This is a genomic window from Pectobacterium araliae (genome assembly GCF_037076465.1).
Classification (GTDB): Bacteria; Pseudomonadota; Gammaproteobacteria; order Enterobacterales; family Enterobacteriaceae; genus Pectobacterium; species Pectobacterium araliae.
Map to the genome: position 1 here is coordinate 2362434 of NZ_AP028908.1, position 57483 is coordinate 2419916.

Annotated in this window: 59 protein-coding genes and 2 pseudogenes (2 of these 61 running past the window's edge); 18 read left to right on the top strand and 43 right to left on the bottom strand. The window is 52.5% G+C overall.

The features are described 5' to 3' along the window. A protein-coding gene (locus tag AACH44_RS10700; protein WP_338659230.1) for an AAA family ATPase crosses the window boundary here: on the top strand, positions 1 to 719 show its 3' portion. It extends 427 nt beyond the left edge of the window; only the last 719 of its 1146 coding nucleotides appear in the window; its start codon lies off the left edge, out of view; the stop codon is at positions 717 to 719. Here AACH44_RS10700 and AACH44_RS10705 read toward each other — a convergent pair. The 5 genes from AACH44_RS10705 to ascF all read right to left on the bottom strand — a co-directional run bounded on the left by AACH44_RS10705 (position 716) and on the right by ascF (position 5547). Further along, positions 716 to 1132, bottom strand: coding sequence for a hypothetical protein (locus tag AACH44_RS10705; RefSeq protein WP_261849563.1), 417 nt, complete (start codon positions 1130 to 1132; stop codon positions 716 to 718). The two genes, AACH44_RS10700 and AACH44_RS10705, sit on opposite strands and share 4 nt — an antisense overlap. 17 nt (positions 1133 to 1149) lie before the next feature. Beyond that, positions 1150 to 1536, bottom strand: a complete 387-nt coding sequence (locus AACH44_RS10710) for a VOC family protein (RefSeq protein WP_261849609.1) — start codon at positions 1534 to 1536, stop codon at positions 1150 to 1152. Between the two features lie 41 nt (positions 1537 to 1577). After that, complete coding sequence (gene hisN, locus AACH44_RS10715; protein WP_261849564.1) at positions 1578 to 2381, bottom strand: histidinol-phosphatase; 804 nt, start codon at positions 2379 to 2381, stop codon at positions 1578 to 1580. Between the two features lie 234 nt (positions 2382 to 2615). Then, on the bottom strand, positions 2616 to 4046 hold the full coding sequence (locus AACH44_RS10720) for a 6-phospho-beta-glucosidase (RefSeq protein WP_261849565.1): 1431 nt from the start codon (positions 4044 to 4046) through the stop codon (positions 2616 to 2618). A gap of 40 nt (positions 4047 to 4086) precedes the next feature. Next, entirely contained in the window at positions 4087 to 5547 is a 1461-nt protein-coding gene (gene ascF, locus AACH44_RS10725) for a PTS cellobiose/arbutin/salicin transporter subunit IIBC (RefSeq protein WP_261849566.1), read from the bottom strand. Positions 5548 to 5899: 352 nt separating this feature from the next. On the opposite strand from ascF, the gene AACH44_RS10730 reads away from it, so the two are divergent. Both AACH44_RS10730 and AACH44_RS10735 read left to right on the top strand, forming a co-directional pair. Further along, positions 5900 to 6925 (top strand): LacI family DNA-binding transcriptional regulator, encoded by a 1026-nt coding sequence (locus AACH44_RS10730; protein WP_261849567.1) that lies wholly within the window; start codon positions 5900 to 5902, stop codon positions 6923 to 6925. Between the two features lie 240 nt (positions 6926 to 7165). Further along, positions 7166 to 7462, top strand: a complete 297-nt coding sequence (locus AACH44_RS10735; RefSeq protein WP_261849568.1) for a chorismate mutase — start codon at positions 7166 to 7168, stop codon at positions 7460 to 7462. 257 nt (positions 7463 to 7719) lie between these two features. On the opposite strand, the gene AACH44_RS10740 is transcribed toward AACH44_RS10735, so the two are convergent. The 12 genes from AACH44_RS10740 to AACH44_RS10800 form a co-directional block, all read right to left on the bottom strand. Beyond that, positions 7720 to 8082, bottom strand: coding sequence for a DUF202 domain-containing protein (locus AACH44_RS10740; protein ID WP_261849570.1), 363 nt, complete (start codon positions 8080 to 8082; stop codon positions 7720 to 7722). Beyond that, complete coding sequence (locus tag AACH44_RS10745) at positions 8072 to 8419, bottom strand: YidH family protein (protein ID WP_261849571.1); 348 nt, start codon at positions 8417 to 8419, stop codon at positions 8072 to 8074. Before AACH44_RS10745 ends, AACH44_RS10740 begins: the two co-directional genes overlap by 11 nt. A gap of 249 nt (positions 8420 to 8668) precedes the next feature. Further along, positions 8669 to 8869: an endonuclease/exonuclease/phosphatase family protein gene (locus tag AACH44_RS10750; RefSeq protein WP_261849572.1), complete on the bottom strand. Its 201-nt coding sequence runs from the start codon at positions 8867 to 8869 to the stop codon at positions 8669 to 8671. A 2-nt stretch (positions 8870 to 8871) separates the two neighbouring features. Further along, a complete protein-coding gene (locus tag AACH44_RS10755; RefSeq protein ID WP_261849573.1) occupies positions 8872 to 9006 on the bottom strand; it encodes a hypothetical protein in 135 nt (44 codons plus the stop codon). A gap of 22 nt (positions 9007 to 9028) precedes the next feature. Further along, the gene (locus AACH44_RS10760) at positions 9029 to 9724 is read right to left on the bottom strand and encodes a sugar-binding protein (RefSeq protein WP_261849574.1); all 696 of its coding nucleotides are present in this window, start codon (positions 9722 to 9724) and stop codon (positions 9029 to 9031) included. A 2-nt stretch (positions 9725 to 9726) separates the two neighbouring features. Continuing rightward, the gene (locus AACH44_RS10765; protein ID WP_261849575.1) at positions 9727 to 10578 is read right to left on the bottom strand and encodes a MurR/RpiR family transcriptional regulator; all 852 of its coding nucleotides are present in this window, start codon (positions 10576 to 10578) and stop codon (positions 9727 to 9729) included. A 12-nt stretch (positions 10579 to 10590) separates the two neighbouring features. Continuing rightward, a complete protein-coding gene (locus AACH44_RS10770) occupies positions 10591 to 11943 on the bottom strand; it encodes a PTS transporter subunit EIIC (protein ID WP_261849576.1) in 1353 nt (450 codons plus the stop codon). Continuing rightward, the gene (murQ, locus tag AACH44_RS10775) at positions 11933 to 12847 is read right to left on the bottom strand and encodes an N-acetylmuramic acid 6-phosphate etherase (protein ID WP_261849577.1); all 915 of its coding nucleotides are present in this window, start codon (positions 12845 to 12847) and stop codon (positions 11933 to 11935) included. The genes AACH44_RS10770 and murQ overlap by 11 nt, the downstream gene beginning before the upstream one ends. A 407-nt stretch (positions 12848 to 13254) precedes the next feature. Next, complete coding sequence (locus AACH44_RS10785) at positions 13255 to 14037, bottom strand: hypothetical protein (protein WP_261849578.1); 783 nt, start codon at positions 14035 to 14037, stop codon at positions 13255 to 13257. 247 nt (positions 14038 to 14284) lie between these two features. Then, complete coding sequence (locus AACH44_RS10790) at positions 14285 to 14512, bottom strand: hypothetical protein (RefSeq protein WP_261849579.1); 228 nt, start codon at positions 14510 to 14512, stop codon at positions 14285 to 14287. Between the two features lie 183 nt (positions 14513 to 14695). Next, positions 14696 to 15202, bottom strand: a complete 507-nt coding sequence (locus AACH44_RS10795; protein WP_261849580.1) for a ClbS/DfsB family four-helix bundle protein — start codon at positions 15200 to 15202, stop codon at positions 14696 to 14698. A 64-nt stretch (positions 15203 to 15266) separates the two neighbouring features. Further along, a complete protein-coding gene (locus AACH44_RS10800) occupies positions 15267 to 16253 on the bottom strand; it encodes an LLM class flavin-dependent oxidoreductase (protein WP_261849581.1) in 987 nt (328 codons plus the stop codon). A 268-nt stretch (positions 16254 to 16521) separates the two neighbouring features. On the opposite strand from AACH44_RS10800, the gene AACH44_RS10805 reads away from it, so the two are divergent. Continuing rightward, the gene (locus AACH44_RS10805) at positions 16522 to 17718 is read left to right on the top strand and encodes a M20 peptidase aminoacylase family protein (protein ID WP_261849582.1); all 1197 of its coding nucleotides are present in this window, start codon (positions 16522 to 16524) and stop codon (positions 17716 to 17718) included. 212 nt (positions 17719 to 17930) lie between these two features. Here AACH44_RS10805 and AACH44_RS10810 read toward each other — a convergent pair whose 3' ends face one another. Beyond that, on the bottom strand, positions 17931 to 18476 hold the full coding sequence (locus tag AACH44_RS10810) for a flavin reductase (RefSeq protein ID WP_261849583.1): 546 nt from the start codon (positions 18474 to 18476) through the stop codon (positions 17931 to 17933). A 278-nt stretch (positions 18477 to 18754) separates the two neighbouring features. Between AACH44_RS10810 and AACH44_RS10815 the strand changes: the two genes are divergently transcribed. The 6 genes from AACH44_RS10815 (at position 18755) to AACH44_RS10840 (ending at position 24602) form a co-directional block, all read left to right on the top strand. Beyond that, on the top strand, positions 18755 to 20083 hold the full coding sequence (locus AACH44_RS10815; protein WP_261849584.1) for an LLM class flavin-dependent oxidoreductase: 1329 nt from the start codon (positions 18755 to 18757) through the stop codon (positions 20081 to 20083). Positions 20084 to 20105: 22 nt separating this feature from the next. After that, positions 20106 to 21041 carry an ABC transporter substrate-binding protein gene (locus tag AACH44_RS10820; protein WP_261849585.1) on the top strand — a complete coding sequence of 312 codons (936 nt, stop codon included), beginning with the start codon at positions 20106 to 20108 and terminating at the stop codon, positions 21039 to 21041. A gap of 68 nt (positions 21042 to 21109) precedes the next feature. Further along, positions 21110 to 22090: an ABC transporter substrate-binding protein gene (locus tag AACH44_RS10825; protein WP_261849586.1), complete on the top strand. Its 981-nt coding sequence runs from the start codon at positions 21110 to 21112 to the stop codon at positions 22088 to 22090. A gap of 85 nt (positions 22091 to 22175) precedes the next feature. Beyond that, a complete protein-coding gene (locus AACH44_RS10830; protein ID WP_261849587.1) occupies positions 22176 to 22730 on the top strand; it encodes a GNAT family N-acetyltransferase in 555 nt (184 codons plus the stop codon). A gap of 78 nt (positions 22731 to 22808) precedes the next feature. Next, positions 22809 to 23762, top strand: a complete 954-nt coding sequence (locus AACH44_RS10835) for an amino acid ABC transporter permease (protein ID WP_261849588.1) — start codon at positions 22809 to 22811, stop codon at positions 23760 to 23762. A gap of 15 nt (positions 23763 to 23777) precedes the next feature. Further along, positions 23778 to 24602, top strand: coding sequence for an amino acid ABC transporter ATP-binding protein (locus AACH44_RS10840; RefSeq protein ID WP_261849589.1), 825 nt, complete (start codon positions 23778 to 23780; stop codon positions 24600 to 24602). A gap of 78 nt (positions 24603 to 24680) precedes the next feature. Here the strand turns inward: AACH44_RS10840 and AACH44_RS10845 are convergent, their stop codons facing one another. From AACH44_RS10845 to AACH44_RS10895, 11 genes and pseudogenes are all read right to left on the bottom strand, one after another. Next, positions 24681 to 25130, bottom strand: coding sequence for a hypothetical protein (locus AACH44_RS10845; protein WP_261849590.1), 450 nt, complete (start codon positions 25128 to 25130; stop codon positions 24681 to 24683). Next, positions 25127 to 25830, bottom strand: a pseudogene (locus AACH44_RS10850) (hypothetical protein). The gene AACH44_RS10845 and the pseudogene AACH44_RS10850 overlap by 4 nt, the downstream one beginning before the upstream one ends. Positions 25831 to 25959: 129 nt before the next feature. Further along, positions 25960 to 26658, bottom strand: a complete 699-nt coding sequence (gene urtE / locus AACH44_RS10855) for an urea ABC transporter ATP-binding subunit UrtE (RefSeq protein ID WP_261849591.1) — start codon at positions 26656 to 26658, stop codon at positions 25960 to 25962. Position 26659: 1 nt separating this feature from the next. After that, positions 26660 to 27496 (bottom strand): urea ABC transporter ATP-binding protein UrtD, encoded by an 837-nt coding sequence (urtD, locus tag AACH44_RS10860; protein ID WP_261849592.1) that lies wholly within the window; start codon positions 27494 to 27496, stop codon positions 26660 to 26662. Next, positions 27489 to 28565, bottom strand: coding sequence for an urea ABC transporter permease subunit UrtC (urtC, locus tag AACH44_RS10865; RefSeq protein ID WP_261849610.1), 1077 nt, complete (start codon positions 28563 to 28565; stop codon positions 27489 to 27491). The genes urtD and urtC overlap by 8 nt, the downstream gene beginning before the upstream one ends. An 11-nt stretch (positions 28566 to 28576) precedes the next feature. Continuing rightward, positions 28577 to 30166 carry an urea ABC transporter permease subunit UrtB gene (gene urtB, locus AACH44_RS10870; protein WP_261849593.1) on the bottom strand — a complete coding sequence of 530 codons (1590 nt, stop codon included), beginning with the start codon at positions 30164 to 30166 and terminating at the stop codon, positions 28577 to 28579. A 58-nt stretch (positions 30167 to 30224) separates the two neighbouring features. Next, the gene (gene urtA, locus AACH44_RS10875; RefSeq protein WP_261849594.1) at positions 30225 to 31493 is read right to left on the bottom strand and encodes an urea ABC transporter substrate-binding protein; all 1269 of its coding nucleotides are present in this window, start codon (positions 31491 to 31493) and stop codon (positions 30225 to 30227) included. Further along, a complete protein-coding gene (locus AACH44_RS10880; RefSeq protein WP_261849595.1) occupies positions 31490 to 32278 on the bottom strand; it encodes a GntR family transcriptional regulator in 789 nt (262 codons plus the stop codon). The genes urtA and AACH44_RS10880 overlap by 4 nt, the downstream gene beginning before the upstream one ends. 36 nt (positions 32279 to 32314) lie before the next feature. Then, positions 32315 to 35929, bottom strand: a complete 3615-nt coding sequence (gene uca / locus AACH44_RS10885) for an urea carboxylase (RefSeq protein ID WP_261849596.1) — start codon at positions 35927 to 35929, stop codon at positions 32315 to 32317. Further along, the gene (gene atzF, locus AACH44_RS10890; protein ID WP_261849597.1) at positions 35922 to 37724 is read right to left on the bottom strand and encodes an allophanate hydrolase; all 1803 of its coding nucleotides are present in this window, start codon (positions 37722 to 37724) and stop codon (positions 35922 to 35924) included. Before atzF ends, uca begins: the two co-directional genes overlap by 8 nt. Positions 37725 to 37928: 204 nt before the next feature. Continuing rightward, a complete protein-coding gene (locus tag AACH44_RS10895; protein WP_261849598.1) occupies positions 37929 to 38936 on the bottom strand; it encodes a Gfo/Idh/MocA family protein in 1008 nt (335 codons plus the stop codon). 146 nt (positions 38937 to 39082) lie between these two features. Here AACH44_RS10895 and AACH44_RS10900 point away from each other — a divergent pair, with 146 nt between their 5' ends. The 4 genes from AACH44_RS10900 (at position 39083) to AACH44_RS10915 (ending at position 43454) form a co-directional block, all read left to right on the top strand. Then, the gene (locus AACH44_RS10900; RefSeq protein WP_165345942.1) at positions 39083 to 39259 is read left to right on the top strand and encodes a hypothetical protein; all 177 of its coding nucleotides are present in this window, start codon (positions 39083 to 39085) and stop codon (positions 39257 to 39259) included. Positions 39260 to 39928: 669 nt separating this feature from the next. Next, the gene (locus AACH44_RS10905) at positions 39929 to 40747 is read left to right on the top strand and encodes an oligogalacturonate-specific porin KdgM family protein (protein WP_261849599.1); all 819 of its coding nucleotides are present in this window, start codon (positions 39929 to 39931) and stop codon (positions 40745 to 40747) included. 129 nt (positions 40748 to 40876) lie between these two features. Beyond that, positions 40877 to 41629, top strand: a complete 753-nt coding sequence (locus AACH44_RS10910; protein WP_261849600.1) for an oligogalacturonate-specific porin KdgM family protein — start codon at positions 40877 to 40879, stop codon at positions 41627 to 41629. Between the two features lie 118 nt (positions 41630 to 41747). Next, positions 41748 to 43454: a pectate lyase gene (locus tag AACH44_RS10915; protein ID WP_261849601.1), complete on the top strand. Its 1707-nt coding sequence runs from the start codon at positions 41748 to 41750 to the stop codon at positions 43452 to 43454. A gap of 203 nt (positions 43455 to 43657) precedes the next feature. Here AACH44_RS10915 and AACH44_RS10920 read toward each other — a convergent pair whose 3' ends face one another. From AACH44_RS10920 to AACH44_RS10935, 4 genes are all read right to left on the bottom strand, one after another. Next, on the bottom strand, positions 43658 to 44779 hold the full coding sequence (locus tag AACH44_RS10920) for an ABC transporter substrate-binding protein (RefSeq protein WP_261849602.1): 1122 nt from the start codon (positions 44777 to 44779) through the stop codon (positions 43658 to 43660). 442 nt (positions 44780 to 45221) lie between these two features. After that, the gene (locus AACH44_RS10925; RefSeq protein ID WP_261849603.1) at positions 45222 to 45620 is read right to left on the bottom strand and encodes a hypothetical protein; all 399 of its coding nucleotides are present in this window, start codon (positions 45618 to 45620) and stop codon (positions 45222 to 45224) included. Between the two features lie 18 nt (positions 45621 to 45638). Continuing rightward, positions 45639 to 45881 carry a hypothetical protein gene (locus tag AACH44_RS10930; RefSeq protein ID WP_261849604.1) on the bottom strand — a complete coding sequence of 81 codons (243 nt, stop codon included), beginning with the start codon at positions 45879 to 45881 and terminating at the stop codon, positions 45639 to 45641. A gap of 18 nt (positions 45882 to 45899) precedes the next feature. Continuing rightward, positions 45900 to 46229, bottom strand: a complete 330-nt coding sequence (locus tag AACH44_RS10935; RefSeq protein ID WP_261849605.1) for a hypothetical protein — start codon at positions 46227 to 46229, stop codon at positions 45900 to 45902. Positions 46230 to 46341: 112 nt separating this feature from the next. Here AACH44_RS10935 and AACH44_RS10940 point away from each other — a divergent pair, with 112 nt between their 5' ends. Further along, complete coding sequence (locus AACH44_RS10940) at positions 46342 to 46518, top strand: type I toxin-antitoxin system SymE family toxin (RefSeq protein WP_261849606.1); 177 nt, start codon at positions 46342 to 46344, stop codon at positions 46516 to 46518. Positions 46519 to 46572: 54 nt separating this feature from the next. Here the strand turns inward: AACH44_RS10940 and AACH44_RS10945 are convergent, their stop codons facing one another. The 4 genes and pseudogenes from AACH44_RS10945 to AACH44_RS10960 form a co-directional block, all read right to left on the bottom strand. Then, positions 46573 to 46947: a DUF6896 domain-containing protein gene (locus AACH44_RS10945; protein ID WP_261849607.1), complete on the bottom strand. Its 375-nt coding sequence runs from the start codon at positions 46945 to 46947 to the stop codon at positions 46573 to 46575. Position 46948: 1 nt separating this feature from the next. Beyond that, positions 46949 to 47710 carry a ParB/RepB/Spo0J family partition protein gene (locus tag AACH44_RS10950; protein WP_261849611.1) on the bottom strand — a complete coding sequence of 254 codons (762 nt, stop codon included), beginning with the start codon at positions 47708 to 47710 and terminating at the stop codon, positions 46949 to 46951. 100 nt (positions 47711 to 47810) lie between these two features. Then, positions 47811 to 48200: pseudogene (locus AACH44_RS10955) on the bottom strand (hypothetical protein); the annotation flags it as partial. Beyond that, the gene (locus tag AACH44_RS10960) at positions 48200 to 48379 is read right to left on the bottom strand and encodes a hypothetical protein (RefSeq protein ID WP_338659231.1); all 180 of its coding nucleotides are present in this window, start codon (positions 48377 to 48379) and stop codon (positions 48200 to 48202) included. The pseudogene AACH44_RS10955 and the gene AACH44_RS10960, both read right to left, overlap by 1 nt. Here AACH44_RS10960 and AACH44_RS21225 point away from each other — a divergent pair. Next, a complete protein-coding gene (locus tag AACH44_RS21225) occupies positions 48305 to 48466 on the top strand; it encodes a SymE family type I addiction module toxin (RefSeq protein WP_425606650.1) in 162 nt (53 codons plus the stop codon). The two genes, AACH44_RS10960 and AACH44_RS21225, sit on opposite strands and share 75 nt — an antisense overlap. On the opposite strand, the gene AACH44_RS10965 is transcribed toward AACH44_RS21225, so the two are convergent. The 4 genes from AACH44_RS10965 to AACH44_RS10980 form a co-directional block, all read right to left on the bottom strand. Continuing rightward, positions 48455 to 48736 (bottom strand): DUF6966 domain-containing protein, encoded by a 282-nt coding sequence (locus AACH44_RS10965; protein WP_261849608.1) that lies wholly within the window; start codon positions 48734 to 48736, stop codon positions 48455 to 48457. The two genes, AACH44_RS21225 and AACH44_RS10965, sit on opposite strands and share 12 nt — an antisense overlap. Beyond that, positions 48733 to 49662 (bottom strand): hypothetical protein, encoded by a 930-nt coding sequence (locus tag AACH44_RS10970; protein ID WP_338659232.1) that lies wholly within the window; start codon positions 49660 to 49662, stop codon positions 48733 to 48735. The genes AACH44_RS10965 and AACH44_RS10970 overlap by 4 nt, the downstream gene beginning before the upstream one ends. Before the next feature lie 934 nt (positions 49663 to 50596). Next, a complete protein-coding gene (gene xerC / locus AACH44_RS10975; protein WP_261850194.1) occupies positions 50597 to 51706 on the bottom strand; it encodes a site-specific tyrosine recombinase XerC in 1110 nt (369 codons plus the stop codon). Continuing rightward, positions 51693 to 54935, bottom strand: a complete 3243-nt coding sequence (locus AACH44_RS10980) for a CHC2 zinc finger domain-containing protein (protein ID WP_261850195.1) — start codon at positions 54933 to 54935, stop codon at positions 51693 to 51695. Before AACH44_RS10980 ends, xerC begins: the two co-directional genes overlap by 14 nt. 132 nt (positions 54936 to 55067) lie before the next feature. Between AACH44_RS10980 and AACH44_RS10985 the strand changes: the two genes are divergently transcribed. After that, positions 55068 to 55433 (top strand): helix-turn-helix transcriptional regulator, encoded by a 366-nt coding sequence (locus AACH44_RS10985; protein ID WP_338659611.1) that lies wholly within the window; start codon positions 55068 to 55070, stop codon positions 55431 to 55433. Between the two features lie 80 nt (positions 55434 to 55513). Further along, positions 55514 to 55750: a SymE family type I addiction module toxin gene (locus AACH44_RS10990; protein ID WP_338659233.1), complete on the top strand. Its 237-nt coding sequence runs from the start codon at positions 55514 to 55516 to the stop codon at positions 55748 to 55750. Between the two features lie 48 nt (positions 55751 to 55798). Here the strand turns inward: AACH44_RS10990 and AACH44_RS10995 are convergent, their stop codons facing one another. Both AACH44_RS10995 and AACH44_RS11000 read right to left on the bottom strand, forming a co-directional pair. Further along, on the bottom strand, positions 55799 to 56059 hold the full coding sequence (locus tag AACH44_RS10995; RefSeq protein ID WP_109225721.1) for a hypothetical protein: 261 nt from the start codon (positions 56057 to 56059) through the stop codon (positions 55799 to 55801). Next, positions 56060 to 57483 carry the 3' portion of a hemagglutinin repeat-containing protein gene (locus tag AACH44_RS11000; protein ID WP_338659234.1) on the bottom strand. The gene runs 14017 nt beyond the window's last position, so only the last 1424 of its 15441 coding nucleotides appear in the window; its start codon lies beyond the right edge, outside the window; it ends in the stop codon at positions 56060 to 56062.

Consider the following 57483-nt stretch of genomic DNA (forward strand, 5'->3'; position numbering starts at 1 on the left):
TTTACTGCCTTGAGGATGAACGCCGTCGGATGTCGCCGATCTTTACGATTCGCGAATTGTCCTGGCATCTGAGCATTCCGCTACTGGCAACGCTGGCGGAAGCCGATATGCGTGGACGCATCTGTCAGGATCAAGCGCACGTGCTCGACAGTATTGAGTTGTTCCGCGAACTGGCGCGAGAGGAAGGCTGTTACGGTCAGCCGAGACCGTTTGTCGATGCCCACACGCGCCTGAGTTATTTTCGCGGAGCCGATGTTCATCCAGACTACCCGTTGTTTCAGGAACCAGGTTCGAAAGTCACCGTGATGTGCGGTTTACCCGCTGCGGGAAAAGACACCTGGGTGCGAACGCATCGGCGCGATGTACCCGTGGTTTCTTTCGACGATGCACGAACAGAGTTGGGGCTGAAACACGGCGAGAATGAAGGAAAAGCGGTGCACTGGGCGACCGATAAAGCGCGTTCACTGCTACGAACGCATGAACCGTTTGTGTGGAATGCCACGCATCTCAGCCAGCAAATGCGCACTCGCACGTTGGATCTGTGCTACGCCTACGGCGCAGAAGTGGAGATCGTCTATCTGGAACGTCCGCGTCAGGAATTACTGCGACGCAACGGGAAACGAGACACCACATTGAGCAATAAAACGCTGCAAGGTATGCTGACGAAATGGGAGCTTCCATCGCCGACGGAAGCGCATGCGGTGAGCTATGAACCCTAGCGCAGCCGCAGTGCACGCCAGTGCGGAAGCGTGGTAAACGGGATCTCATATTCCGCGACACCGTTTTTCTCTGCACCAACATACTGTTTTTCATAGATTAACTTATCGTCTTCGAAACGCACGGGGACGATAAATCCTCCCGCCGCCAGAGAAACCTGGCATTGACGTTCTTCGAGCACATCAATACAGAGTAAAGCCGTTTGTGGGCCGTCGCGTTCCGCCGTAGAGAGCCACTCTTGCACCGCCAGATAACGAGAATCCAGCGACCACAGCATGGCCTTACCGAAAACGCGATCTTCCAGTTCTTTGCCATCGATGGATAGCGAAAAATAAGGCGGACCAAACCGGATTTCACCAGTACAAACCAACATCGCGCTATGTTGTCGATCGAATGAGAGCAGTTTGTGCAGCATACAAAGTGGTTCCCGAGTTAGTCTGACGTTATCTCAATCAGATTACCATCAGGGTCACTGACGATCGCTTCATAAAAACCGTCCCCCGTCATGCGAGGTGGGGCAAGCAAAATGCCGCGTTCTGCCGCTTTGCTGGCTAGCGCTTCCACATCCGACTTGCTCCCAACTGAAATCGCGACGTGCGCCCACCCGCAGCCTTCTTTATTGGTTAGCGCTTCTGCCAACACGGGCAGTGTCATCAGCTCAATGGAAGCCCCTTCGCTAAGTTGAACGAAATGTGATTCAAAACCGGGACGATTCCGACTTACATACTTTTCCCCTACCTGAGCGGAGAAGAATTCCTGCCAAAATGCTGCCTGTGCGGCCAGATCGGCCGTCCATAACGCAACGTGTGCCACTTTCATCATGATTCTTTCTCAGCTGTCGTCTTTCACATCGTCGGAGGTTATACAGACCGCGTGCCGTTCAGAATGGCTAAAACCTGTTGATGCAGATCCGGGTTACCGGAAGCAACCACCGTGCCGCCCGCTTCCGCTCGTTGCCCGTTGAGAGCGGTAATAATGCCACCCGCCTGCTCAATAATCGGGATCAGCGCGACAATGTCATAGGGCTGCAACGCAAATTCCACACAGATATCAATCTGCCCTGCCGCCAGCATCGCCATCGCGTAACACTCACCGCCGTAGCGCGTCATCAGTGTGCTTTCAGTGAGTTCTGCGAAGCGAACAGTCGTATGCATACTCACCGCTTCCGGTGCCGTGGTGTGAAGAATCGCCTGTTCGAGTGACACGCCTTGGCGCGTGCGTAAACGCTTTTCTCCCTGCCGATCGCTACGCCAGGCCTGTGAACCATCGGCCCAGAAACACTCCCCGGTAAACGGCTGGCTCATCATCCCCATCACGGCGCGTTCATGATGCAGCAGACCAATAAGCGTTCCCCACACGGGTAAGCCACATAAGAAAGGCCGGGTTCCATCAACCGGATCCAAGACCCAGCGAACTGGCCCTTCACCACTCAAGCCAAACTCCTCTCCCATAATCGCGTGATCGGGGTAATGGCGAGTGATGTGCTCGCGGATGACCCGCTCGGCCGCTCGGTCAGCTTCCGTGACCGGATCAAAGCGAAAGCCTTCTTTCGGCTTCGTCTCAATTTGGTTTGCGGCAAGGGAACGAAAACGCGGCAACGTTTCCTGACTGGCTAACGCGGCAAGTTCATGAAAAAAAGCAATATCGGGAAACGACTGACTCATGGTGTTTACCTTCCTATCGCGTTTGCATGACGGCATCATTAAGCAGTGAGGGTGATAAATTGCAATGCTCAGTATAGATCGATAATGCGTTATCTTTCATGATTAACACGCTCGATAATGCAAAAAGCAGCCAGCACCCACCATTCACATTTTTCCCATTGTTTGGAAAAAAATAGCCCCCAAACGTCTCCGTCAAGGGGCTATAGCAGGAATCACTGAGTAGTCTTATCGCATTTAGCTCAGGTCAGCTCCGTTGCTGGCAATGACCTTTTTATACCAGTAGAACGATTTCTTTTTCTTTCTGGCTAATGTCCCTTCGCCCCGGTCGTCGCGATCGACGTAGATGAAACCATAACGTTTGCTCATTTCACCGGTAGAAGCAGCAACCAGATCGATGCAGCCCCATGAGGTATAGCCGATGACCGGAATACCGTCACCAATCGCGTCCGCCATCGCGCTGATGTGCTCGCGCAGGTAGCTGATGCGATAGTCATCATCAATGTCGCCCTGCGCGTTAATGTCGTCCTTCGCACCCAGTCCATTCTCCACCAAAAACAGCGGTTTCTGATAGCGGTCATACATCATGTTCATGGTGATGCGCAGACCCAGCGGATCGATTCCCCAGCCCCATTCACTCGCCTTGATGTGCGGGTTCTTCAACGATTTCACGATATTCGCCGCGCTGCTGTTGTGCTCGTTCATCTCCGCCGAGGCGCAGCGCGAGGCGTAATAGCTGAAGGACACAAAATCCACCGTGTTCTTGAGAATCTCATCATCGCCCGGTTCAGAGGCAATCGTGATGCCCTTATCTTTAAACAATCGCCCGGTATACGCCGGATAGGTGCCACGCGCCTGCACATCGATAAAGAACAGGTTCTCCCGATCTTTATTCAGCGCCGCCCAGACATCTTCCGGTTTACACGACCATGGATAGAAATTACCGCCAGCCAGCATACAGCCAACCTGATTGTCCGGGTTAACCTCATGCGCAATCTTCGTCGCCAGCGCGCTCGCCACCAGTTCATGGTGCGCAGCCTGGTATTTCACCTGCTCCTGATTTTCCCCATCGGCAAACACCAGTCCCGCGCCAGAAAACGGGCTATGCAACAAAATATTGATTTCATTGAACGTCAGCCAGTATTTCACCAGCCCGTCAAAGGCTTCAAAACAGGTTCGGGCATAGCGGGCAAAAAACTCCACCATTTTCCGGTTACGCCATGAGCCGTACTCGGTAACCAAATGCATCGGCACATCGAAATGGCACAGCGTCACCAGCGGCTCAATGTTGTACTTCTTGCACTCGGCAAACACATCGCGATAAAAGGCGATGCCGTCTGCGTTGGGCGTCTGCTCATCTCCGTTCGGATAAAGCCGACTCCAGGCGATGGAGGTACGGAACACCGTGAACCCCATTTCTGCCATCAGCGCGATATCTTCCTTATAGCGATGATAGAAATCGATCGCCTGATGGCTGGGATAAAACTCATCCTCACGCAGCGCAAAGCGCGGTTCTTGCCCCAGTTTCACCGGCAGACGATTCACACCGTGCGGAATCATATCCACCGTCGTCAGCCCTTTACCGCCTTCGAGGTACGCGCCTTCTGCCTGATTGGCCGCAATCGCGCCCCCCCATAAGAACCCATTGGGAAATGTTGATGCAGACATACGCTGTTCTCCTTCGTACTTCAGCTAATTAATGCTTCATTTAATTCGTGTTCGCTGCGTGCTGCGGCGCGGAAGCCTTGTCGCTCTGTACGCGTTTCTCTTCCGGTTGTTCTTCTACCGGGATGTCTTCAAAGCCCAGCAACAAGGTGACGAAGAAGGAAATCACGACGGACAGAATCATAACGCCGAATACCCAGGCAATGCTCATCGGGTTGGCAGGGTCGAAGAACTGTACGCTGGTGAACAGCCCCGGCGAGGCCATTGAATGGCTTGCCAGACCGCCGATCCCAGCAACGGCACCACAAATAAAACCGGTAATTAAACAGGCGATCAGCGGACGCTTCAAACGTAAAGCCACACCGTATAACGCGGGTTCAGAGATCCCGGCAACAATAGCCGATGCCGCCGCAGCCAGCGCCGTTTGGCGCAGTTCCGGATTTTTGGTGCGCCACGCGACGGCCAGTGAAGAACCACCCAGCGACAGGTTCGCACCGATTTCAGACGGCATCACCATACCTTCTTTACCCGTCTCAGCGATGGTTTGAATGATCGTCGGCGTAAACACACGGTGCATACCTGTCATCACCAGCAGCGGCCAGATAGCGCCCATGATGGCAACGGACAGCCAGCCCAGATAATCATGCACGGTGTACACCACCGCAGAAATGCCGCTACCAATCCAGATCCCAATCGGGCCGATCAGCATGATGGCAATCGGGGAGGCAATCAGCACGATTAACATCGGCTTCAGGAAGTTTTTGGTCACCGCTGGCGTAATGCGGTCTACCCATTTTTCAATGTAAGACAGAATCCAGGTCATACACAGCGCCGGAATCACGGTGTAGGTATACTTTACCGCCGTGACGGAAAGCCCCATAAATACCACCTGCTGACCCTGTGCCGCTTTTGCCATCAGATCGATAAACGTCGGATGCACCAGCACCCCAGCGATGGCAATTGCCAGCGACATATTGGTTTTGAATTTTACCGCCGCAGACGCCGCCACCATGATCGGCAGGAAGAAGAACGCGCCGTCACCAATCACGTTCAGAATCGTGATCGTCGAGGCACCCTTTTCAAACAGCCCAGTCATGTCGAGGATCATAGCGAGCAATTTCACCATCGAGCCACCGATAATCGCCGGAATGAGCGGTGACATCGTGCCAATCAGCGCATCCAGAATGCCCGCGCCAATACGTCGCAGCGTAATTTTATTGTTCACTGGCTCGGCTTTTTCAACCTCAACGCCTTCTGGCAGTAATTTCACCACTTCAGCGTAGGCCTGAGAAACCGTGTTGCCGATGATGACCTGACACTGATTATCGTTTTTCACGACACCCAACACGCCGCTGATGGCCTTCAGTTCAGCTACATTCGCCGCATCATTATCTTTCAGCACAAAGCGCAGACGCGTCATACAGTGCGTCACGGCAGCGATGTTATCAGCCCCCCCGATGGCATCGACAATCGAACGGGATACAGCCGCATAATTCTTTGACATGGATAGACAATCTCTCGTAATCGCGCACGTTACACCTGTTTCAACAAATCGCTCACCGCGAACTCATTGTTTAGCAAATGCATATTTATTATTCAATTTCATACAGTTATGAACGTATTCATGCCGGTATCCCTGCTTCATGCAGCGTGATGAAATACTGATAGGTAACCGGTTCCACATGATAGTGTTTATATGTGAATGTAATTTCAATATTTTTGTTATTAATATTTTACTTATGTGATCACGATCGCCACAAATGGTGATACCTGTCCCACTCTCGTCGGTTCTGTCCTTATCACCCAGCGTCTGCCAGTGTAAAATGGTCACCGTGTTCAACGTGTCAGGATGCTCCATGTCGACAATGCAGGAAGTGGCGAAGAAAGCAGGCGTATCAAAAGCGACGGTATCGCGCGTGCTATCGGGCAAAGGCTATACCAGTGAAGAAACCAAAGCGCTGGTCTATCAGGCCATTGAGGAGACGGGATATCGGCCAAATTTACTGGCGCGGAATCTGGCGACCAGCAAATCAGCCTGCATCGGTTTGGTGGTGACCAACACGCTCTATAACGGCAGCTACTTTAACGAACTGCTGTCACAGGCCGCTAAGAAGCTGGAAGACAACGGGCGTCAGTTGATTCTGGTCGACGGCAAACACAGCGCCGATGAAGAAAGAGCCGCGATTCAATTCCTGCTGGGGTTACGTTGTGATGCGATCATCATCTATCCCCGTTTTCTCAACGTGGATGAAATGGACGACATCATCGAGAAACACAAGCAGCCGATCATGGTGGTCAACCGTAAACTGCGTAAACACCAGAGCCACTGCATCTGCTGCGATCACCAAGGTTCCAGCTATAACGCCACGCAGCATCTGATCGCACGCGGCCATAGAGATATCGCTTTTATCACCGGTTCGCTGGATTCGCCAACGGCTATCGAACGCCTTTCCGGCTATAAAGATGCCCTGACGGCGGCCAATATTGCGGTACGGGACGAGCTGATTGTGAAAGGAAAATGGACACCGCGCAGCGGATCGCTCGCCATTAACGCCCTGCGCGATAGCCGGGTCTCGTTCAGCGCTGTTCTCGCCAGCAATGACGATATGGCAATTGGTGCGATAAAAGCGCTGGATGACGCTGGCGTTGCCGTACCGCATGAGGTTTCTGTCGTCGGGTTCGACGATATCCCCACCGCGCCGTTTTTGAAGCCGTCTCTCTCCAGCGTTAAAGATCCAGTAAGCGATATGATCAACGAAGTCATTAACCGGCTGATCGCGATGCTGGACGGCGGCTACTTCTCGAAAGAAAATCTGTTCTTGTCGGAATTGCAGGTCAGAGATTCCATTCAGAACGGGCCGTACGGTAACCCGCCCATTTGATCGTCATCCCGATAACAGAAACGAATCGCGGGCAGAACACCATCAAATCTGACAGGCTGCATTGAGCGAGGAGCGAACTTCAGCCTCACAAATTCATCACTATATCAATAGCAGCGAGCTTCTGGATAAGTTTTACTTCACATATCGTCCTCTCAGCCAGTACCTTTCAGGTTCAAAACTGTATTTAATCGAAATTTTATGTAAGCTAACACACTCGCGTACTAGTCAGATGGAATGAAGATGAAATTTTTGTCAATTGATGATGTTAGAAATCGAATCGATCAAATTGATCGTGAACTGGTTAAGATGATCGCGCAACGCAGCGAATGTGTTAAAGCTGCTGCAGCTTTCAAAATTGACCACTCAGCCGTTCGCGCTCCAGACCGCGTCCAACAGGTAATCGACAAAGTATGTAAACAGGCAACTGAAGCAGGACTTCCCGAAGTGATTATCGAAAAGGTCTATCGGACGATGATCGGTGCGTTTATCGATTATGAACTTGAGCAACACGACCAACTGCGACAGGAAAAACGCTGACATCGTGCGCCAACATACCATTCAGCTTCTCACAATTACTGTAGCGGGTGATATCATCACTGTTAACCAGGGGGAAGTTCACGGCGGGGAATTTACTCTGCCTGTAACGACTAATGCCTGCATAGCAGAAAATTTTAACCAATTATATCACGCCATTATCAGTGGTGATGCAGCCATTATTGTACGTTAAGCCTGTTTTTTGAACAGACGACTCCCTGTTACAGGCTGGTTCAATTTGACCATGACCTGACATCCTGTCATGCAAAACTCCCGATAAATACGATAAACTGGCGAATGTGCGTAACAGCAAACAGTATTGCGAGGGATAACACCGCGAGGGAAATCATAAGTTTGTCACATACTACGCGAGATTGAGAAAAATCGTAATGCACCACATCCAGCAAATTTCGGCTACGGGTATAGCACCAGAGAATGGTAGCAACCGCAACCAGCACGGCAATAGAGACCCAGAACAGAGCCCCAGCCTGAGGCCAGTTATGTTTTAACGCCAGCGCCATCAGTGCACCATATCCCAGCAGGGTACGAAACCAGGCCAGTGACGTGCGCTCCGGTTGAAGCCCCGGATCGGTGATACGGCGCGCTTTACGGCTATCCGGCATATAGCACCAACGCCATCACAATCATCGCCACGATCATCAAAATCAGGCTGATTACCAAAAGGCTGTGAGTGTATGGCAGGTCCTCCTTCAATCGCATTGCCTTTTCATTACGTAACCAGCGCAGATAGCCATAAATCGCCAGACCACCGGCAAACAGACACAGCAATAGTGCCAGCAATTCGCGAATAACTGGGGTGGCAAAGTCCGGAGCTAGTTGATCCAGCCCCACACCCGCAGCCAGAAATCCAAGCGCGGTGCGGATCCAAGCCAGAAAGGTACGTTCATTTGCCAGTGAGAAACGGTAATCCGGTGCTTCTCCGAGGCGGGAAATCTTCATCAGGACTCCTTTTCACTGTCGCAGTTTTGTGACTTTCAGAACTGCGAACGTCTAACTGCTGATATACCCTGCGTCATCCAGCACAGGGAGGTCAGAGGGACATCAGTAGCTCACTGGGAATGCTTTTCGGCGCTATTGTGCTGATTCTCGGCATTTTCCTTTCGGCCCTTTCTCCACCCCACCGCTCACACCTGATTCATTCCCAGCGGGTTAAATTCTGATTGGGCAGGTTTGGAGCCTGGCATGCCGCTATTTCAGCGTCAGCTTGGCAATCAGCGGATAGTGATCCGACAGTGTCGAGCGGATCGATTTCACATCCGAGATCTCAATATTTTTTGAAACAATAATATTGTCGATGCTGAATACCTTCATCATCGGATCTTTCTCGTGAAAGGTATCAATCCAGCCAGCCTCGCCACCGTTCGCCTGCCAGTAATTTGCTCTGAACATATTCAGTTCGTGGTTATTCTGGTCGGCATTGGTGTCATATTATCTACTGGCTGGCTTTGAGCAGGGAGTGTATAAAGCGCGGCACTGAGTACGCCGGAGATCAGCACAGCGGTGTTAAGCTTCTTTGTTTTTTTCATGATGTGCTCCTTACAGGAAAATTTATTTCACCAATGAACAGGTGCCAAAAGCGGAAGGAATATGAAAATCGGGCTTCGCAGAATCCGGTTTGACCCAACTTATCCACTCCCGTTTTTGCCCACCCTGTCCGTCAGCGCTGAATTCCCCACGCATAATGGCGCACATCAGGGTTTTACGGTCTTTGTCCTGCCAGAGTTTAAGTGTATCCAGCTCTTTGATATCCACTTTTCCCACGACCCGATAGCCATTGGGCATCGGACTGGCGACAATTTTCAGCGATTGCCAGTTCCATGTCTGGTCGACTTTACGATAGAACTCAGCCTTTGCGTCAAACACCCGGCCTCGTGAGTCCATCTCTGCGGTGTAGTAAGGCTGCAAGGCTTGGCCGGTGGAGAAAAAAAGCTCCACCCGGTCGGAGGCCAGCACAGCTTCATCCTTATCCGGCTGGTTGCCTGCCTGGACATCATGATCCTCGACGTCAAAGCGGAACCAGATGGCCTCTGGCGTCCAGAGAGCGCGAAACTCAGTTTTCGGCGCCGGAGCATTTTTCCACGGGAAACTAAAGTCCGTCAGCACATTAGCCTTCGTCCACACACTCTCCTGTGCGGCATCCTGCAATGAATGAATGCTGTCGGTATAGACGATGGCATAGTTTTTAGCCTGGCAAACACCCGCTACGAGCAGCAGTGTCGCGCCGAGATACAGTCCACACTTCATTGTTAACCTCGCTTTTGCTGATGCCTGTCTACAGCGCTCATGGCGGTTTGCATGCTGTCATGAGAGATCAGGCTATTGATTTTGAAAAAAAGAACATCAAAGGCAATCATCTGTAAGATCTGCGGCGTCACCATACCCAGCTTTTCATGGGCTTCGGTGTAGCTGTATGCGATAACGTGTTCCGCCAGCGCGCCAGCCCTGTTTTTGCCGTAGCGGGTCAGGGCAATAGTCTGCGCACCGTTGTCGCGGGCAAGGTTCAGCGCCTCTATCACCTCTTCACTCTCACCTCGGGCCGAAATAGCCAGCAGCACATCACCAGGGCACAGGAGCGACGCCTGTACCAGTTGGGTGTGATAGTCATAGTTAAACAACACGTTCAGACCGCAGCGAATAAGCTTGTGGTTCATATCGAGCGCAATAAAGGCGGAGGAGCCTATTCCCACAAGCACAATCCTGCGGGCGTTAACCAGTAGCTGCGCACAGGTGTCTATCACTTCAGGTTCAATCAAATCCAGCGACTGCTCTATCTTGCTGGTGAAAAGTCGCTTCGATTTCGCCACGATTTGCGCGGTACTGTCCCCGACCTCAATCCCCTCATAGATCTCCTGCCTGACTGCAGCGCTGTCAGGCTTTGCGGCGGCTAACTGCAGCTTCAGGTCGGGGAAACCCTTGCAGCCCAGCGCTCTGGCATAGCGAATCACCGTGGAGTCACTGATCTCCAGAGCCTGCGCCACGCGCGTGGCACTCATCGCGGAGAGGTCAAACCCCTGCTCAATGATAAAGGTCGATATTGCCCGCTCGCCGGGCTTTCCGGTATGCACCAACGCCCTGATTTTGCTGATAACAGTTTCCATAAATCTCCCGAATTACTCTGTTGGGTCGGTAAAGCCCAGCAGCATAGCCGCGATAAAACCGACGATCCAGGCGCAGCCTACCGCCAACAGGAAAGGCAGGATCTGGCCCGGCCCCACAAGTGGCAACAGCGATAACCCGGCAGTACCGAACGGGATAATGATGCCAATCTTGCAGGCCGCAATAACCGCACCACCCGCAGCGCCGCCGATGCAGCCTGCGATAAAGGGCTTACCCAGCGGCAGCGACACGCCAAACAGCAACGGCTCACCGACGCCGATAATCCCCACTGGCAGCGCACCGGCGATGGTTTTTTTCAGGCGTGGATTTTTCGTCTTCAGATAGACATAAGCGGCAGCCCCCACCTGCCCCATCCCGCCCATAGCCAGGATCGGGAAAAGGTAATTGAGACCAAAGGTGTCAAGAATCTGAGCGTGGATCGGGATCAGCCCCTGATGCAACCCAGTCAGCAACAGGAGCAGGAACCCGCCGCCCAGCACCGCGCCGACAATCACCGATGCCGCTGAGTGGTTGAGCAAGGCCAGCGAAACCAAATTACCCAGCCAGAGGTTGACCGCATGGGCCGCAGGCTGCAGAACCAGTAGCGCCACTATCGAAGAGATCATAATCGTCACCATCGGGGTCAAGATCAGATCAAGACTCTCTTTGCACCAGTTGCGAAACCAGAGTTCGAACTTCGCCGCAAACGCGCATACCAGCAGCACGGCAAAAATGCCTCCGCCACCCGGTGTCAGGGCAAAACCGACCAGCTTAATACCCGCCAGATCCGGAGCGGTAAGGATTGCCGCCATAACCGCACCAATCGCCGGGGAGGCCTGTAACTCTTTCGAGGTGTTCATGCCAATCATTACGGCCAGTACAGCGAAGACCGCTTTGCCGATAACGGTGAACAGCGTGAACAGCTCCTGATGGCTGGTCACCAAACCCGGAAACAGCAGCTTCACGACGTTGATCAGGCCCAAGATCAGACCACAACCAATCAGCGCCGGGATCGTTGGAACAAAAATCGCCGCCAGGGTGTTAAGTGCCCGGCGTACGGAAAAAGGTTTCCTCTCCGCTGATGCCGCTGGGGCGGAGTCCGACCCGCCACGCCTCTTATTGAGCACTCCCGCAACTTTCGCAGCCGTACCCATCCCGACAATAATCTGAAACTGCTCGCCTGCATCCACTACGCCTTTGACGCCCTCGGTTTTACGCAGCGCGTCGGCATTAAACTGTGTGCGATCGGCCAGCACGATGCGTACCCGGGTCATACAGTTCGTCAGCGTGACGACGTTACCAAAACCGCCAATATTCTGCTCAATGGCATCCGCTACCGCTTCCAGGTGCTCTATCTTATTCGCCATATTTCCCTCCGGCCCCTAGCTGTGATGTTAACGTACGAAATGGCTCTGCGGCTCGGGTCAGCGCCTCTTCAGGGGTCAGGTTCAGTAGCTGGCGCAGCACCGCCGCACGCACGCTGTACCCTACCGATTGCAGCAGGGCTCTGGCGCCCGGCTCGTCAATGGAGCAAATCTGACACACCATATATTCCGCGCGACGGTAGAGTTTTTCGTTAGACACCTCCACATCGATCATGAAATTGCCATGCACCTTGCCTAGCTGTGTCATTACGGCGGTGCTAATCATCCCGAGCAGCATCTTTTGTGCCGAACCACTCTTCATGCGGGTCGAACCGGAGAGCACCTCCGCTCCCACGTCCGGCGCGATGGCAATATCAGCCTGCTGCGAAATAGCGCTGAGGCCGCGAGTGGTAAGGGCGATGGTTTTAGCCCCCACCTCTTGGGCATAGTCGAGGGCTGCCAGCACGAACGGCGTGCGACCGCTGGCGACAATACCCAGCACCACGTCCTCCGCTACCAGTTTTCGGCTGTGTAGTGCTGCTACTGCGGCAGAGCGATCATCTTCAACGTTCTCCACGGCGCGTAGCATGGCGTCCATCCCCCCCGCGATCACCGCCTGAATCAGCTCAGGATCGGTGCCGAACGTGGGCGGACACTCAGCGGAGTCCAGCACCCCAAGGCGTCCACTGGTACCCGCCCCGACATAAAAGAGCCGACCGCCCTTTTTCATCTGCGCCGTAATCAGGCGCACTGCGGTTTCCACCTGAGGTAAAACCTGGCTAATTGCCTGCGGAACGCAAGCATCGTGTTGATTAAGCAGCACCAGCATATCCGGCAACGGCAAATCCGCGAGATTGGCGGTGTCGCTATTCTGTTCCTGGCTAATGGTCTGAGAGAGTGTATCCATGATGGCCGGGTTTCCTTGGGATGTTGTTATTCGATATATTAATAACTAAAAAATGTCGATAGGCAACATTTTAGTCATGGGGGTGTGATTGTGAGCGGAAAACTAACGATCTGCGCGACGAGAATTTACTGCCAGCCGTAGCGGCGAAGTTCGAACTCTGGTTTCGCAACTGGTGCAAAGAGAGTCTTGATCTGATCCTGACCCGATGGGAAAAGAAGTCTGAAAATTACAAGGCCATGTTGCATTTTGCCTGTGGTTTTATCGTCAGGAATAAAACCCTATTGAGATAGGAGCGGAAGTTGCCTGTACTCTAATCGGCCAAGAGCCTGATTAGCAAATCAAAAGAATGGCTGGCGATTCACAACAGATAAACCGATCGACGTGATTCAGTCAGGCGTGTTCGACTGTCATTTTACGCTATTGACGTAACGAACCATGCCCTGGAGCAATTGCGCAAACCGATGTGATTCATAATTACCCTCACTTGGCACCATCCAAACGCTGTTGACCTCAAGTTGGATCGTTGGTACGCCATGTGCTGCGCCGAACTTTGTGACGGTTTCATTCTTGGAAGCGGCAAAATAGTTGTTTGAGTAATTGGAAATACCTTCATTTCGCAATGAGGCGATGAGTTCGGTCACCAGTTCGTCTTTACCCAGCAGAGATTTTCCCTTCATGGTTCCGATATCAACATCATAGGGTCGGTAAGGGTGGCTGCCGTGGATATCAATAATGAGTTTCGGCTTTTGTGATTTTATTAATTCGGCTAGCCTCGCTTTATAATCATTATTATCGTAGTAGTTGGGGTCTGAAGGAGAGGCTTTTGTTGTATAGATGACCGTCGAACCCGTCAGTTTTCCCAACATGATTGCCAGAGCTGCCGTTCCCCCTCCATCAGAGAAACGATATTTTCCATCCCGAAATGGTTCGGTAGCATGGGTGGCGCTAATGATAATGGGCTCTTGCCCTAAGATGACGTTAAACCATTTTTCCCCCTCTTTTGGTTCAACATCGCTATTTTTATCTGCATCCTTTTGATAAACGATTGCTTCGTTGATCTGTTCAGGCGTGAGCAATGCTTTTTCGAAATGGCTATTACCCTGATTCAACGAGCATGCCGATGCTGAAAAAACAAATAGTGCAATAACAGTAAATCTTCTTATTAATGCAATATTAACTAATTTCTTCATCTGTTATCTCTCATAGAAATATTTGCCATTCCAATGCTCATGGAAACACAAAAGCGACGAAATTTAGGAAGCCTACACACTAATAAACACGCGATTAAACCGACTATCCCTAGCGTAATGACTACTATAGAAGATGCTTTTTGAAGAGGATTTGATGCAAATAAAGTAAGAAAAAAAGGGCAACACACGCACCGAAAACGATTGTTTACAGTACGTGATTGCCCATTTTTATCCGCTTGATATCGTCTTAAACGTAAACATTAAGCTGGTTATTTGCCGTTGGGCGATTAATCCCATCGGCGATGGGTGGCTTAAATACGGAACCGCTATTTTCGTACGTTGTTCGAGTTCGGGTAGACGCGTCCTGATTAGGGTAACCAGACAATTGCGACGAGCGGGAAATGCCTTGGACATGATCGGGTTTGTCAGGCATGGAGTAATATGACACTGGAGAAACCAGGTTGAGACCCATCATTTTTCTTTCCCCCTATCTATCTCATCTGCCAGTAAAACTTATCTTGCTTATTACTGAGTATAGAACAGCCAAACAGGGGGAGTATGTAAGGTTTTGTCTGAAAAAACATCGCTAACACTGCCCCCATAAGAGGGAAATAAGCGCCAAACTCAGCAATGCATTTTTTTATTCGATATCAAACTGTTAGTTGCCTTTCTCCCACGCGCCCAGCCGCCCAGCCGCATTTTTATAAGGCGAAGCGGTATTAAACTGAATCATCCGCCCACGCGTCCATTTACCGTACCAACATTCACCATAGAGCTGTGCATCGGTATAGCGTTCAACCAGCGCGATGAGCGCCTGCTTATTCGCGACAAGCCGCGTGACCAGCTCCGCCCAGTCTGTAATATGGGCGTAGTCCCGATAGAATTTTTGTGCCAGCAGGCCAAGCTGATTCCATTTATAACCAGCCGCAGGGAAATCGATAGGTTTGCCCTGCTCTTCGTCCTCATGCCATTTCAGCACCAAATTTCCCCAACCCAGTAAGTACGCCACCAGATTGGCGGGGCTCATCTGCGTTCCCTGCGCATGTCCCACCATCTCCGGTGAGAAGGCGCGTTCAGCAGATACTGCATCGATTTTCTTCATTAATAACGCAAACTGGCTGTTAATCGCTTTAATCAAGGCTTCCTTACTCTCCGGCACTGCCATCGCATAACCTCCGTTTTTATTCCAGATAGACCTAGATTATAGCCTGCGATACTGCGCGGTGTTGTCATTGCTCGCGTTGCGCCAACAGCCGGATCGATGCCTCACGTTCGCGTGGAGACGTCACGGGCGTATGGATGATGAATTCATCGACCCCAAAGCGCTGATGATAACTCTCCAGACGCTGATGAATCTGCTCCGGCGTGCCGTAAAGCACATTACGTGGTTCTTGCTCGATACGGAAATCCGTCGCACCCGACTGCCGAACGAAATTGTCTGCCTGCTCCTGACTACCTACCGTCAGCGGCGGTTTGTTTTCAATATAAACCTTATAGTTATGCTGTGTGCTGGCCAGCGCCTCCGCCTCTTCATAACGTTTCGCGGCAATCACTGACAGCGACAGCAGCGTCTGGGCGCTGGCGGGCTTCAATTCCCGATAGCTCTGGAGTGATTCCGTTAACAGTGCTTCGCTGGCGTTAATAAACCCTGCGAATACAAAACTCCAGCCTAGCGATGCGGCTAACTGTGCACTCTCTTGACTGGCACCCAACAGAAAACGCTGCGGCGTATGCTCCGGCAACGGCGTCGCATTCAGGCGTTCGGCCGTCTCGTCACGGCTGTCGAGAAAATGGTTTAGCTGATGTAGCTTCTCCGTAAAGGCAACCCGTTGCGTCTCAACGATCTCCTGTTGTAGCGCCCGTGTTGCCAGCGGCAGTCCACCCGGTGCTTTACCGATGCCCAAATCCACACGTCCCCCCGCCAACGCGCTAATGACGTGGAAATTCTCTGCAACCTTATACGGGCTGTAGTGCTGTAACATTACGCCGCCAGAACCGATGCGCAGCGTTGTGGTGTGCGCTAACAGCCAGGTGATCAAAACCTCGGGAGACGACCCGGCCAATTCATCAGAATTATGATGCTCGGAAACCCAAAAGCGATAATAGCCCAGTGCTTCCGCCACTTTCGCTAACGACACGGTTTGCACCAACGCCTGCGCCGCATTCATTCCTTCAGCGATAGGGCTTTGATCCAATAAACTGAGCTTATACCCCACGATGTTTCCTTATTTTTAGCGACTTTCCGTTAACACTATTCATAGCAATAAATAGCCATCACAAAAAAATAGAATAAGAAGAATGTTGCATAAAAGTGTGAAAAATAAATATCAATAATGAATTTTGTTAGCAGAAATATTCATAATAAATAAATACAAAAAAGCACCATCATAAAAAGACATGAAATATAACCAGACGGTATTTATCCATTGAGTTGCTATCGGCTACCTTTATCATGTTTACGTTTTGTTAAGGAGGTGTATTGATATGGCTGAATCTATCCCCTGTTGTGATACGTCATTTGAGCAACAGTTAATTAACTGGCGACGGCACTTGCATCAGTACCCGGAATTATCCAATCAGGAACACCAAACCACCGCGCACATTACCCGCTGGCTACAAGAGAAAGACATCCGTCTGTTACCTCTGGCGTTAACCACTGGCGCCGTTGCCGAAATTGGTCACGGCAGCGGCCCAACCATTGCGCTGCGTGCCGATATTGATGCACTGCCGATTGAAGAAGGGGTCGATGTCGATTTCCGTTCCCAGCATGCTGGCGTTATGCATGCCTGTGGCCACGATTTCCATACCGCCGTCATGCTCGGCGCTGCTTGCCTGCTGAAAAAGCGTGAGCATGTCTTACCGGGCAAAGTCAGGTTATTTTTCCAACCCGCAGAAGAAGTGTCTACCGGAGCCAGACAGTTCATCCGCGCAGGAGCACTCGCCGATGTCGCTGCCGTTTTCGGCCTGCATAATGCGCCAGAACTGCCAGCAGGCACCTTCGCCACGCGCAGCGGCCCGTTTTATGCCAATGTGGACCGCTTCGCCATTCACATTACGGGCAAAGGCGCACATGCCGCTAAACCGGAACAGGGTATCGACAGCATCGTCACCGCCTGCAATATCGTCAATGCGCTGCAAACGCTGCCCAGCCGCAGCTTCAGTTCACTGGAGTCGCTGGTGATTAGCGTCACGCGCATTCAAGGTGGCAACACCTGGAACGTACTACCGCAAACGGTAGAACTGGAAGGCACGGTACGCACCTATAATGCCGCGATCCGTGCGGAAATACCGGAGCGAATTGAGCAATTGATTAGCGGTATTGCTCTCGCGCTGGGCGCGAAAGCGGAACTGAAATGGTATCCCGGCCCGCCTGCGGTCGTGAACACCAGTGAATGGGCAGACTTCAGCAAGCAAATTGCCCGAGACGCAGGCTATCAGGTAGAAAACGCTGAATTGCAAATGAGCGGCGAGGATTTTGCCCTTTACCTTCAGGAAGTGCCGGGCACGTTCGTCAGCATTGGCTCAAACAGCGAATTTGGCCTGCACCATCCTCAGTTCAACCCAGATGAAAGCGCCATTGCACCTGCATCACGCTACTTTGCACAGTTAGCTGAAGCCGCACTGCATCGCCTGCGCACCACGAAAACCACCTCACCACAGGCCGTACTGTCCTCATCGTAATATTTTGATCTACAAATACAATCATCTACAAATACAATCATCTACAAATACAACCACCTCCGCACGATCAATTCGGCGGAGGTGGTTGATTACATCAATCCAATATTAGGAGAGACACGGGGATGAGGTTCCCACAAGGATGCTTCACCCCGTGGTTGCTCCGGGTATCTCGATCGTCAAACGAGCGGCATTAGGTGAGAAAGCGGTATCGATTAACCGCGAACAGCGTGATAACCACGGGAAAAATACACCAGACCATCGGTACTTTCACCCTGCTTAATCGCTAACACCCGGCAAATAAAGATATCGTGCGTCGCCGCACTCACCACTTCCTCAACCCGGCAGTCAAACGCAACCAAGGCGTCCTGCAATACGGGGGAACCTGTGTGTAATACGTCCCACTCTGCCGCCGCAAACCGTTCTTCAGTAGGCGACCGGCTGCCAAACAGCGACGACAGCGCTTCGTGATGTGCCGCTAGCGTATTGACGCAGAGATATTCATTCGCCTGAAATGTGGGATACACCGATGAGCCACGATTCAGACACACCAGCAGCGTGCCAGGGGTGTCACTGACGCTGGACACGGCGGATGCCGTAAACCCGGCCTTACCCGCTGGGCCATCGGTGGTAACGATATTAACCGCGGCGCTCAGCTTTGCCATGGCATCGCGAAACGCCTGCTGGTCAACGGCAATAACCGCCGCAGAGGGAACAACACCATTCACGGTCAGGTGTCGTTCAGCTGTCAAGTCAGACATGAAATTTTATCCTTTAGGTACGGCGAGAGACATAGCTATTAACATCATACTAACAAAATAAGCCGTGCCATCATCTGAAATTTTTGAATTTCATTATACATTTTTGTTGTTTTACATCCCCTCCCACCTCATCAATAGTGAAAACATGCTATTAACGCCCTATTAACCTTTCATCGAATGCGTGAATATCTATTGATGACTTATTAATTGATAGTTGGTTTATTGATGGATTTTTCATCTTCATGAAAGTCTATTTGCTGAATAAAAGGTTTCTAATAATGAGTGAAAAACAAACATCATCAAAACGGCAATTAAGGCTGGGTTTAATATTACAAGGTGCGGCAGGAAATATGTCAGCGTGGCGACATAAAAACGTCGTGCCAGATGCCAGTATTAATTTTGGTTTTGTTCTGGATGCGGTGAAAAAAGCCGAACAAGGTAAATTCGACTTTGTCTTCGTGGCCGACGGGTTGTATATCAATGAAAAATCCATCCCTCACTTTCTCAACCGTTTCGAACCACTAACGCTGCTCTCCGCACTGGCTACCGTCACCAGCCATATTGGCCTGGTCGGCACACTGTCGACATCGTATTCCGAGCCCTTTACCACTGCCCGACAGTTTTCTAGCCTCGATCATCTGAGCAACGGCCGCGCGGGCTGGAACGTGGTGACATCACCACTAGAAGGGTCAGCGAAAAATTTTTCCCGCGCTCAGCACCCGGAACATGCGCTGCGCTACCGCATTGCCGATGAATTTCTTCAGGTGGCGAAAGGACTGTGGGACTCCTGGGAAGACGATGCTTTTATACGTGATAAAGCCAGTGGACAGTTCTTCAATCCTGAGAAGTTACACACGCTGAATCATCAGGGGGAATTTTTCTCGGTACAGGGGCCGCTGAATATTGGTCGCTCTGCACAGGGTCGCCCGATTGTGTTCCAGGCGGGCGCGTCTGAAGACGGCCAAAAACTGGCTGCCAAACACGCCGATGCCATCTTCACCCATCAACATACGCTGGAGGACTCGCAGCGCTATTACCGTGAGGTAAAACAGAAGCTGGAAGCAAACGGTCGCCGAGCGGATCAGTTACACGTTTTTCAGGGCGTCAGCGTCATTGTCGGTAACGATGCGGAGGACGTCGAGCGCCAGTATCAGGAAACGGCGCAATTGGTAACAATTGAAGATGCCCTTAATTATCTGGGTCGCTATTTTGAACACTACGACTTCTCACAACATCCGCTGGATGAGCCCTTCCCCGATATCGGCGATCTGGGGAAAAACAGTTTCCGCAGCACCACCGATGAAATTAAACGTAACGCGCAGGAAAAAGGTTTAACGCTACGGCAGGTTGCACTGGAAGCCGCATCACCGCGTCCGGTCTTCAGCGGTACGCCTGAGCAGGTGGCGAATGGCTTACAGCTCTGGTTTGAAAACGACGCCGCAGACGGCTTCATTATTCAGGGCGGCACGCCGGATACACTCAATCATTTTGTCGATCGCGTCGTTCCTCTGTTGCAGCAGCGCGGCCTGTTCCGTCAGGAGTATGCTGGCTACACGCTACGGGAAAATCTGGCGCTGGACTATCCAGTGAATCAATTCACGCGCTAATTCGCGCAACAGGAGATTCACCGTGAAGCATCCCCCTTTTATTGCCGTAACCAGTCTGGCAACGCTACTCAGCGCCACGCTGGCAATCAGTGCGCAAGCGCAAGACACCGGATTCGTCAGCCGTATCGATCTTAAGGCCAACCAGACGCCCATTCGTACGGAGAAAAATGCCGAGGCTATTGCGCAAATTCCGGCTGATTTCAAATTTGTGACGCCAGGTAAACTGACGGTTACCGTCTCGGCGCTCAGCTCACCGCCGCTGTCGTTGTTGGCTGACGACAACAAAACGATTGTCGGCAGCGACGCCGACATCGCGCGACTGGTGGCCGACAGCCTCGGGCTGGAACTCAAACTGGTTCCTGCTTCCTGGGAGGACTGGCCGCTGGGTATCACTGCGGGGAAATACGATGCCGCTATTTTTAATATCGCGGTGACGAAACCGCGCAAAGAGAAGTTCGATTTCGCGACCTACCGTATTGATACGCTGGGTTTTTACGTGAAGTCGACCAGCAAGATTACGTCGATCAACAAGCCAGAAGACGTGGCGGGTCTGAAAGTGATTGTCGGTTCCGGCACCAATCAGGAAAACATTCTGCTGGGTTGGGATCGGCAAAATCGTGCCAACGGCCTTCCCCCCGTACAGCCCGTTTACGTCACCGACGATGCCGCCGCCAATCTAAGCATTCAGTCTGGGCGCGTCGATGCATTTTTTGGCCCCCACTCTATCGGGGCTTATAAAACAGCGCTGACGGGCAAGACACGCATGGTGGGCAAAGGTCCAACGGTCGCTTACGTCGCCGTCACCACGCAGAAAGGCAACGGGCTGGCACTGCCAATCAGTACCGCTATCAATGGTGTGATCCACAACGGTAGCTATGCGCAAGTACTGGATCGCTGGGGTGAAGACGATGAAAAGATCACGCAGTCCGTAGTCAATCCACCGGGTATCGGCGATTGAGTAAAAGCGACACACGAAAAAAGTGACGGCGTCACAATTATATCTAATCATCTGCAAGGGAAAAATAGATGCAAAAAGAGATCGCCCACACCATCGCACATTCGGTCGCAACACCTCGCGTGCGCCCATCGATTTTGACAACGCTACTGGCGGGATCGCTACTGCTCGGCACGCTCGCCACTACAAGCGTACAGGCTGCCATCGACCTTAAAGCCAATCATCAGCCAATCCATGCGCCAAAGAATGCTGAAGCTATCGCACAGATTCCAGCTGATTTTAAATTTGTCACGCCGGGTAAATTCACCGTCGCCATCGCCACACTGGGATCGTCACCACCGCTGGCCTTTCTGGCCGACAACAACAAAACCGTGGTGGGCAGCGAGCCGGATATCGCCCGGCTGGTGGCAGACAGCCTTGGGCTGGAACTGAACATTGTCCCTACCTCGTGGGAAGACTGGCCGCTCGGTGTGGCCTCCGGTAAATATGACGCCGCTATCATCAACATTACCGTCACCAAAGAGCGTAAAGAAAAGTTCGATTTCGCCACTTATCGCATCGATTCACTCGGTTTCTATGTGAAATCCACCAGTAAGATTCAATCCATTAAAGAAGCGAAAGACATCGCCGGGCTGAAGATTATCGTCGGCTCAGGCACCAATCAGGAAGCGGTGCTGCTGGCGTGGGATAAACAAAATCGCGCCAACGGCCTGCCCGCCTTTCTGCCGATCTATGTCACGGATGATGCCGCCGCCAACCTCAGCCTGCAATCCGGCCGTTCCGATGCCTATTTCGGCCCCAACGTGATCGGGGCATACAAGGCAGAGCTGACTGGCAAAGTTAAGCATGTCGGTACCGTGAATGGCGGTTACCCCAACGTCGCACATATCGCGGTCACCACGCGCAAAGGCAGCGGGCTGGTACAGCCGATTAATACCGCGCTGAACGGCGTGATTAAAAGCGGTGAATACGACAAGGTGCTGAACCGCTGGGGAGAAAGTATCGAACGTATCGACCATTCAGAAATCAATCCGCCAGGACTGGGCGATTAATCCCGCTCAATGGCTATCGGGATGCCATGAGCGAAACACGATGGTTACCGATAGCCCCAATACGCAAATGAATCAGGAGCATCCTATGTCCGACGATATTTTCATTGTTACCCAGCCCGAAGACCCTATCGTGGCTCCTATTATTGACGGCCTGTTCGCGGAATATGCGCAGCGTTATGGCGATTTTTTTGGTGAGCGGGAAAGTGATCCACCGGGTATCTACCAGCAGCCACACGGCATTTTCATTGCGCTACTGCGTCGGAGCGTACCAATTGCCACTGGGGCGTTTAAACGCTATGACAGCACCACCGCTGAAATTAAGCGAGTATGGACGGATAACTCGCTGCGCCGTCAGGGGTTAGCAGGGAAAGTAATGCAAGAACTGGAGCAACATGCCCGCCGACTAGGCTATCAGCATTTTTTCCTGACGACGGGATTCCGTCAGCCCGAAGCGGTGCGTTTATACCTGAGTCACGGGTATACCCCTCAGTTCGATACCACCGTCGATCCAGCGACTTACAGCATTCCGCCTTACGACGGACGTTTACCGTTTAAAAAAGCGCTGTTCGAAACGGCAACGCGACAGACTGCGTGGCAAACGGAAGTCGAGCTTATCGCCCGCCATTTGAAAGTGTGTTGACCCGTATGCACAGGTAATAACCCGATGGACTAACCACAAGACGACATTCTTTAGCATCACCTTCAAATGGTATCGATCATGACGCAATCCCTACACACGTCTTCTCAGCAGCCACCGCTGAGCCAGGCACAGGAACCGCCATTGAACATTGTTCCCGCGCGTTATCCTTTCCGCTTTGCTGGCGCACTGTTTTCGCTGTTTATTTTTGCTGGGATTATTCAATCCATCGCGCTGAACCCACGTTGGGAGTGGTCAGTCTTTGCCGAGTGGTTTTTTAATCCGGTAATCCTTACCGGACTGGGGCAAACGCTGCTGCTGACCGCGCTGGGCACATTATTCAGCATTATTTTCGGCACCGCGCTGGCGCTGGCTCGCCTTTCGCCGTCTTATCTGCTTTCCACACTGTCGTGGCTGTATATCTGGCTGTTCCGGTCACTGCCGCTGATTCTGGTACTGATCATCCTTTACAACTTTTCTTATCTCTATGACGAGTTGGCGGTAGGCATTCCATTCACCTCCGTCGTCTTCCTGCGCTATCCGACGATTGACCTGCTGGATCAATTTTCCGTCGCCGTGCTCGGCCTGACGCTGGTGCAATCCGCGTATACGGCGGAAATTATTCGCGGCGGTATTCTCGGTGTGGATGCCGGACAGTTTGAAGCTTCCGCCGCGCTCGGTCTGCCCGGCGGTCGTCGCACGGTGCGCATTATTCTGCCACAGGCGCTACGTTCCATTCTGCCCACCGGCTTCAACGAGATCATCAGTCTGGCGAAAGGCACGTCGATCGTTTACGTGCTGGCGCTACCAGAGCTGTTTTACACCGTTCAGGTTATCTACAACCGTACGCAACAAGTGATTCCGCTGCTGATGGTCGCCACCATCTGGTATCTGCTGATCACCACGGTGCTCTCCATCGTCCAATACTATGTGGAACGCTATGTGTCTCGCGGTGCGGTACGTGAAATGCCGCCCACACCGCGCCAGAGGTTCGTCCGTTTTCTGACGCGCAAGCGCGCACGTTCACTCACCTGATTTTGGAGATTCACGATGTCTGAAGCTATCGACTACTTTGCACACGCACGTGCCACCACGCCGCCACAGACAGAAAGCGCGCGTGGGCTGATCGAGATCCGCAATGTGGGAAAACATTTTGGTCAGCATAAAGCGCTGGAGGACATCAATCTGACGCTGGCACCCGGCTCCGTCACGGTGATCCTTGGTCCATCGGGTTCGGGGAAATCCACGCTGCTGCGCACGATTAACCATCTTGAGCGCGTGGATGAGGGCTTTATCCGCATTGATGGCGACTACATCGGCTACCGGCGCAAAGGGAATACGCTTTATGAATTGAAAGAAAAGGACGTGCTACGTCAGCGCATCAACGTCGGTTATGTGTTCCAGAATTTTAACCTGTTCCCGCATCTTTCCGTGTTGGAAAACATCATTGAAGCCCCGCTAGCGCATAGGCTGTACTCACGCCAGGAAGCGGAAGATGCCGCCTTTACCCTACTGGAAAGTGTCGGACTTCGTCATAAAGCGCACTCTTATCCGCGCCACCTTTCCGGTGGTCAGCAGCAGCGTGTCGCGATTGCCCGTGCGCTGGCACTCAAGCCGAAAGTGATGCTGTTTGATGAACCGACGTCCGCGCTCGATCCCGAACTGGTCGGCGAAGTGCTGGATGTGATCAAATCGCTCGCCCGTTCCGGCGTGACGCTGGTTGTCGTCACACATGAAATCGGCTTCGCCCGCGAAGTCGCCGATCGCGTGGTGTTTATGGTGGATGGCAAAATTGTCGAAAGCGGGGATTCCTGGCAGGTATTGAACCATCCCCGTCACCCACGGACGATCAATTTTTTGAATAAGGTGTTGTGAGGTAATACAAGGCCAGTTATCAATTGAAAATCAATCAGGCTCTCTGTGAGTGAGCCTGATGAGATGGTGCATAAATCATTATTTTCCGAGTAGTGCCGCAGTAGACGGACTGCTGTAAACCTGAATCATCACGCTTTTATCCGTATCAAACGTCGCAACCGTCACAACGTCCTTAGTGCCCGCCGCTCGCCAGCATTCAGCCTCAACATCGCAACGATCCTGCTTCTCATAACCCATTGACGTCAGATAAGTGTGAACCTTGCTGGTATCTTCAGTACCATAGAAGTTCATCGTCCAGACTTTAGCTTCCGGGCCCGTTACGTTTGAAAAATTGAAGTCATAGCGATCGGTAATACGTGGCATTGCTTTTAGAAAATCGGGGGTATAGAACGCATATTCCCTTTTGTCCTGCTCGGTATAATGTGCACTTCCAGCAAAATTCATTTTGATGTAGGGCCATAGAGAACCGACCGCAACAGCAATAACGGTGATGCCAAGCACGGAAAAAATTTTCAACGATCTACTCATAGCCCTAATGTCCTGTTTTTCGCTGAGTCGATAAAAGACCCATCGCGACTGGCGAAACTTACATTTCCAGATTCGAAATCATTGTAGGGCGAGACCACCTGCATAAATGGTGGTAAAACACCCCTGTGGGGTCTGGCATTGTTGGGAAATCGTTCAGGGTCGGGAAAAAGGAGTGGCGTGAATTTATCATTTTTGAAAGAACCGATCTTGCCGTGATAATCCCATCGTTTAAGTGCTTCTTCCCTGCTAACAGGGCGAAGCATGGGGAAAGGATTTTGAATAGACACTACACGGTAAAAACCCAGCAAATCGGAAACCAAGTCCTCACCGCTGAATCCACTGTCTGTCACGAGGTTATTGGGAAATGAGTCTTGGAAAGCTTCAAATTTCTGGGCCACCGCCATCATCATTGCCAGCGCAATGCTGAGTCTCTCATGTTGCGGACGCCCTTTTTTGATTCGCCAGGTAATAAATTTCCCAGAGCGAATGATGCGGTAAGGGTCCGCATACTCTGTGAATAGGTAACATTGTAGCGCTCTTGTCCTGATTCCTCACCCTGATTAATTTTGCTGAGAAGGTTTCTAATGTCCGTACCTTGCGCATGGCCGAGGTCGATCCATCCCAAGACTTCGGTATATACCAAGCCGCCCTTTGAAGCGGCGGCTTTACTGCCATCCAGTATTTCGTAGCGTTTACTCATCCTTAAGTTCCCTTTCCTTTTTAGCTGAAGATACACAAAGAAATTATCCTCTTAAGACTGTATTTTACACAACTTCTTCGTTCGGCCTGAAACTTTTGTCCTGTCGGCGTAGGGTTAAAGTAATCACATTCAAATTGCCACCAGCCCCCGCACGCCGTCCTGTTCCATCGTTTCTCCTCGTCCACGCTGGATGATTTCCCCACGGGACATCACCAGATAGCTGTCTGCCAGCTCGGCGGCGAAGTCGTAAAATTGCTCGACCAGCAGGATCGCCATGTCACCGCGCTGCGCCAATTGACGGATTACCGCCCCAATCTCTTTAATTACCGATGGCTGTATCCCTTCTGTCGGCTCATCCAAAATTAACAATTGTGGTTTGCAGGCCAGCGCGCGTCCAATCGCCAATTGTTGCTGTTGCCCACCGGACAAATCGCCGCCGCGCCGCTGTTTCATCTCATCCAATACGGGAAAAAGTTGGTAGATCTCATCTGGCACCTGTCGCGCTTGTTTGCCCGGAAAACGCGATAGTCCCATCAGCAAATTTTCCTCCACCGTCAGGCGAGGAAAAATTTCCCGCCCCTGCGGCACGTAAGCAATGCCCGCCTGCACGCGCTGATAAGGTTTACGCGTATTGATCGCTTCACCCTGCCAGCGGATCGTGCCGGATTTTGCCGGAATCAGCCCCATCAGACATTTCAGCAGCGTGGTTTTTCCCACACCGTTGCGCCCTAACAGGCAGGTAATCTCGCCAGGGTTTACCTCAAAAGACAAGCCGCGCAGGATATGACTACCGCCGTAATATTGATTCAGTTCTGAAATTTCTAACATGTTAGCGCCCCAGATAAACGTCAATCACCTGCTCGTTAGCCTGCACCTCGCGTAGCGATCCTTCTGCCAGCACCTGTCCCTGATGTAACACCGTAACGTGATCGGCAATGCTCTCGACAAAGCCCATATCGTGCTCCACCACCATCAGCGAATGTTTGCCTGCCAGACTGCGGAACAGCTCGGCGGTATAGGCAGTTTCTGCATCGGTCATCCCTGCGGCGGGTTCATCGAGCAACAGCAGATGAGGTTCCTGCACCAGCAGCATACCGATCTCCAGAAACTGTTTTTGTCCATGCGACAGTAATCCCGCAGATCGTTGCCGTTCATGACCGAGCCGCAACAGTGCCAGCGTGTCGTCAATCCGATCACGTTGTTCGCCATTCAGTCTGGCACGCAAGCTTGCCCATACCGATTTATCGGTTTTCAGTGCGATTTCGAGGTTTTCGAACACCGTCAGCGCTTCAAACACCGTCGGTTTTTGGAATTTCCGCCCTATTCCCACGCGGGCAATATCCACTGGCGATAGCGTCGTCAGGTCAGTGAACTGATCGTAAAACACCTTACCTTTATCCGGTCGCGTTTTACCGGTAATTACATCCATCAGCGTCGTTTTCCCCGCGCCGTTAGGGCCAATGATGCAGCGCAGTTCCCCCACACCAATCTGCAACGAGAGGTCGGTGAGCGCCCGAAAGCCGTCAAAACTGACATTAATCTTGTCGAGTTGCAGCACTGGGTCGGTCTGGTGTCGATGGCGATCTGACGGGTGTCGCTGGGCAAACTGGGTCGGTGAAGCAGCCGTTGGTGCAGCTACTGAGGGTACAAATACAGACTCAGTCATGTTTCTTCCTCCTCAACAATCCAATCACCCCGCGCGGCAAAAACAGTGTGACGAGAATAAACATCAGCCCCAAAAAGAACAGCCAGTATTCGGGAAAGGCCACGGTAAACCAGCTTTTCGCCCCGTTGACGATCCCCGCCCCAAGCAGCGGGCCGATTAGCGTTCCTCGGCCACCTAACGCAACCCAGATCGCCGCCTCGATGGAGTTCGTTGGCGACATTTCGCTAGGATTGATGATGCCAACTTGTGGCACATACAGCGCCCCCGCCAGGCCACACAGCACGGCAGAAAGCGTCCAGACAAACAGCTTGAAGCCTTTCGGATCGTAGCCGCAAAACATCAGACGGTTTTCCGCATCGCGCACCGCCGTCAACACGCGGCCAAATTTACTGCGTGCCAGCGCAAATCCCACCAGCAGGCTGGCAGCCAGCAGCAATACGGTGGCAACAAACAGTCCAATGCGCGTACCCGTAGCCGTAATAGGGAAACCCAGTAGCGTGGTAAAGCCGGTAAATCCGTTATTACCCCCAAAGCCCGTTTCGTTACGGAAGAACAGCAGCATCCCCGCGTAGGTCAACGCCTGCGTCATGATTGAGAAATAAACGCCCTTGATTTTGGAGCGAAAGGCGAACCAGCCGAACACAAACGCCAGCACGCCCGGCACCAATACGATCAGGCACAGCGTCCAGGCAAAATACTGCGTTCCCGCCCAGAACCACGGTAGCTCCGTCCATGAAAGGAATGACATAAACGCGGGCATCCCCTCACCCGCAGCCTGCCGCATCAGGTACACGCCCATCGCATAGCCGCCCAGGGCGAAAAACAGGCCGTGACCGAGCGACAGCAGCCCGGCATAGCCCCACACCAGATCCAGCGCAACGGCGACAATCGCATAGCACAGGATTTTGCCGATGAGCGTCAGCGTATAAGTAGAGATTGCTAGCGGATGCTCTGCGGGTAACAGCGCAAAAAACGGCAGGATCAGCAAAGCCAATAGTAGCGTCGAACCAAGGCCAAGTATGAGTCGCGGCGCGCGCTGCGTCAGCGTTATCGTCATAGGTTGCGTAATAGGTTGCGTCATCAGTCAATCACCCGTCCTTTGAATGCAAACAGCCCCTGTGGCCGTTTCTGAATAAACAGCACGATCAGTACCAGAATGACGATTTTGCCCAGCACCGCACCGATCTGCGGTTCCAGCACTTTGTTAAGGATGCCAAGACTGAACGCGGCCACCACCGTCCCGGCAAGCTGTCCGACACCGCCCAGCACGACGACGAGAAATGAATCGATGATGTAACCCTGTCCTAACTCCGGTCCAACGTTGCCCAGTTGCGACAGCGCTACGCCGCCCAATCCAGCGATGCCAGAGCCCAAACCAAAAGCCAGCATATCCACACGTCCGGTTGGCACGCCGCAGCAATCCGCCATCGCGCGGTTTTGCGTCACCGCCCGCACATTCATGCCAAGGCGGGTTTTATTGAGGAGTAGCCAGGTCAGCAGCAGTACGCCAAGCACAAACAGGATCACCGCGATGCGGTTATACGGCAGCACCAGATTTGGCAACAACCGCAGCCCGCCGGACAACCAGGCGGGGTTTGCTACTTCCAGATTCTGCGTCCCGAACAGCATCCGCACCAGTTGGATTAGCATCAGGCTAATCCCCCAGGTTGCCAGCAGCGTTTCCAGCGGACGACCATACAGATGGCGAATCACCGTGCGCTCCAGCGCCATGCCGACACCCGCAGTGATAAAAAAGGCGACAGGTAACGCTAGCAGCGGATAGTACGCCAGCCAGTCGGGAGCAAACTGCTGGCACAGCGACTGCACCAGCCAGGTTGAATACGCGCCCAACATCAGCATTTCACCGTGTGCCATGTTGATCACGCCCAGTAACCCGTAGGTGATCGCCAGCCCCAATGCCGCCAACAGCAAAATAGAGCCGAGCGACAGTCCAGTAAATGCTTGCCCGAGCAGATCGCCGACGATCAAACTTTGTTTAATCTGATCCAAACTCTCCTGCGCGGCCGCACGCACGCCGGTATCTGGTTCATTCTGTGCCTGCGTCAACGGCTGTAACAGTGCCTGCATGTGCGGATCACCGGTCTGCCCTAAGCGTTTGACCGCGTCAAGACGCACCAGCGGATCGGCGCCGCTTAACTGCCGAGTGGCAATAGCAACATTCAGCGCATCGTGCACCTGTGCGTCTTTCTCTACCCCAAGGCGTTGCACCAGTAGCGGCAGTTGTTCCGCACTGCTGTCGCTTTGTAATTGCCGCACCGCACTCAGGCGAGTGGTCGCGTCATCACTGACTAACTGGTGCGAGGCCAGTGCGGTAGCAATCAGCACGCGCAGGCGGTTATTCATAAACAGTTTTTTGGTCGTACCAACGGGTTCCGCGTTCCCGTCCAGCGGCGTTAATGTGCCCTGAACATCCTTAAACAGTTGCTGGTTCCGATCCATCACCACCGCTTCATCGCGCAATGCCTGTAGCAACGGTAAGCGTGCAGGTTCTGGCGCTGCGGCCCATTGTTGCAACAGTTCAGCCTGCTGCGTACGGCTGCCAGCGGCGAAATCAGCCGCAGGCCCGGCCTGTACCAGCAGGGGAAACATCAGACACAGCGACAGTACAAACGTAGATAATCGATGACTCATCATCGCAATGTCCGCCATATAAGAGAGAGAGGGTATCCCCGTCCGACATGTTGGACGGGGCGTGTAGAGACGACGTTTACTGTGCGGCTTTGATTGGATGATCGGGTTTCTTATCATTACCAGCGATGTACGGACTCCACGGCTGAGCGCGAACCGGTTTATCCGTCTGCCAGACCACGTTGAACTGGCCATTTTCTTCTATTTCGCCAATCATCACTGGCTTATGCAGATGGTGGTTGGTACTGTCCATCGTCAGCGTAAAGCCATCCGGTGCGGCAAAAGTTTGCCCCGCCATGGCGGCGCGCACTTTATCCACGTCCGTAGTGCCCGCTTTCTCTGCCGCCTGCGCCCACATATGAATACCGACATAGGTGGCTTCCATTGGGTCGTTAGTCACCACCGTCCCCGCATTCGGCAGGTTTTTCGCTTTGGCATAGGCCTTGTAAGCGTCCACGAAGTCGGCATTGGTGGGGTTATCTACCGATTCAAAATAGTTCCATGCCGCCAAATGGCCGACCAGCGGTTTGGTATCGATGCCGCGCAGTTCTTCTTCCCCCACCGAGAATGCGACAACGGGCACGTCGGTCGCTTTGATGCCCTGATTCGCCAGTTCTTTATAGAACGGTACGTTGGAATCGCCGTTAATGGTGGAAACCACCGCCGTTTTACCGCCCGTCGAGAATTTCTTGATGTTGGAAACGATGGTCTGATAATCGCTGTGGCCGAACGGCGTATAAACCTCCTCGATATCCTTGTCCTGCACACCTTTGGCATGCAAGAACGCACGCAGGATCTTGTTGGTGGTACGCGGATACACATAGTCAGTACCCAGCAGGAAGAAACGCTTCGCCGCCCCGCCATCTTCACTCATCAGGTATTCCACCGCGGGGATCGCCTGCTGATTAGGTGCCGCTCCGGTATAGAACACGTTCGGCGACATCTCTTCCCCCTCATACTGCACCGGGTAGAACAGCAAACCGTTCAGTTCCTCAAACACTGGCAGCACCGATTTACGTGACACCGATGTCCAGCCGCCGAACACCACCGCCGCTTTATCTTGCGTCAGCAACTGACGTGCTTTTTCGGCAAACAGCGGCCAGTTTGACGCCGGATCGACCACCACTGGCTCCAGTTTTTTACCTAGCACTCCGCCTTTGGCATTGATTTCATCAATGGCCATCAGCGCCACATCCTTCAGCGGCGTTTCCGAAATCGCCATCGTGCCGGACAGCGAATGCATAATGCCGACTTTGATGGTCTCCGCCGCCTGCACGCTCCAGGTTAGCCCCATACCCACTACCGTCGCGGAAAGCGCAAAAACTTTTAGCAATGAACGTCTTTTCATTTATTAGCCCTTAAGTCATGTTGAGTGAGAATGGAATCATGTGATGCGTTAGATGAAACGGATTCAACGGAAGCCAATTCAGTTGGAACCGATTGAGGTCGCGCCTGCTGTAGCATGTGCAAGGTAATTTTCCTAACTTCAGCCTTACTGACGGCAATGTGGTCGATCAGAATGCGCTGCGCCTCCTCGGTGTGTTGTTGCAATATCGCCAGCAGAATCTGGGCGTGCTCTTTATAGGTCGCATCGATGCGATCTTCTCGGGTGAAGTCGAGGCGGCGAATAATGCGAATTTTCTCCGTCAGTTCACCGTGAACGCGCGCCATTTCGCTATTGCCCGCCGCCGCAACCAGCCCCCGATGAAACGCTTCGTCGTAACGGGAGACGATCTTGCCCTCATCCAGACGCGGTTCCTCAATCCAGAAACGTTTCAGGTCAGCCAGTAACTCAGCACAGCGCCCCGGCGGTATTCCACATAGTCGCCGAGTGGCTTCGCGCTCCAGCACAATGCGGAAGTCATATAGCTCTTCAAAATAGGCGAAATCAAACGGACGAACCTGCCAGCCGCTGCGAAAATAGACTTCGACATACCCTTCCCGCTCCAGCCAGAACAATGCCTGACGCACCGGGGTACGACTGACCGACATCCGCTCAGCAATCTCATTTTCACTAAAGCGATCCCCCGGCATGAGTCGAAAATCGAAAATGTCGTTTTTCAGCGCCTGATACACCCGCTCTGCCAGTGCTTCCGGGCGATCTTTATTACTTTTCTGTGTACCTGTTCGCATCGTTTTCTCCGTCTCGCCGTTTATTCCAGCCAGTTCTTATTCCAGCCATAGCAAGGCATCGCCGGGACTGACTGGTCGCCCTGGCTGGCAGCCGATGCGCTTCACTCGGCCAGACTGCGGCGCGGTTATCATCAGTTCCATCTTCATGGCTTCAACGATAATCAGCGGCTGTCCGGCTTCAATGACATCGCCGACATTCACCAGTATTTTCCAGATATTGCCGTTCATATCCGCACTGACCTGAAACGCACCATCGTCGTTTTCTACGGATACGGGTGGCGTGTTATCCAGCGGAGTGGTGTCCTCTTCCTGCTGCCACAGCGCCACTTCGGTTTCAAATGCAGAGGCTTGACGCTGGCGAAACGCCGCGATGTCTTCAGCCTGTTCCGTCAGAAAACGGGTGTGTTCAGCGAAATCAAACTCGGTTTCTTCGATGTGGATCGCCGCTCGTCCTTCGCGGAAATCCTCACGCAGCGTCGTCAATTCGGCTTCGCTAACCGGATAAAACCGCACCTGATCAAAGAAGCGCAGCAGCCACGGTTCATCGGCGATGAACTGATCGTTTTTGAGGAACGTGTTCCAGATCGGCAGCGTGCGACCCACCAGTTGATAGCCGCCCGGCGAATCCATGCCATAGATGCACATGTACATACCGCCGATACCGACCGTACCTTCGGCGGTGAAAGTGCGCGCGGGGTTGTATTTGGAACTGAGCAGACGATGGCGTGGATCAACTGGCACCGCACAAGGCGCGCCGAGATAAACGTCACCCAGCCCCAGAATCAGGTAGCTGGCATCGAAAATGATGTCGCGCACCTCATCGCGGCTCGCTAAGCCATTAATGCGCTGAATGAAATCGACGTTATTCGGCAACCAGGGTGCGTTGGCGCGCACGGTTTCACGGTAGCGCTCAACCGCACCGAGCGTCGCGCTGTCTTCAAACGCCATCGGCAAATGGACAATACGCGACGGCACGGTCATCCGGCTGACATCGCCAAGCTGGCTTTCCAAATGTAGTAGCACATCCAGCAGCGCACGCTGGCGGATAATCCGGCTGTCATAACGCACCTGTAGCGAACGCACGCCAGGTGACAGCTCCTCGATTCCCGCCGTCTCAGAAGCACGAATCGCGGCCATGAGCAGATGAATACGCAGCCGCAGCGCCAGATCCAACACGTTCTCGCCGTACTCGATCAGAATGTAGTTATCGCCTGCCTGACGGTAAACGGCGGCTGGCGTGGTCGCCGTGGCCTGCACCGCAGCCAGTACCGTTGCAGAACCGTATTCCGTCGTCGCCAGCGAGGGAACGTCAAACGCCGGTGCGTGGGTTACGCCAAGCGAGGCTACGCGGCCAGACTGCGCCTGTTCCAGCGCCAACGCTTCATCTGCGCTGATAGGATGAAAACGAATACGATCGCCCGGTTTCACCTGGCCGACTTTCCACAGTTCCGCTTTGGCAATCGTGACCGGGCAAACAAATCCCCCCAGACTCGGCCCGTCTCGCGTGAGGATTACCGGAAAATCGCCAGTGAAATTCACCGCACCAATCGCGTATTCACAGTCGTGGACGTTGGAAGGATGTAAACCAGCCTCGCCACCGTTCGCTCGCGTCCAGCTTGGTTTTGGCCCCACCAGACGAACGCCCAATCGGTTCGAGTTGTAATGCACCTGCCATTCTGCCGCGAAAAATTCGTCGATCGCCGCGTGGGTAAAGAAATCCGGTGCACCGTGCGGACCGTAGAGCACGCCAATGCGCCAGTCGTTGCCATACTGCGGAATCAGCGCGGCATCCACGGCCTGCGGGTCACTCACTGGGGCGGGCGTGGTGCAGGCAGGCAATTCGGGTTGAGAAATCGCCAGCATATCCGCCACGCGTAGGGTTCTTCCGGCATGACCGCCAAACTCCCCGAGTGCGAAAGTCGAGCGGCTGCCGAGATATTGCGGAACATCAATGCCGTTGCGTACCGCCAGATAGGTGCGGCAGCCGGACTGCGCGCGCCCCAACGTCAGCGTTTGTCCGGCTGTGACCGTAACGGGTTGCCAATATGGCACGATGTCGCCATCCAGCGTCGCCGGGCAATCTGCCCCCGTCAGCGCAATCACCGCAGAATGGTGGAAACGCAGCGTTGGCCCTTGCAGCGTAAATTCCAACCCTGCCGCAGCCTCATCGTTACCGACAATGCGGTTCGCCAGCCGGAACGCGAAATCGTCCATCGGACCGGAGGGCGGCACACCGATATCCCAATAGCCGAGGCGACCGGGATAGTCCTGCACGCTGCTCCAGGTGCCGGGTTGGATGACTTCAATCACTGATGCAGACGGTGTAAAGTTATCGAGCATTCGCGTCCATACCGTTCCGCGACGAAACGCATCGGTGGTGATGATCTGACGCAGGTAATCCAGATTGGTGGCAATACCGTGCAAACGCGTGGCACTCAACGCCTGTTGCATCTTCTCCAGCGCCAGTTCACGGGTTTCTGCGTGGACAATCAGCTTGGCGATCATCGGATCGTAATACGCCGACACCTCAGTGCCGGTGCTCACCCAGCCATCGACCCGCACGTCGTCGGGAAAGACCACATCGGTCAGCACACCGGGGCTGGGCTGGAAATTTTTCAGTGGATCTTCTGCATAAATGCGCACTTCAATCGCCGCGCCACGCGGTATTTGAGCAAGCAGTGCCCAGTCCAGCGGTTCATCCGCTGCAACGCGCAGCATGCATTCGACCAAATCCAGCCCGGTAACACACTCCGTCACCGGATGTTCAACCTGCAAACGGGTATTCACTTCGAGGAAAAAGAACGCATCACGCTCGGCGTCATAGATAAATTCCACCGTTCCCGCGCTGCGGTAGTTGACCTGCTCGCCAAGCTTTACCGCCGAAGCCAACAGCGCCTCGCGCGTAGCATCTGGCAAATGCGGCGCGGGCGTTTCTTCCACCACTTTCTGATTACGCCGCTGCAATGAGCAATCACGTTCGCCTAGCGCCACCACGCGGCCTTTTCCATCGCCAAAAATCTGTACTTCTACATGGCGCGCCCGATCGATGCAGCGTTCGAGAAACACGCCGGCATCGCTGAAGAACTGCTCGCCTAACCGACGCACGCTCTCCCACGCGGCTTGCAGCGCGATGGCATCGGCGCAGCGCGTCAGGCCAATACCCCCGCCTCCGGCGGTACTTTTCAGCATCACCGGATAGCCGATGTCTTCTGCCGCGGCTAACGCGTCCTCCAGCGAGGCCAACAGCGGCGTTCCCGGCGTCATCGGCACACCCGCCGCCGCCGCCAATTCACGTGCTCGGTGCTTCAGGCCAAATTCACCAATTTGCTGTGCCGTTGGCCCGACAAACGCAATACCAGCTTTTTCACACGCGGCGGCAAACGGCAGGCTTTCAGATAAAAAACCATAACCCGGCCAGACCGCCTCAGCCCCCGTCTGCTGCGCGGCTGCAAGCACTTTATCGATACACAGATAGCTGTCGCTGGCCTTTTTCCCGCCAATCGATACGGCGATATCGGCATCTTTCACATGCTGCGCGTTTTTATCCGCGTCGGAATAAATCGCCACGCTAGTCATACCTAAGCGCTTCAGCGTGCGTATCGCGCGGCAGGCGATCTCACCTCGGTTAGCAATCAGTACGGTCTTAAACATGAGACACCTCCTGACGGGTAAGCCAATGGCGCCAGCCCCCGAATGCGGTAATATCCACGGCGTCGCTCAGCGCAGCCGGTTCGCAAATAAAGCCTTTAACCTGCCGCCCGTCCGCTAACGTCAGCGTGCCAATCCCCAACGGCGCCGGAATCTCTGCGACAAACTCACCAAAACGTGCCAGTGGGATGTCCCACAGCTCGACGATAATCGCCGCCCCATCGACGCTTTTCGCTAAACCGGGCTTAGCCGGTTGCGTATTCGCCAGCGCATAAAGACGATAGTTTTCCGCTGTGCGTGTTTCTTCCACCCACACCGCATCTCGGGTGGTCAGTTGATGATTCAACGGCATGCCTGTCAGGTGCGCACCAACGACGGCGAGGCGAACGTGCAATGTGGAAGGCGGCAAGACAGCGGAAACAGAAGGCTGAGGTTTTCCCGTTGCGCCTAGCGTGAGCGCAAGCTGTGCCTGCCAACGCAGACCAAAGCTCGCTAATGCACGGTCGTACCAGGCGGGTGCAATCAGCGTAATACCTGCGGGCAAGCCGTCAGCCCGGAAAGGAGCAGGCAGCGCCAGCGCCGAGAGATCGGCCAGATTGGTAAAGTTGGTGTAGGTACCTAACTGGGAGTTGTAGCGCACCGGCTCCTGTTTCATCGCCTCACGCGTGTGGATCGTCGGTGAGGTCGGTACAACTAACGCATCGAACGGGGCTAGCGTCTGCTGGATTTGACGTGCCAGTTCAGCCCGCAGATATTCGGCCTTGAAAGCATCCACCGCGCTGAAACGCTCACCGCTCGCCACAATGCGATGCACCACTGGGTCCATCGATTCGGGCTGTCGCAGCATATCGCCAACGGCCACCGTGCGTTCCGTCACCCAAGGGCCTTGATAAAGCTGATCGGCCAACTGCGTGAAGACACTGAAATCGATGGGATGTAGCGTTGCGCCCGTCGCTTCTAATTCGACCAGCGCGTGCTCCCATGCCGCCTGTGCGACAGCGTCGGCAAAAAAGGTCGGATCGCTGGGGATAGCAAAGCGCGGCTGCGCTGGCAGTGCAACAGGTGACCGCCCCGGATGACAGCGCGAGTAGGCATCTGACTCATCGTACCCGCCAGCCAGTTCGGCGACGGTAAACGCATCTTCGACGGTCAGTGCAAACACGGAAATCGTGTCATTCAGGCGACAGGCTGGTACGACACCGCTTGCCGATAGCCATCCTTTGGTCGGCTTCAGGCCGACAATATTGTTAAACCCTGCGGGAACGCGTCCCGATCCGGCAGTGTCGGTTCCCAACGAAAACGCCACCAGTCCCCGCGCCAGCACCGAGGCCGATCCTGAACTGGATCCCCCGCTGATATAGCTTGCATTGAAGGTATTCGGTACTTCGCCAAACGGTGAGCGCGTACCGACCAGTCCAGTGGCAAATTGATCGAGGTTGGTTTTGCCAATGACAATGGCCCCTGCCGCTTTTAATTGGGCAACGGCAGTCGCATCCTTGTCGGCCAGATAGGTAAAAGCCGGACACGCCGCGCTCGTCGGCCAGCCAGCAACATCAATATTGTCTTTAACGGCAAAAGGAACGCCGAACAGCGGCAGTGCGTCTGGATTTTCACGATATCGCGGCAATAGTGCTGCGATTTGCGCTTCAAGCAGATCAGGCGTCGCCAGCACGATCCACGCGGGATCGTCCGCCGACAAGCTGGCAAGCAGCGAACCGAGTGTTTCGCCAATGCGATTGGCCTGCTGGTGGTAATGCTGTTTCCATTCCTGAAGCGTGAGTCCTGTCATTCTTGGCATGATGTGAATCCCATCTGGTATACAAGATTGAATTCACTAAAGCGAAAACCATGCCAGTTTTTATTTTATTGATTTATATGAAATTAAATTATCGTGCTTCATTGTCGTGCACAGAAAGGGAACAGCCGTGCGCCATTGCGGAGCACGGTTGCTAAAAAATGGCAGTAACAGACGTCGTCAGATTCATTAATGGTTTTGCTTGCGTCAGGCGATCTTTTTCGCAGCCTGCTGTGCCAGAATCGATAGTTCTGTGGCCTTGAAGACATGCGACTGCGACATCGCGTTTTCAGTACGCTCGCGGCAGTCACGTAAAAAATCGGGGAAAAAGGGGCGTTTGACACTGCCTGCGGGGGTAAAACGCTGTTCACCCTGACCGTTCACCAGATAAACGATGTTACTTTCACCGCGCGTGAGATCGACATATTTTCTGATTTCGATATAGCCTTCCGTTCCCAGTATCGTCAAACGGCCGTCGCCCCAAACGCTCAAGCCATCCGGCGTAAACCAATCACAGCGGAAATAGCCCGTAGCCCCATTGTCGCCCAGCAGCATGGCATCACCAAAATCCTCAAATTCGGGATAGCGTGGATGGTGGTAATTCGCCGTCTGGCTGGCCACCACACGCGCAGCGGTGTTGCCGGTAAAATAGAGAAACTGTTCAATCTGGTGGATACCGATATCGCAGAGAATTCCCCCATACTGGCGCTTTTGATAAAACCAGTCAGGCCGTGCGCCGCGTTCACGGTGTGGGCCAACGCCGATTGTCTGAATCACTCGCCCGATTTCGCCCCGTTGCACCAGTTCACCTGCAAACAACGCGCTATCCACATTAATACGTTCATTAAAGTACACCGCAAACTTGCGACCGGTTTCCGCTACACGACGTTGGACGGCATCCAACTGCTCCAACGTGGTCAGCGGCGGTTTAGCGGTGAAAAAATCTTTGCCGGCATCCAGCGTGCGCAGCGCCAGTTCGGCTCGATCACAGGGGATCGCCGCGCAGGCGATGAGATCGATCGATGCGTCGCTAATCAACTGTTCTACCGATGGTGCAAAAGGAATGGAGGGGAAAAGCGAGGTGAATTTCACTCGATTATCTGGGTCAGATTCGAATACGCCAACCAGTTCCGCGCCCGCATCAACCAGTTGTCGACACATATCATAAATGTGGTTATGTGCTAACCCAATCGCTGCAAACCGAATCTTTTTCATCTTCACCTCGCCGAGCTCGCTATGTCGAACCATTACAATAGAGTGGAAACCGAGTTGGCTAAAGACAAAAGCCACGCAACGCGTTAGAATTTTCCTTGTTTTGTAACATACACACATTTTTTGCAATGCAACCACGAAAAGTAACCATGAAAAGAAAACGCATACTGATCCCCCTCCTCATTCTGATCCTGTTTGTGCTCTATCTAAATCGCGATGCGTTGAATCCTTTTGCGCCTGACTGTAAAAACCTGCCGGCGAATCAGCCCAAGCCCGAAGAATGTAAAAAACCGGTGAAAGAAGTCGCTCCGGGTTTTGAAATTTAGGCTAATTTTGCTCTCAATACGGTTGTTCCGTGACGCCCAATTCTGCTGTCATCACGGATAACCTTAGGGATATTTGATGATAATCGGTTACTTATTCATTTGATAACAACGGCACGCCCATAAAATAATTTCGCGTTCTCGTGGTGGAAGTAATATCGCAAACAGGTTAAACATCACTCAATTACATATCATTATCATTATTAACGTTCATGAGATACCTCCCCCAATCTGACAACACCATTCTTCGCGACACTTATTCCATACCTTTACAATAATCAGATTATATCATTACAAAAAATTTCAAAAAGTAACCAGATATGTGATCCACGTAAATGAAACAGTGTTTCTTTTTCACCATAATGCAACACAACCTAATTATCAAGTCTACTGATTAATTAGTCTTACCAGTAAAAGGTCAGAATTATCGATATTCACCCATCAGCATCAGTCATTGCACTGTGTGCAATATTCATAATCCAATCCCTATATAAGGAGTGTTCGATGAACGGATAGACCAGGGAGAATGCCCTGTCTGACATTATTAATGGCGTCATCATCATTCCTGGTGATTCTATTTTTACGTCCAAAAAATGACATCAACTGTCTGGTTTTAAAGATAGAGACTGCACTCGCCAATAGTATTATTTATTCAAAATAGAGAAAGATAGAATGAAAATATACACACGTAACCTACTCATCGTTTGTGCCGGATTCGCTCCTTTCCTCACCCAGGCAGAAACCGACGGCAAAACGACCTTCCAATATGAGCATAACTGGAAGACAGAAGACCGCCGTCACTCCGACTCCATCAAACTCATTCATAAGAAAACCAACGGATGGTCATACGAAGTCAAATTCAGTACGTCAGCAGGCGGGAACAGCAACTACGACGTTGCCTATGATGACATGCAGGGCGGTTCTGGCGGCATGGTGATCGGCAAGGACTTCAAACTAAGCAAGGCGGCAACCTTAACGCCAAGCTTTGAATTCTCCATCGGGAATTCAAGTATGATGTACCAGCCGGGGCTAAAATATAACTACCGGATAAACAGCGACTGGTCCACGTATGCCCGCTACCGTTATGAATATAAAAAACCCTCTCGCAGCTCACGTTATTCGACCATTTCCACGTCAGATAAATATGGTTACGCAGGGGAATCTTATTTATCAAAATCCGACACCGGACGCCACCGTCTGGATACCGGAGTAACCTATTCTGGCTTTGATAAAATAAATTTAACTTACGTCTTTAACTACTATATCGGCGATAACACCACCAAATCGTATAAATATAGCAAGGGTGAATTCACAGAAAGAGAATATGCCGTCTATGACAATGGCAAAACTGACTATGAGCATCAGTTCAAAGTTCAATATAAGTTAAACAAACAGCTAACTCCTTACATTGAGTATGATGATATTAGCCAATCCAGCACATCATCAAGCCGTCAGGGGAAAATCAAAGTTGGTTTGAACTACGTTTTCTAAGAAACACCGAATTTTATAAAGAAAACATGCCGTATTTCGTGCCGCGTTGATGAAAAAAAAACCATGAATGAATTTTGTCTATCAGCGCACAGTTTTCACAATTAACGACCAATATTAATGGTGCCCATAATGAAAAAACGCTACCTTGTGGCCGGTATTCTCTTTGCCCAAATTTATGCTATTTCCGCGTCAGCCTCTGATACCAAACTTAGCTATGAACATAGCTGGGGTACGATGAATCGCTATCACGGTGATGAAATCGGCATGCGACATTTTATGGATAATGGCCTGTACGTTGGCGTTGAACTGAATTTTTATAATAAGAATAAAGATCTGACCATCGATGATGTCGTTTCGAATTCTTATGCCTTTTATACCGGTTATGCCTATAGCTTAACGCCAGAATTAACGCTGACGCCCAATCTGGAAGCGCGCTTCTACTCTGGCGGCACCAGTGGTGAAGGCACTGTCGGTAATATCAGCGATAGTCAAACTTCAGGTGCACGCTATACGCCGGGGTTGAAACTGACCTGGGCTGTGACGGATAAAACGGATCTTCATACGCAATATCGTTACGACCTCAGAAAAATCACTCGCAGCAAGCGCACCAACACGGACGATGACACCCATCGTCACCGCTATGAAGCTGGCGTTGCCTACAAAGGTTTCGATAATTTCACGTTGGCGTATACCGCTTACTACTATCACGCAGATTACGTGTTGCAAAACAATAAGAAGCATGATTATCAGCAGGATTTCGACGTGTCTTATACCATCAATGACAACTGGACAGCGCACGTTGGCGTTGAAGATGTCGCTAGCGGACGCGATGTGAAATCACGTGAAGGGAAAGGGAAAGTCGGCTTTACCTATACGTTCTAACAACGACTTACCTTTCTAACAGCAGCTTACTGCTATGCCATCTTTCTCGGGGATCCTGTTCATCAAGCGGGATCTTTTTATTACAACTCTGGATGAATCATCGTTACAGGTAGATAAAATGAAAAGATTTGCGCTGTCGCTCCTTGCGGGGCTGGTCGCTTTACAGGCCAGCGCCGCTACGCCTGACCGTCTCACTATCGTCAATCAGTATGTTGACAACGTGTTGACGAAAGCCGGTGACCATTATCATGGTCAATCGCCCACGCCACTGCTTGCTGATGGTGTCGATCCTCGCACGGGCAAACAAATGGAGTGGATCTTCCCTGATGGCCGTCAGGCTGTGTTATCCAACTTTTCCGCACAGCAGAACCTGATGCGCGTGCTGGTCGGGCTCAGTAACCTGAGCGGGAACCCCAGCTATAAACAACGTGCCGAAGCGATTGTGAAATACCATTTTCAACATTATCAGGATGAGAGCGGCCTGCTGATTTGGGGCGGCCACCGTTTTGTGGATCTAAAAACGCTGCAACCGGAAGGTCCCAGTGAAAAAGAGATGGTGCATGAGTTGAAAAATGCCTATCCCTACTACGATTTAATGTTCAGCGTCGATAAAGATGCAACCGCACGCTTTATTCGCGGCTTCTGGAATGCGCACGTTTATGACTGGAAGATTATGGAAACCAGTCGCCACGGTAAATACGGGCAAAAAATAGGCGCGCTCTGGCAAAGTCCGTTTGAGCAACAACCGCCCTTCTTCGCCACCAAAGGCCTTAGCTTCCTGAATGCCGGTAACGATCTGATCTATTCCGCATCACTGCTGTACAAATATAATAAAGAAGAAGGAGCGTTGATCTGGGCAAAACGTCTGGCGCAGCAGTACGTGCTGCCGCGGGATAAAGCAACCGGACTCGGCGTGTATCAGTTTACGCAGGCGCTGAAACGCGATGAAACTACCGACGATGCCGATACGCATTCCAAATACGGCGATCGCGCCCAGCGTCAGTTTAGTCCAGAGTTCGGCCCCACCGCGCTGGAAGGCAATATGATGCTGAAAGGACGCACCAGCACAATCTATTCCGAAAATGCACTCATGCAGCTCCAGTTGGGCAAAGATTTAGGCGCGGAAGGCAAAGAACTTCTGACGTGGACAACCGATGGTCTGAAAGCCTTCGCCAAATATGCCTATAACGAGTCCGATAACACCTTCCGTCCAATGTTGGCTAACGGTAAAGATCTCTCCAACTACGTTCTGCCGCGTGACGGTTACTACGGCAAAAAAGGCACCGTGATCAAGCCTTATCCTGCGGATAATTCATTCCTGCTTTCTTATGCTCGTGCCTATACCGTGCTACCGGACGCCGAGCTGTGGCGTGTCGCACGCGGCATTGCTCGCGCACAGGGGTTAGGCGAATTAGGTTCAGCACCGAATAAAGACGTTAAAGTGGATCTTGCCACCAAGAACAACGATCCTTACGCCCTGTTCGCGCTGCTGGATCTGTATCAGGCAAGCAAAGTGAAAGACTACCTGTCGCTGGCAGAAAAAATAGGCGATAACATTATCAGCACGCGTTATCAAAACGGCTTCTTTATGGCCGAACCCAACAGACAATATGCCGATGTCGATACCATCGAGCCTTATGCCCTGTTAGCGCTGGAAGCTGCGGTGCGCAATCAGCCACAGTCCGTTGCACCGTTCCTGAATGGTGCGGGCTTCACTGAAGGCGGCTACCGTATGGAAGATGGCTCAACGCGCGTGTCCACGCGCGATAACGAGATCTTCCTGTTGAACGTTGGCGAAACGTTGAAACCCAACAACAAGAAATAAGCATTAATTCTCAACACGCCAATGGTGGTTCGCTACCATTGGCAATCCCCTCTTGCTTACTCTGCTCAACCCTGAGCCGAACAAGACCGCCATTATCGGGTGTGATACTTCATCGCGTGGTGCTTAATCATGTGCAACTTACAGAACGTAATGCCGGCCACGATTAACGTGACCAGCATGAAGTAACGCAATAATTTCAAGCGTTAGTTAACCAGAGGTACCTCTGGGTTAACACCAAGCCAGCCCGGCGTGGGTTCGCCTTTCGCTTCACCGACATACAGGCTCATCTGTGCGCGGAAGCGCTCGACCGCACCGCGGTCATACATGAAATCAGCAAATGCTTGCGGACGAGTATTGCTATATTCCCAGATATGCTTGTAACCCTCTGGCGGCGCAACGTCAGTACGCACCGACCACATACGCGAGACCTGTGTCTGCGTGTACGGATCCAGCAGCCAGCTTAGGTACAATTTCGCACTTTCTGGGTGTTTAGCTTTTTTGAAGATCGCTGCACGCTGAGCCCATGACACAAAAGGATCGGACTTCGGCAAAACAAAGCGGGTGACAGCATCCGTAGCCGGAACGAGCGCACCAGAACTGGTAAAGGTCGCGCTGTATTTTCCTGTCGCGATTTCAGCGCCGGGTACATTGGTGCCGCGCACGTAGACAGGATCCTGCTCCTGCAATTTTTTCACAAAATCCCAGCCGTATTTATCCACGACCAGCTTGTACCAGAACAGCACCGCATCATCGTCGTTAGGATAAGCCAGAATCAAATTGCCTCTCAGGTTCGGACGAAGATAGTCATTGGCTTCACGCGGCCAGGATTTTTCATCCAGAAGCTGGGTATTGACCAGGTTACTGAACGCGATGACATAAGCACCGATCCACGCCCCATCTGCATCACGAAATTCCGGGTAAATTTTGTCCCAGCCACGTGGTTTGTAATTCAGCAGCACGCCTTCTTTTTTCCAGCGAGGAAAATCCTGCACCGTTTGCAACTGCACCACATCAGGAATCAGGGTATCGGTCGCCAGCTGGTTATCGATACGGGCGTCATGATATTTGCTGTAATCAACAATCACATTCAGTTTGATCCCAGGAAAACGCTTCTCAAATTCCTGCTTGAAACGCGCCTGCTGCGACTGCACATCACCACCGGCATAAACAGTGACCGAACCGCCTTCTCTCAACGCACTCTGATAGATTTGATCCAGCGATCGCGTCTCCAGTTCGACTGCCGCCTGACTTTGCCCGACGCTGAGTCCGGCCATCATGGCCAGCATCAGCACTGTTTTCTTCAGATACTTCCCAGTGTATTGCATTGTGATTTCCTTCACTTAATGAATAAAACCCGTACCAACAAACGACAACGATCAGCCGTTAAAACGGCAACGGTGTGACCAGCGGATCGCAAGCAAGCGACGCGCAGGATTGGCTCAACGAGATGAGATCGTCAAAAATGAAATCAGAATAGAAAACGCATGGTCCTTCATTGATATATCTCCCGTTCGAGGATAACTTCCCCGATTCCATTAGGATATTTACCCCTGAGTTTACAGGATTAAATAAAAACACATACGAAGAAAAAGCGAACAATATAGTTAAAAACATTGAATGGATAAAATGAGATTACGCTTTCATGCGGGATAGATGCAATATCAGAAAAAGATAGGATGGGATTATTTATCTTATGAAATGATTTCAATTTTAATGATATTACTTAATACCATACAAAAATGATAATATTAGGATTGCAATTTATTTTTACACAGAAGGAAGAGCGGAACCGGAGAATGCATTTTCTGGAATCACGTCAAGATAATCCGGGAGCAGACCATATCCATCCAAAAACACCCGATGCTGCACAATAATTGCGAACGCTTGCTGCAACCGCGCTTTTATTTGTTCCGCACCAGCAATCCACTGCTGGTTATACTGTAAAAATTCCACCGCTTTTTCCAATTCCCCTAACGACCATTGTTCGACAGGATCGTAAGCCAATTCAAGCTCGGCGATATAGGCTCGAAACTCAGATAAATAACGCTGAAACAGATCAAAATCAGCCACCATGGCACAGGCAGCCCGATCAAAAAAAGCGTTAAATGCCTGTTGAACCAATCCCCTATTCATATCGTACGCATCCTTAACCTGCTGATTTTTCATAACGTATTCTATATCAAATTATTGCATGTCCGGCACCGAATACACCGCAAATATCCTGCAAGGCCCCGGCTCACAGCCGTGAAAGACACCACTTTCCAGATGTCTTTTCGCTTCATCAAAAGAAGCCAGCAGGCAATGCTCATTAACATTCAATTCCTGCGCCATATGATTACAGGATAAATAAGAACACTCTGGCCATCGCTCATTGCACAAAGAGACAACATCAAAACCCTGCAACTCTTTTTGCTGTGGTATCTTCACGTCGGTGTCAAAAGAGGCTTATGGCTCGAACAGATTCCATCCTGCTGTATCTTCATCATATTGATACTCGTATGCCTCGTAATAAAACATCGTGGTGCCGCTCATATCAATCCCCTCTTCTTTTTCCAGGGAGTGAATCAACTCTGGCGAATCAAACAGCCAATAGCCATTATGACGCCAGAACTGGATATACTCGCAAAAGGAATCAGAGACACAGCAGCTCACCGAGTAAATCTCTTTTACCTGCTCGGCGTTAAGCCAGTCAGGTTTTAGTGCGACTCTTTTAGCTAAATATCCGACGGGGATCATGTTTTCGCTTTTTCTTTGAATATTGTGATTTAATGCCAACTTTTATTTTCCCATAAGGTAAAGTTGATTTATATTTAAAAATTCGGTATAGCTAAACTCTGGCTCAGAACCTTTTATAATTTGATATCCAATGCGTATATACGCAGCCACCATGCCCTTGAACAGATACTGCATCTGTATCGCTTCCACATTGGCGGGTAAGATCAGCCGCAGCCCCAGCCTGCACCTTACTGGCCACTGGCTGGAAGCCGCAGGATTTGGCACGGATACGCCGGTAGTTGTCACCGTTGAGCACGGTCAACTGGTGATACGTATTGTGACTGAATGACAGATAACAAAAATCCCGGCCTTTTTGAGAGGCCGGGATACTTTGACTACTTAATCATATTAATTCATATTGCTTTTCTGATATTTTTTGTAAAACCCCAGACTCAACCATTCCATCTAATAATCCCTTTATTTCATGATCATGATGTGATGGAAAATATTGAGATAAGCGCCATATATCTATCAATTTGGGGTTTTTAATATTATTAATATCGACCACTGCATCTGTCTTATCGTTGCTTATTAAAAACTTAATGCCTTTACCATGTTTAATAAAACCCCATTCATTATCATTAACAAAAATAGTCCCTTTCTTAGGGAAGTCCAGCAAAAAGTCAAAGTCCTTTAAGCTTGGATAAGCAATAAAGAAAGCCTTCATTAACATCTCTTGAAGACTGATAAAATTGATAATTTCTCTTTCGTTCATCATATCAATACCTTACCCTTGCCTCAGCAGCTTCGCGCAAAAGTTGATCACCTTGTTCTTTCGTAACTTCATGTATTCTAACTGGTATATCTTTAATTCCGGCTTTTTCTGCTGCTTCAGCTCTATGATGACCATCAATAATAATTGCTTTACCATTTACGATAGCAACATCAACAGGTTCATTGGCATCAAAGCCATTTGCTTTCATATCTTTTACAAGCCGTTTCACTTGTGAACCCGACATTTCGTTTTTATTTTGCCTGCTAATTAGAATACTTGGATCTACGTTCTTAGTAGTTACTTGAGAAGCACCATTTCCAGTATTATTACCACCCTTGCCAATTCCGGCAGCAATCCCAGCCGCACTTGTCGCCCCCGCCTGAGCAATGGTGTTAATTGCAAGTTGTGAAGCCTCATCCGAACCGCCCACTGCCTGCGCGTTATGTATTGCCTGTAAACGCCCAGCTTCCAGAGCAGGCGTCACAACGTGCAGATAAGCCCATTCCTGAAGGTCTGATCCGCTCAAGCTACCATCAGCCCGAAGTTTCTCCCCCAACTCCTCAATTCGCTGACCATAGCCTGCCTGCAACTCCGCCATTTCTTTGGCTTTTGCAACACACACATCAACACTGGAACAGTTTTCAACACTCTTAATCTGTTCGTCCGAGATTTTCTTGAACTTCTCCGTTACCCCGTCTTTACAGACACTGTCACTGCCACAGGATGACATTTCACTTAGCCGTTGACGGTTCTCCTCTGTACTCAAGAAGTTATTCTCCACCGCATTACGCCCGGACTGTGCGCCGCTGGCAGCAGACGCCGTGCTGTTTGCCTGCCAGACCGGATATCAGCCCGGAGGCCAGCGTGGAAAGCGCGCTGACTGACTGCTTTTCCTCTTCCGTCAGGTCGTTTGCCGTCTTGCCGGGGTATTGATCGGCCATGATGGCGCGAGCGATCAGTTCACCGCTGGACGCACCCATCGCCCCCGCAGCCGCATCCTGACCCGACAGCTGGGCAACAACAGCCCCCACCACCGCGTGCGCCATCGCATTGGCTGCGATATCCGACGCCGTGATTTTGCTTTCATCCTTCGGTATCGTGACATCTCTTTCACCAGTTGTGCCAGATATGGCGATGCACCGCTGGCAATCGCTTTCTGGATGTCCCCACCCGCCAGTGCCTGAATCGCCGCCGTCGCCCTTGGCCTCCGCGGCTTTCTGCGCTTTCAACTCGCCTTCCGTGCGCACGATATCCATCACCTGCGCGCCGATTTCAGGCGTTTTTGCTCTTTCTCTTTGTTAAAGATCGGGCTGAGCGCGTTATTCGCGTGCTCAACATCACGGCTCAGCGTAGTGATATCCTGCACCTTACCGGCAAGTGGCTCGAAGACCTCGACTTTAATACCGGACAGCCCGTTATCGTCACCGTTGAGCACGGGCGACAGGTGATTGAGACTGAGCTAAGGTTCTGCCCGGTAAAAATGACGATCCCGGCACAAGGCCGGGATCTCTCAAGCGTATGAAGCTAAATCGAAAACTTCTGTTCTTAAACGATCAAGCTCTTCATTTTCATCGAACAAAAGAACACCATCCTTGTAGAGTAGTAAATCATTCAGTGACCCCATTCCACCATAAAGGCCCAGAAGATCTGTTCGAGCCGCATCTGGAGACACAACTACTCTATTGGATAGTTCAACAAGCCCATTAGCCCAATCAGGATAACCGCCTATATTTAAAAGTAGTGCCATACGTTTTAATTTGCTTTGTATAGCTAGCAATCTATCTTGATTCATTTTAACGGCTTCCTCTCGATAATTTCAGCGCCTTTAATTTCCCAAGGTTTAACAACTACAATCTGTTGTGTACCACCTACATATAACCCATTTTGGGTTCCAACCTCACCTACATACACTTTTGTCCCTGAGGGTATTTTTATAGCAAAAGATGTATCTATTGGTGATGTTCCCCCACCCGGCCACTTAGGAAGAACAGCTTTATCAATCCTTGTTTGAAGAACGCCTTGCGGTGCTTCGGAGCTAAAGAACTGACCATAAGGTTTCTCGGATACCCCGCCTCGATAAAGAACAGTATCCTCCTGCAATACCATTTCTTTATACCTTCCACCACTAAAGGTAGCCGCTAAATCATTATCTAATGGTCCAGGTTTAATTGCTGAATATTCACCAATAACCTTATTTTGGAATGGAACAACACTGTGGCTAACAGCATTTTCAGCTTTACCCACGACTTTAGCTACCACTCTTTCCGTGAGAGCTGTCCCTGCTTTCGCAACACCGACTCCGCCTGCGATGGCCGCCGCCAAATCAGACACAAGTTTACCGGCTTCAACACCGGCATTGTACGAACCACTTGCACCCGCCTTCTGATACTCAGACTCCATCAGATTGATTCGATCAATATAGCTTTGCTTAACCGCATCCGACATCGTACTAAAAATGTCATCGCCCGCTATCAGTTGCTTGATGGCTTCATAAGCCACAGCAGGATCACTAATGGACTTTGATAAGCTCTCAACAGAATCGTAAAGCCCTTGAGGAACACCAACTAACATCCCTGCAGCGTAGGCAGCATCTTGGCCTAAACTGATAGCGTCCCATTTGGCACCTACTTTCAATTGGCAGGACATGTTGCCTTTACAGGCATCAAACTCTTTATCTCGTTCTGAGCGTTGCTGATTGCTCAGATAGTTATTCTCCACAACAACGTCTTCCGTTGCGGACTCTGCCAGCGAACCTCACTTTTCCCTGTGCAGTCAGCCAGTTACAGCCGGTTTTTCCTGATGCATTTCAATGCCCGAACACCCAAGCCCCGATACGCACTTTTTCATCCCGGCACGCTACCGCCCCGCCGTGACCTTACCGCCTGCAACCGCCACATCATAGCAGCGGCGACAGCCGCTGCCATTACCCGTTTTGTTGTTGAACCGACCTTATCGCGGCGCGAGCCGTTCCGCAGCTTGCCTGTGGGACGGTGAAGCGTCTGCCGGGTGCGGGCTGGCGAAGCCCGCAAGAGAACGGGTTAGCGGGGAGGCCCCCGGCGGGGGCCGCACGGGGCGGAGATGGCGAGCACGGCAACGAGCAAGGAGCCGGCGACTGCGAGCCGGGCGCAGCCAGTGCAGCGGGGTCGGGGCGGGGGCGAAGTAAAGCCGTTAAGCGGAGGCCAAAGGCCGACAACCCCTTTTCTGTTGATGTTGATGTTGACGTTGATGTTTGCTGAAGGGGGGCACCGATGCCTGCGCCGCCAGGGATGGCGGCCACACCCTCGGAGCCAGGGAAGCACGCTGATGTTCGCAGCAGAGCGAGCTGGCGAGCTGTGCGCCACACCGCACCACAGAGCCGAACCCCGGCGGCCAGCCGCTCACCGATGCCGAAGCAGACCGCAGCGCGCCCTTGCGGTAGACGGCGCCGACATAATGTTCGTTACGCGTTGGCCGCGTTCAGCGGCTTTCGCGTAATGCCACATTATGTTGAATGACGACTGGCCAGCAACGTTTCTTGCAGAGAACGGCGTGGGTTAACGCTGGCCGGGCGACATTTACCGCCGGAGTGCCTTACCTGAACAAGGCAAGCGATGCGCCACGGACGGCGCGGCGTTTGCCCTGCACCGTACCCTGCGGCCTTGAAGGGAATGAGCTAACTTTTGCGGCTATCCGGCAACGCGGGCATGTCGTGCGGCTCCGGTGTGTCCGCCTCCTCGTCCGCTATCAGGTCAGCCAGCAGCCCGGTTTCTTCCTCAGCCTCACGCTCCGCCGGGTGCGTACTCGCATGGACTGCGGATAACGCCTTGATGGAGACTTGCGTATAGATTTGCGTGCTCTCCACGCTCGCATGACCCAGCATCGCCTGTATCCACCGGATATCCGCACCATTCTCCAGCATCTGCGTCGCCATCGCATGCCGGAACAGGTGGCAGCTTCCCCATTGAGCGAGTCCCGATGCCCTGATGTAGTGGCCGACCGTGTGGGTAATGCCGTTCGACGTCAGTCCCGCGATTCCATCCAGCGCCACGAACAGCGCCGTGATGTCCTGACTGACCAGCAGTTGCGGCCTCACCTGTTGCTGGTAATAACGTAGCCAGCGCAGTGCCCGGTTTCCTATCGGGATAACCCGGTCTTTCCTTCCCTTGCCCTGCCTCACCGTTACCGTTTTACGGCTCCCGTCCACGCTGTAGACATCCAGCTTTACCACCTCGCCCCGGCGCAGCCCCGTTGACCACAGCAGCTCCATCAGCGCACGGTCACGGATGCCCTGAAGCGTCGTCAGGTCGGGTAAGGCCAGTACCTGCTCCACCTCTTCCACGCTCAGTATCGTGCGCGGCAGTCGCTTTTCCAGCTTCGGCAACTCAAGATCCGCCGCCGGGTTCGCCAGTATCAGATGCTGTTTCGTCATCCATTTGAACCACACCTGCAACGGCTGTAACGCCGTGCGTTGTGTTCGGGTGGAGAGGGGTTCACCGTTGCTTTTGCGGTACTGATACAGATGCCGCTGGTAACGCTCAAGGATAGGCCGCGTCACCTCTGCGCCGTAGTGGACTCCCCGCTCCGCTGCCCACTGGATAAAACGATAGTCGTGGTGCGTCTGCGTCTTCAGCGTGGTTTCCGACCCGTTCCGCTCCCATCGCCACACCACGAACCGCAGCAGCAGCGCGTACAGGCTCTTCGGGTCACAGGCCGGACCAACCGGTTTACGGTAGACCTCATCCACCGTCAGCAGCGCACCCGCTCGCGGTTTACGGTTGGCCATGCTGCGCCTCCTTGTTGACATTGGGGCCGATAGCAGCAACACGTTTTCTTTTTCCTCTTATTACCGTGTTTTCAGCAACCCCGACCGGCTCACCCGCTAAGTCTTGCTGGCTCTGGCCTGACGCCGCTTTTTCACCCTCCGACCGCTGCCCGACCGTACCCCGACCAGCGGCCGACCGGGCACCTTCCAACCCCGACCGGTTATCGCTGCCCTCAACCACGCTATTTACCGGTGAACCCGCACTTACGGGCAGCACGGTTTTACCCGTTTTCTTTTTTCCCTTTATTACTGCGTTTTCAGCAACCCCAACCACTTCACCCGCCAAGCTTTGCTGTCTCTGGCCTGACGCCACTTTTTCACTGTCCGACTGACTACCGACCACACCCCGACCAGTAGCCGACCACTCTTCATCTGACCCCGACCAGCTATCACTGCCCTCACTGGCCGGAACGGTTTTTTCCACATCCAGTAACCCGCATAAGTGCGGCTCGCCGCTGTCTTCGCCATCCCATAACAGGCCGTATTCATAGGTTAACCCACGCCGGAACAACACCAGATATTCCATTTCCAGCAGCCGCGCCAGATGGACTTTTAGCTGCGTATCGCCCCAGCGCAGTGTTGCCCGGACATCCCGCCGTGAGAAGCGGACTTCTTCCGCCTTCAGCGCCTGACGCGCTGCAACGTCCCGCACCATTTCACGCAACAACACCAGTAACTTCCGCGTCTGCGGCGGCATCTCGTCCAGCGTTCGTCCCAGTACCTCATGCGCCAGTTGATTGGCTAACGCGATATCACTCTGTTCCACCTCGATATACTCGATAACCTGCCCCCGGTGCCCGACCCGTTTCACTGCCCGCTGGTACTGATGTAACAACGCGATGGACTGGATTAAGGTGAGGTATTTCATATGGTCGCGCCGGGTTCTTGTCTTGTCGCTCAGGAACGTCAGCCGGTCGGCATACGGATTGACCACCTTCAGTGGACGCAGCAGCCGCTGCGCGTTCTGGTGCAACGTCGTCAGATACTGCTTTTCTGAGGACTGAAGCAACCCTTCCAGCGTCTGGCCGTGACGTTGCATCGCGTGTATCGCCTGCGTCTGCTCTCTGGATTCGTTCACCGTCAGCACTAAGCAACGGTTCAGCAGCTCTTCGTCCACGTCGATGGCCGTGGTGGTCAGCATCAGCATCACCGGTCCCTGCACTTTATACTCCCGTGTGACCAGCTCCCCGCTCTGCTCGTTCTTCCCGGTCGAGGCTATCTTCAGCTCCCCGTCCGACTGCAACAGCTTCAGCGCATACGCCGCCTGTCTGACCCCTTCCTCTTCCGCTATCGCCAGTATCTTGTGCTGTAGCGAGGTTTCGCCAAGGTAGTACAGGCTCTGCCCGGTCATCGCCGAGTACTGGATACGCTCTTCTTCCGGCATCAGCCCCAGCACCGCGTCCATCAGCGAGGATTTCCCCGCTGCCGATGAGGACTGGATAAGTACGGCCAGCGGTTTATCCAGCTTGCGCGACGTCGCCGCCAGATACCCGGTCAGCAGATTGGTGCTTTCCCCCACCACGCCACAGGCCGCCAGGTCATTGACGATACGGTCGGTGAGATGGGGGGATTTGAGTAACGCAAGCGCTGCCGCTTCGTCTTCCACGCTGACCGTCACCGCCGATGACGTTTCCTCAACGGCATGCTGACGCTGTTCGTCCTGCTTCTGCTCCAGCATCAGCAGCACCCGACCGCATTCACGTTTGATGACCGATACCTCACAGCCCAGTTCAACCGCCGCCGCGCTGATATAGCTCTGACGATGACGTGAGCTGTACATGTCCAGTGAGTCCACATGGAACGCGCCGGTTGCGTCATCCCGAACCTGCACGTTCACCTTCATCACCTCGGCCACGCTGTTTTTCTGCCAGCCCCGCACCCGCCACACCCGTGGTCCGGCGCGTAACAGCAGCTCACCTGCATACGTCTGTTCGCATGGCACCACATCAACCGCAGGTGCGGAGGCGGTTAAAGAAGACGCTCCACCGTCCGCTTCAGACACCGGCGTTTCATGGCTGAACACCACGCCGGGGACAACCCCTTTACCCATCCAGCGAGCCTGCTCCAGCGCCAGCCCTAACGCCGCTTCAGGATTACCGCTCTTCAGCGCATAGGCATTCGCATCCAGCCCTTGCGGGAACTGCACCCGCCACGCCCCGATACCGCTTTCCAGCAAGTCACCGGCCACGGCTTCCGCACCCCGGTCGCCCGCCTCATCCCGGTCATAGGCTATCAGCACCCGTTTCACCCCGTGGTACTGCAACGCGGCCAGATGCTCAGCGGTAAAACCGTTGCAGCCATACGCGGCTATCACGTTGCGGAACCCCGCGCACCAGAAGGTCATGGCATCGATTAACGCTTCACACAGGATGATGTCCGGTGAGGCTTTCAGCGCTTCCTCGTTCCACACCCCGGCCAGCGGTGACGGTAAGTAGAGGTGCTTCGCCGCCCCTTTCTTCACCGCATAGTCCGCCGTGGTTCGGCGACCATACAACTGCAACACCCGCCCGCGCTGCGCCACGTTCGCCGACTCGCTCCAGCCCACGACCGGCATCACCACGCAGCCCCGGAAGTGGTCTTGTCGCGTACTCGCCCGCAACACCCCCAGTCCGGCCAGCCGCTCACGCAGCCGTTTTCCCTCCAGACTTGAGGTGGACGGCAATAACCCCGCGCTGCCGCCGATGCCGTGATGACCCGCGAACCCCAACTTAAAATGGCTTACCAGTTCAGGATGGCTCAGCCCGCGACTGACCAGCCACTGCTGTGCCTCCGGGCTGCTCAGCAGATTGTGGTGATAGAAGTCGATAACCTGATGCAGCAACGCCTGACCGTCATCATCCAGATCGGACAGAGAGGTACGCACCACCGTGGGCGAGACAGGGACGGCGGCTAAAGAAGACGGGGTTCCGGCCAGCTCCCGCAGCCGCACCAGAGTCTGCGGATAGGTCAGCCGCTCAGTCTGTTGCAACCAGTCCAGCACCGACCCCGATGCGCCGCAGCCGAAGCAGTGATACAGGTTCTTTGACGGCGTAATGACGCAGGACGGCGTTTTCTCCCGGTGGAACGGACACAGGCACACATGGCTGTCGTCGCCCTGCTTTTTCAGCACATGACCCTGAGACTGCGCCACGGTCAGCAACGACACCTCTCGCTTGAGTCGCGCCAGTTCTGCCGGTGTCATTCGTCCCATTCCGTCGCTCCTGTAAAAACCTGTCAAGACTTATTAAGTGTACTTTAACGGTACACTATATTATACTTTAGTCAAGTCAGCTTAACGGGAGCGGTTACTATCATGGACAACATTCATTACTGGTTCACCGCTATGAACTTCTCCCAACGTATTGTCGCATTGCGTAAACAACGTGGATTAACGCAACAAGGCTTATCTGATGCCACAGGCATTCATGTCCAGCAGATTAAGCGCTACGAAGCCGGTAGCTCTTTACCTACTGCCGATGCACTCAAAAAACTGGCGATTGTCCTGCACGTTACCGCTGACTTTCTGTTGTTTGAACCCGGTGAACGTGAACCAGAGGATGACATGAAGCTGCGCTTTGAGGCTGTGGCTGCCATGTCTGAAGAAGATCGTGAGGTCGCTAAAGCCGTGCTGGATGCCATGATTGTGAAGAGTCAGGTCACACAGGCTGTGGACCGGGTAAGTAAAAACACGGCTAAAAGGAAGTCATAAACACGCAAGAGATAACGCGTGGTTACGGTGCTCGAACACCGCAACCACGCTCACCACTGGCAACTAAAGAGGTAGTTACTATGGCTAGGCAGCATCATAAGTCAGAACCCGCCACACCCCAAGCATTACGACACCTGAAGGTCGGCTATGTCAGCCGCCGTCACGCAGACCGCAATGATATGACGCGCTATTACAGCCGCAGCCCCAGCCTGCATCTTACCGGCCACTGGCTGGAAGCCGCGGGATTTAGGACAGATACGTCAGTCGTCATCACCGTTGAACACGGTCAACTGCTGATCCGCATTGTGACTGAATGACGGATACAAAAAAATCCCGGCCTTTTTGGAAGCCGGGATCGTTTCAGTCTATTTTGGATATGAGATTGCAATCTTATATTCATCACAGATAAATCCCTCATCTGCTCTATTATGAGGGGTTTTATCCGTTGAAAAATATCTTAATGTCGGTTCTTCCTTTTTTATTTTCAGTTGTAACGATTGTGACATTTTTTTAGAGAAGAATATAACTTTCTCCATGTTAGACCATCCATCTGATATCTCTCTCACTGAGTTACCTTCAGCAAGAGAGATCTCGATAGCGTGGTCTATATAAGGTGATTTAGTCATTTACTTACCCAAGTCTATTTTATCTATCAATTTCAATTGACTATTGTAGTCTTTTATAAAGTACTGAGTGGCGCCACCGGGACCCAGTAATGGGTTAGCCATTACTTGGCCAGAGGGGATTCTTATATCATTAGTAATCTCATAAATTCCCATTTGAGGGCGGTATCCGAACTCTGGATGAGGTGATACTTGTAGGTTTTTAAATATTGACTCTCTGCTAAATCCTGCATCTAGCAATGTATTCCATGACGTATAATAAGACGATTGTCCTGGTATCCCGCCGTACACTCTGCTACCAGCAGGTAAAGTAACCATTCCCCATTCATCTGCCTTATATCCCCATTGAACCTGATCAGATTTCGCAATGTGAATATCAAAATTAGACGACTCCCGCGCCTTCTGGCTTTCCGCGACATTGGCCTTGATGCGATCGGCCATTGACATCGTGGTATTAGTTGCTTCAGATGCCTTGCTAACACTATTTACACTATAGTAGCCAGCCAATGTACTCACGATCCCATGCAACTGCATCACCCTGTCGTACTGCGATGCCACTTCATTCCAGTCTTTGTTATTCGCCTCCGCGATAGCGGTAATGGCCGCATCGCGGGTAATACTGCCTGTATCTAGACCGTTCAGGATGGCACTCGCATTCGCGGCGTCTTCTGGATACAAGTCTTTAAAGATCAATCGGTAACTTGCAGCACTTTCACCGTAACTGTTCAGCGCCTGCTGCGCCTGAGCCACCAATGCCGAGCACGCCCCGCCCGATTTATTCCCCTGCGTACAGATATCACGAATGGCCTGATCGCGGTCTTTATCCAGTTGACGGGTATCAGCCAACTCTTTCGCTTCATCCTGCGTCAGTGTCCCGGCTTTCTCCTTGCGCTCCAGTGCCGTTTTCTTTTCGGCTTCTTTCGCACTCAAGAAGTTATTCTCCACCGCATTACGCCCAGACTGCGCGCCGCTGGCGGCAGACGCCGTGCTGTTGCCTGCCAGACCGGATACCAGCCCGGAGGCCAGCGTGGAAAGCGCACTGACTGACTGCTTTTCCTCTTCCGTCAGGTCGTTTGCCGTCTTGCCGGGGTATTGATCGGCCATGATGGCGCGGGCGATCAGTTCACCGCTGGAGGCACCGATCGCCCCCGCAGCCGCATCCTGACCCGACAGTTGAGCGACCACAGCCCCCACCACCGCGTGCGCCATCGCGTTGGCTGCGATATCCGACGCCGTGATTTTGCTTTCATCCTTCGGTATCGTGACATCTTTCACCAACTGCGCCAGATACGGCGATGCGCCACTGGCAATTGCTTTCTGGATGTCCCCACCCGCCAGTGCCTGAATCGCCGCCGTGGCTGCCTGTGCCGCTCGCTGGAAGTCACTGCCCGTGCCGTATTTTTGCATCTCGGCTTTGTAGGTCGGCG

Bases quoted from the DNA above. Each gene is read 5' to 3' on its own strand.
- urtA (WP_261849594.1), bottom strand. From the start codon at position 31,493: ATGAAAAGACGTTCATTGCTAAAAGTTTTTGCGCTTTCCGCGACGGTA.
- AACH44_RS10940 (WP_261849606.1), top strand. From the start codon at position 46,342: ATGCCCTTGAACAGATACTGCATCTGTATCGCTTCCACATTGGCGGGT.
- AACH44_RS10920 (WP_261849602.1), bottom strand. From the start codon at position 44,779: ATGCAATACACTGGGAAGTATCTGAAGAAAACAGTGCTGATGCTGGCC.
- AACH44_RS10785 (WP_261849578.1), bottom strand. From the start codon at position 14,037: ATGAAGAAATTAGTTAATATTGCATTAATAAGAAGATTTACTGTTATT.
- murQ (WP_261849577.1), bottom strand. From the start codon at position 12,847: ATGGATACACTCTCTCAGACCATTAGCCAGGAACAGAATAGCGACACC.
- AACH44_RS10845 (WP_261849590.1), bottom strand. From the start codon at position 25,130: ATGAGTAGATCGTTGAAAATTTTTTCCGTGCTTGGCATCACCGTTATT.
- AACH44_RS10705 (WP_261849563.1), bottom strand. From the start codon at position 1,132: ATGCTGCACAAACTGCTCTCATTCGATCGACAACATAGCGCGATGTTG.
- AACH44_RS10900 (WP_165345942.1), top strand. From the start codon at position 39,083: ATGAAAAGAAAACGCATACTGATCCCCCTCCTCATTCTGATCCTGTTT.
- AACH44_RS10945 (WP_261849607.1), bottom strand. From the start codon at position 46,947: ATGATGAACGAAAGAGAAATTATCAATTTTATCAGTCTTCAAGAGATG.
- ascF (WP_261849566.1), bottom strand. From the start codon at position 5,547: ATGTCAAAGAATTATGCGGCTGTATCCCGTTCGATTGTCGATGCCATC.
- AACH44_RS10915 (WP_261849601.1), top strand. From the start codon at position 41,748: ATGAAAAGATTTGCGCTGTCGCTCCTTGCGGGGCTGGTCGCTTTACAG.
- urtB (WP_261849593.1), bottom strand. From the start codon at position 30,166: ATGGCGGACATTGCGATGATGAGTCATCGATTATCTACGTTTGTACTG.
- AACH44_RS10825 (WP_261849586.1), top strand. From the start codon at position 21,110: ATGCAAAAAGAGATCGCCCACACCATCGCACATTCGGTCGCAACACCT.
- AACH44_RS10830 (WP_261849587.1), top strand. From the start codon at position 22,176: ATGTCCGACGATATTTTCATTGTTACCCAGCCCGAAGACCCTATCGTG.
- AACH44_RS10745 (WP_261849571.1), bottom strand. From the start codon at position 8,419: ATGAAGATTTCCCGCCTCGGAGAAGCACCGGATTACCGTTTCTCACTG.
- AACH44_RS10790 (WP_261849579.1), bottom strand. From the start codon at position 14,512: ATGATGGGTCTCAACCTGGTTTCTCCAGTGTCATATTACTCCATGCCT.
- AACH44_RS10835 (WP_261849588.1), top strand. From the start codon at position 22,809: ATGACGCAATCCCTACACACGTCTTCTCAGCAGCCACCGCTGAGCCAG.
- AACH44_RS10760 (WP_261849574.1), bottom strand. From the start codon at position 9,724: ATGAAGTGTGGACTGTATCTCGGCGCGACACTGCTGCTCGTAGCGGGT.
- AACH44_RS10925 (WP_261849603.1), bottom strand. From the start codon at position 45,620: ATGAAAAATCAGCAGGTTAAGGATGCGTACGATATGAATAGGGGATTG.
- AACH44_RS10895 (WP_261849598.1), bottom strand. From the start codon at position 38,936: ATGAAAAAGATTCGGTTTGCAGCGATTGGGTTAGCACATAACCACATT.
- hisN (WP_261849564.1), bottom strand. From the start codon at position 2,381: ATGAGTCAGTCGTTTCCCGATATTGCTTTTTTTCATGAACTTGCCGCG.
- AACH44_RS10755 (WP_261849573.1), bottom strand. From the start codon at position 9,006: ATGAAAAAAACAAAGAAGCTTAACACCGCTGTGCTGATCTCCGGCGTA.
- urtD (WP_261849592.1), bottom strand. From the start codon at position 27,496: ATGACTGAGTCTGTATTTGTACCCTCAGTAGCTGCACCAACGGCTGCT.
- AACH44_RS10880 (WP_261849595.1), bottom strand. From the start codon at position 32,278: ATGCGAACAGGTACACAGAAAAGTAATAAAGATCGCCCGGAAGCACTG.
- AACH44_RS10720 (WP_261849565.1), bottom strand. From the start codon at position 4,046: ATGTCTGCATCAACATTTCCCAATGGGTTCTTATGGGGGGGCGCGATT.
- AACH44_RS10740 (WP_261849570.1), bottom strand. From the start codon at position 8,082: ATGCCGGATAGCCGTAAAGCGCGCCGTATCACCGATCCGGGGCTTCAA.
- AACH44_RS10710 (WP_261849609.1), bottom strand. From the start codon at position 1,536: ATGAAAGTGGCACACGTTGCGTTATGGACGGCCGATCTGGCCGCACAG.
- AACH44_RS10810 (WP_261849583.1), bottom strand. From the start codon at position 18,476: ATGTCTGACTTGACAGCTGAACGACACCTGACCGTGAATGGTGTTGTT.
- atzF (WP_261849597.1), bottom strand. From the start codon at position 37,724: ATGCCAAGAATGACAGGACTCACGCTTCAGGAATGGAAACAGCATTAC.
- AACH44_RS10980 (WP_261850195.1), bottom strand. From the start codon at position 54,935: ATGGGACGAATGACACCGGCAGAACTGGCGCGACTCAAGCGAGAGGTG.
- AACH44_RS10765 (WP_261849575.1), bottom strand. From the start codon at position 10,578: ATGGAAACTGTTATCAGCAAAATCAGGGCGTTGGTGCATACCGGAAAG.
- AACH44_RS10990 (WP_338659233.1), top strand. From the start codon at position 55,514: ATGGCTAGGCAGCATCATAAGTCAGAACCCGCCACACCCCAAGCATTA.
- AACH44_RS10840 (WP_261849589.1), top strand. From the start codon at position 23,778: ATGTCTGAAGCTATCGACTACTTTGCACACGCACGTGCCACCACGCCG.
- urtE (WP_261849591.1), bottom strand. From the start codon at position 26,658: ATGTTAGAAATTTCAGAACTGAATCAATATTACGGCGGTAGTCATATC.
- AACH44_RS10795 (WP_261849580.1), bottom strand. From the start codon at position 15,202: ATGGCAGTGCCGGAGAGTAAGGAAGCCTTGATTAAAGCGATTAACAGC.
- uca (WP_261849596.1), bottom strand. From the start codon at position 35,929: ATGTTTAAGACCGTACTGATTGCTAACCGAGGTGAGATCGCCTGCCGC.
- AACH44_RS10815 (WP_261849584.1), top strand. From the start codon at position 18,755: ATGAGTGAAAAACAAACATCATCAAAACGGCAATTAAGGCTGGGTTTA.
- xerC (WP_261850194.1), bottom strand. From the start codon at position 51,706: ATGGCCAACCGTAAACCGCGAGCGGGTGCGCTGCTGACGGTGGATGAG.
- AACH44_RS10770 (WP_261849576.1), bottom strand. From the start codon at position 11,943: ATGGCGAATAAGATAGAGCACCTGGAAGCGGTAGCGGATGCCATTGAG.
- AACH44_RS10985 (WP_338659611.1), top strand. From the start codon at position 55,068: ATGAACTTCTCCCAACGTATTGTCGCATTGCGTAAACAACGTGGATTA.
- AACH44_RS10905 (WP_261849599.1), top strand. From the start codon at position 39,929: ATGAAAATATACACACGTAACCTACTCATCGTTTGTGCCGGATTCGCT.
- AACH44_RS10910 (WP_261849600.1), top strand. From the start codon at position 40,877: ATGAAAAAACGCTACCTTGTGGCCGGTATTCTCTTTGCCCAAATTTAT.
- AACH44_RS10965 (WP_261849608.1), bottom strand. From the start codon at position 48,736: ATGAATCAAGATAGATTGCTAGCTATACAAAGCAAATTAAAACGTATG.
- AACH44_RS10750 (WP_261849572.1), bottom strand. From the start codon at position 8,869: ATGTTCAGAGCAAATTACTGGCAGGCGAACGGTGGCGAGGCTGGCTGG.
- AACH44_RS10995 (WP_109225721.1), bottom strand. From the start codon at position 56,059: ATGACTAAATCACCTTATATAGACCACGCTATCGAGATCTCTCTTGCT.
- AACH44_RS10735 (WP_261849568.1), top strand. From the start codon at position 7,166: ATGAAATTTTTGTCAATTGATGATGTTAGAAATCGAATCGATCAAATT.
- AACH44_RS10730 (WP_261849567.1), top strand. From the start codon at position 5,900: ATGTCGACAATGCAGGAAGTGGCGAAGAAAGCAGGCGTATCAAAAGCG.
- AACH44_RS10805 (WP_261849582.1), top strand. From the start codon at position 16,522: ATGGCTGAATCTATCCCCTGTTGTGATACGTCATTTGAGCAACAGTTA.